The organism is Methylobacterium aquaticum (assembly GCF_001043915.1).
GTDB lineage: Bacteria > Pseudomonadota > Alphaproteobacteria > Rhizobiales > Beijerinckiaceae > Methylobacterium > Methylobacterium aquaticum.
This window is the reverse complement of the sequence record NZ_LABX01000032.1, coordinates 56,116-112,959: the sequence shown is the minus strand read 5'-3', so window position 1 is coordinate 112,959 and position 56,844 is coordinate 56,116. Positions and strand designations below refer to the sequence as shown.

Here is a 56,844-nt window from a genome sequence, read left to right as displayed (position 1 = left end):
CAAGGGGATCGCCAGGGATCTCTCGGCGCTCGCAGGTCGCCTCGAGGCAGACGGTGACGCGGCTGCGATCGGCGCCGTCCCGAAGCCCGCCGCCAGCGTCACCGACCCATCCGGCTCGCCAGCCCTGGCCGCGCTCGACGCGGCTCTCGCCCGGCTGGAGAACGCGGAAACCGACGTCGCCGACCGGGTGCGGCCACAGGATTTGCGTGCCCTCGCCTCGGGCTTCGCCGAGCGTCGCGGGCTCAACGGTCACGCGGCCCTCACGCCCGCGCTGGTGAAGCGCGCGCGGTCGATGATCATGACGGCCCAGGCGCGTTGGCGCCGCCTGCATGGTGCGGCCGTTCGGCTCGCCGCCGCCTGGCAGGCACTCGCCTCGACCCGGCCCGCCGTCGTCGAGAACGTTCCGCTAAAGACCCGAGAGCCTGCCGCCCAAGCGATCCCGCTCAAGCCATTCCTCGCGGCCGTTCCCTATGACGAGGCGGCGATCGACGAAGTGCTCGAAAGCCGCGTCGATCCGGAGCGGGATCTGAAGCGTGAGCTCGCCTCGTTGCGCTCCAGGATCAGCACGTCGGTCAAGGATCCCGCGAGCCTGTTCAAGGCGATCTACGCCCAGCTTCGTACGCCCGGAAAGGGCTACTCGGCACGGATCAGCGACCTGCTGGCCAACCCCGACGCCTATGGCGGCCTGCGGGGTCGAAAGGGGTGGTTCGTTCCCAAGGCCGAGAAGGAGGAACGCGAGAAGGCCGAGGCCGCCTATGGGGCCATCGAATGGACCGCCGTCGAGCTCAAGAACCGGTTCTCGGTCATGGTCGACAAGGCGCGTCCGGAGGAGGAGCGCTACCGTTCGCGCATCGCCATCGAGGTGCCGGGTTTGTCGCCGGCGGCAGCGGCCGCGCTGACTGAGATTGCCCGGACCTCGTTGTCGAACCCGCGCGCGTTCGATGCCGTCGTTGCGAAGGCCGTCGCGACGTCCGAGCAGCGGGCGGAGATCGAGGCATTCGCGAGCGCCGTAGGCCGCCGGTTCGGTGCCACCGGGGCGATCGGCCACGCGGCGCACAAGGGCCTCGGCCCGGCGCAGTGGCTCACGAGCGAAGAGCGCGAGATCCTGTCGGGCGGTGGGTTCGTCGCCTCTTACCTCAAGGAGGGGAGCCTGGATCATCTGATCGCCACGGTCCTACGCCGCGAACTCGACCAGCGCGTCGACGTGCAGCCTCAGCAAACCCTGGAGCAGCGCAAGGAACTCGACCGTGACCGTGATCCCGGGTTGACGGTCTGAGGGTCCACCATTCCCTGAATCGGCATTTGAAACTTGCCCGTTAGAACTATCTTCGGTCACCGCTGTGTCGCCTACGACACGCGGGCCGTATTGGCGCCGCGGCGACTATGGGTAAGGGTAGGAGAGAGAGGACAGCCGAGAGTTTTGGCCGTCTGAAGGACGGATCGAGAGTCGCTGCCTGCGCGCCGGACCGGCCGGGCTAGAACCGAGGAACCGCACCCATGAGTTTCCGCGACCTGCCGGCGCTGGTGACCCAGCGCCAGGACGCCCTCACCCTGCTCGAGGCTCTGGCCTCGGGCGTCGACGAGCGTGAGTTCGCCCCCTTCGTCACCGCGCTCACCTCGCCCGAGGATGAGCAGGCAGCAGCCATCATGCTCGGATCGGGCAACGGGATGTCCTTGCGCGTCCAGCTCGGTGCCCTCCTCTCCGGAGCCGGCCTCGTGACCAACGACGAGGTATTCCAGGCCCTCGACGCGCGCCGCGCCCGAGCCAAGGGAGGGGTGGCGTGAGCGGCGATCCCTACGTCTACGAGGGCACCGACACCCTTCGAAACAACGCCGGCATCCGGGATCCGGAAGCCCTGTCGGAGCGCGAGCAGATCGTCTCGTTCCAGGCCCTGCGCCAGATGCTGAAGGAGCCGGTGCTCGGCAACTTCGACCAGACGCATTTCGCGGCGATCCATAAGCGGCTGTTCGCCGAGGTGTATCCATGGGCGGGCGAGACCCGAACGGTTGAGCTGTGGAAGCCCGAGATCGTGCTGAACGGCCGCAGCGTCGCCTACACGCCGCCGGCCGCGATCGAGCAGCAGATGCGGAGCGCGCTCGCCAGCCTCGCGCAGGAGCAGCCGGGGAACCTGAAGGACAGCCGGCCGGCGATGCGCCTGGCACAGAACATGGCGACGCTGTTCCAGGCCCACCCGTTCCGGGAGGGCAACACGCGCACGCTGCTGGCGTTCATGGAGCAGTACGCCCGCCACCATCAGCAGCCGCTCGACCAGGCCCTGATCAACCGCGTCCCGAGCGAGATCCGCGACGCGCTCGTGCTCGCCACCCAGGGCCAGATCCGGCCGTTGTCCGAGATGGTGCGGAATGCGCGGTACTCGGAGGAGCAGCGCGCTCATCCGGTCCTCGGCCGCCTGTCGGCCGAGGCGTTCGAGGCGACGCGGTTGATGGGAGCGCCGCGCATCGTTCTGCCCGAGCCCGGCACCCAGATCCGCGGCCAGGTGGTCGCCACGAGCTACCACCACGCCCTGGTGCGTCAGGACCGCGAGATCGCGGCGGTGCCGCTCGCCTCCTTCCGCGTGATGCCGGAGAACAACTCCCGCGTCGACGTGCGGGTGCTGCGCAACGACGAGGGCCTGGACCGCAACCGGCCGCGCGAGGAAGTCGCACAAAGTCAGGTCGTCGGCCGGGTGCTGATCCCGGCGAGCTACCTCATGCTCACCGGCCAGCGACCCGAGGACGCCGCGCGCAACCGCATCGAGATCCCGGGTCCGAGCCCGGCCCTCGCCGACGCGTTGAAGACGCGAACAGCCCGGGAGATCGTCGCTGATCCAAGCCTGGCCGCCGAGGTGCGCCAGATCGACAAGAGCCTGATCGAGCGTTTCGGGCGCGAAGGTTCGGTGATGCTGGTCCAAGGCAGCCCCGAGCAGGCCAAGAGCCTCCTTCCCAAGGGGCAGGATCTCGACGAGGTGCGGGCCGTCCTCAAGCCCCTGATGCAGGCCCTCGTCGTCGACGATCGTCAGCAGACGCTCGCACAAACCCAGGCGCTCAGCCGTGACGAGCCCCAACTCGGACGATCCGTATGAAGGCTCTGCATCGCGACCCAGTCGAGGCGGTCTCGGCCGGGACGATCATCACCCTCGGCTTCGTCGCCTGCGCCACGATGGCCGTCCTCAGCCTCGTGTGGTGGACGTTCTCGCCGGTGCTCGGCCGAATGTACGCCGCCCTGCGGCTGCTCGAGAGCGCGACCCTGTGGCGGTTCACCGGCTGGGGCCGGTACTTCACCGGGACGCCGGCCGGCGAGCCGTTCGCCTTCGTGTCGATCTACCAGTCGAGCGCTCCCTTCGGCCTGGTGGCCGCCCTGCTCACGGCGCTCATCGGCTTCCTCGCGTGGCGCAAGCGGAGCCGGAACCACATCGACGCCCTCATCACCCTTCCGCGTCGCGGCTTCGAACGGGAGGCAATCGTCGGCCGGTTCATTCCGGCCGGCCGGCTGGTGCGCCTGCCCGATCAGGACCAGAAGCCATGTACCGCTCCGGCCAAGTGCCCCAACCAGTTCAAGGGTATCCGCGATCTCCTGGATGCCCGAGCCGTGGAGACGGTGCTGGACGACGTGCCCTGGCACCTCGCCGGTGCCCTCGTCCTCACGATCGACGCGCTGGCTCCGCTCGCCGATCGCCAGCTTCGCCAGAGGGTCCTGAAGGCCGTCAGGGACGCCGCGGACCGCCATGCCGTGAATCCGCTGAGCGAGCAGCCCGCGACCCTCCTGCCGACCCTGCACGGCGCCCTGCTCCAGGCGATCACCGATCAAAAAAACCGGGGGGCCGCGGCGCTTCGCGAGGTCCATGCCGTGCTCGAGACGAAGGACGATCTCGAAGCCGCCGTTACCACGCTCGCAAGCGCGGCCATGATGGAACACCGGTTGCAGTTCCCGGACTACGCGTGGCTGCGGCACGTCGATCCGAACGTGCAGTCTGAAATTGCGACCTACTGAGATCGCTCAATAAGAGGCGCCGAGCGGTGGGCCCGCTCGGCGCTGTCGTCGTGTCACGCTGTACCGGCCGGGTCGACCGTCAGGTCAGGTGCCGGACCCGGTCATGTAGGTGGTGACGACGCCGATGATGACGCCCAGGATGGTGACGCCGGAGCCGACGACGATCCCGGCGATCGACCGGCCGCTATCCTCGCGAGCGTTGTCGTCCTGCGACGACTTGTAGAGCTTCACGCCCGAGATGCCGGCAAGGCCGATGCCGATCACCGCGAAGATGATCGAGATGACGATGCCGGCGTTGTTGCCGCCCGTGGCGATCGACGACGCGTTGAGCGACGAGCTCGCCGCCTTCGAGCGCGAGTTCTTGAGAAATTCGATCGGCGCAGACGGATCGCCCGAGGTTCCGCCCGTCGCCTGAGCCAGGGCCGAAACAGTGCCCCAGCCCATGACCGTCGCGGTCGCGAGCGCGCGGTAGTACATATCCTTGAAGTTCATTGAAGCCTCCATCGTCATGCTGCGGTTCTGGATCGGCCGATCTGGGGCTGAGCTTCGCTCATGATTTCCCCCAACACTTGATCGACGATCGTCTTTGCGATCCGGTCCTCACCGAACCGCGCAAGCGCGGACATCCGGCTCCACGTCTCGATGGCGGTGCCATCGGGAAAGCGGGAAGCGAGGATGCGCAGCGCATCGTTGACCGCCATCCGGCGGTACAGCTCGTCGCGCACTAGGCGGTCCTCCGCCTTGGTGGTCAGGGCCCACAGCATCCGGGGCCCGAGCGAGTTGTTCAGAATGATCCAGCGCTCTTCCTCGCGCAGCTTGAACCGCGCCAGCAGGTTCGCGCCGCGCCGCCCCTGCGGGCCGTGAACCTGGCGCTCGAGCGCGGACTTCACCGCCTGATCGAACCCGAAGGTCTTGCGCGCCTGCTCGCGGATCTCGTTCGAGTCGGCGTTGAGCACCAGCACCGTCGAGGCCATGTCGGCGAGCGTGTCGAAGTCGGCGAGCAGCTGCGAGACCAGGATCAGCTCCAGGCCCCACTTGCGGCCCTCGCGCGCGTCCGACTTCACCTGCCGGGCGATCGTCTCGACGCCGCCGGTCAGGTGGTACTCGTCCATGCACAGCCGCTTGGGCGTCTCCGCCATCTCAGCGTAGCGCGCCTCCCAGTACCGGACGTATTCCTTCCGGATTTTGTCCTCGGGCGGGAAATCCATCTTCGCGATCTCCTCGGCAAAGCCGGAGATCTTCGAGAGATAGACGTGCCGCGCGATCATGAACATCAGCGCGTTGTTGCGCTCGGCCTCCGGCGACTTGTGGCGCTGCGCCACATCCTGGAGATCGATCGACACCACCCGCGCCTCGCCGAGGTCGAGCCTCGTCGGCCGGGCGAAGATCGGGAACTTCTCGATCGCGGACTCGAGCGAGCGCTGGACGTGGCGGATCAGCTCGGCAGGAAAATCCTGCACCATGATCGGCTCGGCGAGCACCCGGGCGAAGTCCTCCAGCACCGGCATCGCGTAGCGCTGCGCGCGCTGCGCCGCGTTGAAGAGCCGGCGCTCGACCAGCGCGTCGACGATGCTCCACCACCGTGCCTTGTCGGGAACCGCGATGCCGAAGTCGTGGATGATCCGGTCGAGCTCGGGGTCGACGTCGGGCTGGTAGACCGCCGGCGAGGACGAGAACTGGAGGTCGCTCTTGAGCTGGAACACCCGCGAGATCAGGCGCGGGACCAGGAGCGCCACTTCCGGGTTTGACACGTTGAGGAGCGTCGTCAGGAAGTTCTCGATGAAGCTCCTCTCGCGCTCCAGCGGCATGCGCCGGCCGAGCCCGAGGTCGAGGAAGTTGACCGCGTAATCCGGCGTGTTGAGGAGCCGCACGTAGTACGCTTCGTGCCGCCGCTCAGGGGGGAGCGCGTTGCGCACAAGCTCGATGAACCCGCTGGAGCTGACGCCGACGTCGATGACGGCGAGGAACGGCAGCGCCGCGCCGGCCGAGAACGCCGCGAACTCGACGTTGAGCCGGTTCATCAGCACGCTCTTGCCCGAGCCGGGGGTAGCGTAGATCAGCGTCAGCCAGAACAACTGCTCGGGCGACAGCGCCTCGTAGGGCACCGGCTTGCCGTCGGGCGTGACCAGCATGCTCTGGCCCTGCTTGAAGATCGGCGCCGTGCGGTGGAACGGCAGCAGGGCGGCGAGGTCGCCGAGCGGCGCGATTGAGCCCGGCGGAACCTCGGCCTGGACCGTCATGCCGGCCACCGTCTCGCACAGAGCCCGCAGCGGGTTGTGGGGCGCATCGGTCATCACCGCCTCGCCCCAGGTCATCATCCCGCTCATCAGGTACGAGCGGCGCCGCTCCAGGAGCCCCGGATCCTCGCCCGGCTCGGTCCAGGTCGTGGCGATGACCCGGCCCTTGACGATCGCCTCGCCGTCCTTCTGGACCACCTCCTCGAGCTGGCGCAGCGCCCGAAACAGGTTCTTGTTGCTCGGGCTCGCGAAGGCGAGGAGGCCGGCGAACACCTTCCTTAGCCGGAAGCCGACATCGGCATCCCGCAAAGCCTCGAGGTGGAAGCAGACCCGGAACGGCATGTCGGCGGAGCGCGACGAGCTCTCCAGCAGCGAGTCGAGCAGCCGGTTGAACGGCAGGATGGTCGAGGGGAACATCCGCATGACGGCGAGCGCGTAGCGGCGCCCGCCCATGTCGAGCGCGCGCATGTTGCTCGCGGCCTGCGCGTTCGAGGTCATGATCTGGCGCGCGACGGTCGGCGTGAAGAACTCGCTCACGTCGTCGTCGTGGCGCTCCTTAGCGCCCGGGTAGCGACGTGTGCCGGGTCCGTAGGGCGTCCAGCCGTCGGGGGTCTCGTGGTAGAGGACTGCCGCCCGGATCTGCTCGAGGTCGCGGCGCCGGCCCTTGTCGTCGGGAGCCAGGATCCGGCCCTGCAATCGGGCCTCGCCGAGCGCCTCCACCACCCGGCGCACGAATGCGGCGTGGACGCCGTCGAGGGCGCCGAGCCGCAAATAGGGGTTCTGCGCGTCGCGGGCCGGCGGCAGCTCCTGCCAGGCCTTGCGGTTGTCCTTCTGCTCGCGGCGCACCTCCTCGGGCGTACCGGCCGTCGGCCGGGTCCAGGCGGCGAGAAGGATCGTCTCGGAGCGCGCGCGCTCCTCCAGGACGGTCCGGCCCTCCTCGATCAGCGCCTCGACCGAGAGCCCCTTCTGGCGGGAGCGCCGGCCCTGGCGCTCGACGAAGGGATCGATGACCTTGGCGGTGTTGAGGGAGGACTCGTAGGAGATCGTGATCTGGTGCCCCGGCCGCTTGAGGATCTGCGCGATCCCGCCGGCGAAGCGCTCGACGACGTTGACGAGGTAATCCTCGGCCGAGACGATCGAGCGGATGCCGTCGATCTCGATCAGGGTAAGCTGCGACCCGTCATGGGCGTAGACCACCGCCTCCTCGCGCTCCGGGTCGAAGCCCGCCAAGTCGCAGAACTTGTCGGCCGTCCTCATTGGACACCCCGCAGGATGACCGAGAATTGGTAGACGGGCACCGCGAGCGCGAAGAGCCAGGCTCCGAGCAGTCCCGGAATGATGCCCCGCATGAGAGGCGCCGGGCGGACGTGCAGGGCGCAGAAGACCTGCGCGAGGGCAAACACCATCGCGGCGCAGGAGAGCATGATCGACGCCGGGTAGTAGGCGTAGATCAGCGGCAGGGACGTGATCGCGCCGTCGAGGCCGCGCGTCAGGCTGTCGTAGAGCAGCCCGGTCAGGAACAGGCAGCCGCCGCCAGCCATGCCGCAGAGGTGCAGGATCCGGCGCAAGCTCCGGTCCGAGCACACCGACACCGACCAGGCCCGCGCGGCCACGATCGCGTAGCAGCCCGCCGCGAGGGTAAGCGCGATGGCCGCCTTGCTCACCACAGGATGATGGTCGAGGTAGGCCGCCGCGTTGACGGTCAGGTTGTCGATGAGGTGCCAGGATCCGTCGTTCATCGCGTCACGTCCTCCCTCACTCGGCGAAGTAGAAGGAGAATTGCGCGATGATGATCGTGGGGATCGTCATGGCGCAGCCGATCACCCCGGCAACGATCCAGTTACCCGCCGTGCCGTCGCCCGAGTTGTTGGCCTGGTAGACCCGCAGCATTGCGTAGCCGGTCAGGAAAATGCCGGCGACGGCCGTGAGCACGACCACGAGCCAGGCCAGCGTCGGCACGAGGTCGATCAGGCCGCGCAGGATGTCCGCGACCCCCTTCGAGCCACCCATCACGGCTTCCTCACGTAGGAGATTGGCAGGGTCTCGGGCCGGTAGCTCGGACCAAAGGCCGGATCCGGCCCGTAACCGGTGCCGGCCCCGACCGAGACGCGAGCGGCGTCGAGCGGGACGACGACCGGCTGGAGGAAGACGATGCCGATCGGAAAATTGGTCGGGCTCGACAGGGTCGGCGGCCGGCTGAAGCTGCGCGCCGCCGCCGCGGTCATGGCTTGGCCGACCGGCAGCGCGGCGCCGAGGCCCGCGGTCAGATAGTCGATGTTGCGGCCCGACTGGACCGCAAAGCCGTTGCCGACCACCGTCTGGGTGTTGAGCTGGGTCAGCTGCTGGCCGACCTGGCCGACGCCCTGGATCAGGCCGGCGATGACGAGGCCGCCGTAGCGCTCAAGCACGTGGTTGTCGACGTCCTCGGCGACGCCGGTGCGGGCCTGGTCGACCGTGATCGCGAGCGCCTGCATCGGCCCCTGGCGGCCGTCCTGCAAGATCATGGTCGAGAACCGGATCGAGGCCTGCGTCTGCGAGTAGACGATCTGGCCGAGCAGCCGGATGCCGTTGAGCGGCCCGGGCTGCTGGCGCTCGTCGAGGTCGACGATGGTGGCGAAGATCGGGGCTGCCGGGTCGTCGGAGTTGAAGCCGCGATCGAGCACCGCGTAGGCGACGTCGCCGGCGCGCGCCACGGTCGCGTGCCGGATGCCGGGGCCGACCGGTACCGGCGCTGCCGCAGCGGCCGGGCGCGGCTCCGGCGGCTTTGGCCGCTCGCCCTTGCCGAAGCTTCGCACGAGGAACCCGCCCGGCGTGGGCTTCAACAGCGCCTTGATCTGCTCGTTGATCGCCGCGACCTGCTCGGGATCCGCCGTCGGCTGGACCGGCACGTCCCGGTACACGGTCTGGATGACCGGGCGGTCCTGGTACACGATCCGCTCGACCACCTGCGGGGGTGGGGGCGGGTCCGGCGGCCTCTGAACCGGGTTCTCGTCGGGCAGATCGCCCATCGTCGCGCCGCGCTTCTCGGCGATCACCGTCGGCGCCACGTAAGGCTTGCCGGCGCTGTCCTTCTCGTCCGCCGCCTGGCGGTTGACGCCGGCGCGCCGGTCGGCCTCGACCTTGCCGACGGGACGCATCATGTCGTTCTGCGGACTAGGCGTCTGTCCGCGGATCTCGGAGGCCAGCCCAGCGCCCTGGTCTGTGCCGGGCGTGTCCTTCAGAACGAAGGCGGCCGAGCCGAGGGCGAAGACGAGGAGCGAACCACCCAGTGCAGCGGTCGCTTTCGGAGACAGCGTGGCCATTATCCCCTCCTAGAATTCGATGGTGATGGCGGTCTCGGCTCCGTCGCCGCGCTCGGCGACGAGGCGCGAGGCCGGGCGGAGGAACTCGTAGATCCGGTAGCCCGAGGCCGCGTCGGCCGAGGCGACCGGCTGCGGGCTGACGAGGTCGCCCTGGACGCGCACGTACATCCGCTCGCGGTAGAGCCAGGCCTGCGCCCCACCGGTCGCGACGAGCTTCTGCGCGCCCGTCGGCGGCGTGCCGGCGCCGAAGAGGTGCAGGAGCGCCGTGGTGTCGATCGGGGCCGCGCCGCGCGGCGGGCCGGGCGGACCGGCCTTGCGGACAGGGGCGCTCGCCGTGACCACCTTCACCGGCGTCAGCGGCGAGGTGCCGGCGACCCGCACCGTGACCGGGATGTCCACCGTCTCGCTCTGCCCGGAGAGGACCATCAGCGGGATCGGGTAGGGCACGGCCTCGAGGCGGATGAGGATGTTGCCCCAGGTGTCGTAGCGGCACGGCATGAGGTTAATCGAAGTTGGCCTGTCCGCGCCCGCCCCGGCCGGGACCTGCGTCGCCCCCAGCGTGGTATCCTGGCCGCAGCCGGTGCCATCCTGAGCAAACAGGCGCGGATCGTAGGCGACCGAGGCTATCGGCCAGGGCGCGCCCTTCGCATCCACGAAGGTGATCGGGCTCACGACCCCGTAGGCGAGATGCAGCGTCTCGGGCGCCGAGCGACTGACCTCCTGCGTGACGGTGAGGAGCCGTGGCTCCGGCCGGGGCATGCGCCCGTCGCGACCGGGGAAGTTGCCGGCGCCCTGCGCATCCTGGACCGCCCGGCGGACGTCCTGGATCTCGCCGGGCTTGAGGATCATGCCCTGGGTGCCGCCGATCATGCGCTTGCGCAGCTCTTCGAGCTCGGCCGGGGTCAGGGCGCGCGGGACCGGGGGCGGAGCCTGCGTGGGGACAACGACGGGACCGGCGGCAGCGGCCGGCGGCACCCCGGCCGGCCGGCGTACCGTCTCGCCCGGGGGCTGGAAGTTCGGCGGGGCCGGCTGCCCGGGAGCTTGCGCCACCGCGGCGGTCGCCCAGACGGCAGCCACGGCGAAGCCAGAGGCCAAAACGCGCTTCATGGCCCCACCTGATTGGTCAGTTGCTGCGTCGAGATCACCGAGTCGATCGCGATGCCGTTCGGGTTGATCGGAGAGGGGTCGATCCGCACGATCGTCATGGTCAGAAGACGCCGCTCGACCCGCGTCTCGACGTTCGTGCGATAGAAGATCTGAAGCGGAACCTCGACGCGCCAGTAGTAGCGGCCCGCGAGCTTACCCTCTTCCGCCACATTGGCCGGGTCGGTCGTCACGGCCGAGACGGTCTGGTAGCCCGTCACGACTTTCTGGATGATGCCGCTCTCTTGCAGAGCCGCCCGGTAGCGGTCGCGGCCCTTCGGCGTGAACGACTGGCTCAGCGCGTTGTTGATAAGCGCGCGCCAGTTCGCGTAGTCGTAGGAGTTCAACTGGACGGCCGACGAGACCGCGAACTCCTTCAGGCGGGCCTGGCTGATGTTCGGCTCGGCAAGCGGGATCGCTTCGCAAACGGCTTGCGCGTCCGAAGTCCAGATGAACTGCTTGACCGGAAACCGGATGAACGCGTTGTAGAACAGCAGCGCGTTGACCGTGAGCGACAGCAGCAGGAACAGCGACAGCAGCAGGATCCACTGCCACTGGTTGCGCAGCATCATCCGGCCGGCGTCGACCTCACGCGAGATGTGATCGGCCGATTTCATGACTGCGGCCTTCCCGCCGTCGGCGGTGCCACGATCTTCACCTCACAACCGAACACGCCGCCGTCGGCGACGTAGGGGATCACCTCGGCCCGCTTGATCGACAGGTAGGCGAGCCACATCATCGCCATCAGCGAGGCGAAGACCGCGCCGGCGAGGAACGCAGAGGCGCGCGAGTAGCCATCGATCCGGTCGGCGAGCGCCGACGGCGACAGGCACCCGCGGGCCGAGGGCAGGCTGAACGCCCCGATGGAAGCGCGGCGGGCCATCCGTCAGCTACCGGTCAGGACGGCGCGCAACTTGGCGTCGTCGCCCGCCTCGTAGCCGACCATGATCGCGAGCCGCCCGTCGGGCCGCGGCACGAACATCGTCGGCACGCCGGGACGCAGGGCCGGTGAGGCCGCGAAGATCGAGGCGAACGCCTCCCTGTTCTCGGCGAGCTTGGCGGCGACCTCGGCGCTGACGGCAGCCGGATTGCCGCCCTTGGTCTCGAACGCGGCCTTGAGCGCCGCGACCCGGTCGGTGGCCGAGAGGATGCCGGCCGCCATGCGGTTGCCGCCCTCGGGATCGCCGAGGACTACAACCGGCACCCAGCGCGCCGCGATCCGCCCATGCAGGGCCGTGAACGCAGCGTGGCAGTATGGGCAGCGCGGATCGAAGAAGATCGTCGCGATCTGACCCTCCGGCGTGCCCGGCGGCGCGTCAACGACTGAGGCGAGCTTGGACAGAAGCTCCATTACGGGCCTCGCAGCCTTGGGATCCTCGATCGTTGCGTAACTCACGGTCCCCGCCTGCTGCGGCGCGGGCGCGGGCGCAGGTGCCGGAACGTATGCCGGGGCAACCGCTGAGGGTGTGATGGCAGGCGCTAACGCAACCTGTGGGGCGGGCTGCGGCGCAGGAACTAACGGATTGGCAGGAATGGCAGAATTGGCAGGAGAAGAATTGTTCTGTGAAAGCGCTGCCAAGGTGGGATTTTGTTCCCGTGCTACGATCTGAAGCGAGACGGGCTGCCAGTTGTTAGACGTTGCAATATAGACACAGGCAACGATAGATCCGGCCCACGCCAAGTGTTTTACTGCGTTCTCCATGGCAGAACCGCCCTATCAGAGTCATAGACGTTCGTGTTGGGGCTCTTATTGCGAAGAATGAGACGACGTGTCAATTAAGGTCTGAACCTACCCTAGCTAAACGATGCCGACAGAGGGGAGCTATGACACGCCAGACACGCTCATTCGTGTGACAACGACCGATGTATGTCGTGGTACACTGTAACATGTCGCATGTTTTCGAGAATACCCCGCGTCAGGGGTTGCAGTAAGGCCCAGGCAAGCGTCCCGGCTAGATCGGAAGGGTTAAGCAGAAATGGCCGAGAAAAACTTCGTTAGGAACTGGTTAAGAAATGCAACCCTCGCGGCTGTACTCTCAACCGCTATGCCAAGCCTGGTGGTCGCCACGCCCGATGCCGCAGCAGCTCCCGAGCAACAGAAGAGGAACAGATCGAAATTCGAGTATCACAACGGGAGTGCTGAGGAGAAGCGGCCATATCGCCGGCCAAACCCTGACGTTGACCCAACGAATTTAAGATACGAGGAGCTGATAGCGCGTATCAACGCGCTTGAGGAGCGACTTGAGGCGCTGGAATATCAGTTCAAGTTTTCGAAAAGGGTTCAGTGATGGCTGTGCCGGACCTCGGGAGCGTCCTCGTCTCGTTGAGCGAGGTGTTCCCGCTCGTCGTCAACCTGGTGTTCCTGCTGATCGCGCTCCTCGGGGTCGTGTACGGAACGGTCGGACTCTACGGCCTCTACGGCGTCGCCGCCGGCGAGCACAAGTTCACGAACCGCCCGGTCACCATCGACGGCGCCATGGGCATGCTCGCGCTCGGCAGCGCGATGATCGTCGCGCCGGTCCTTTTGTGGAAATTCGCCAACTCGTTCGTCTTGGGCGGCGACATCACCTTCAGCATGTTCAACTACGGCTCGACGCCACGCTCCTCGACCTGCGAGGATATCAAGGGCGCGATCACGTTTTTCTTCATGGTGTTGGGCTCTTTGGCTTGGCTGATCGCCGGGATGCGGCTCTACAACGCCACGTCCGGCCAGCACGGCGCCGGCCCCGGCTCCTCCGCCCTGTATCTCGTCGGTGGGACACTCGCCTTCTTCATCAACGACGTGGCGAGCCTCGTCGGCAACACGATCAAGATGGACGTGTCGCTGTCGAACGTCTGCACGATGATCGGCGGGGCCTGAGACGATGCCGCCGCCCCTCTTCTCACGGCCGATCGCGGCCGAGCAGGCCGCTCAGCTCGGCGGCCACGAAGGCGCCGAACGGCGCGCGGGCCTCGAACAACCGACCTCGCTCGAGCTGCCAGGCGCGGTAGCGCTGCACGAGCGCGCTTGCCAGCACCACGGTGCACAGGAGCATGGCCCCGAGCAGCGTGAGCCGGGAATGGGCGAGGATCGCCCAAGCCGCCGCCAGGACGCCGATCCCCACCGCGGCGAGAAACAGGACGAACGCCTGCCGGCGCGCCTCGCGCGCCAGGTCGCGGACGTCGGCCCCTTCCAGCGCGAACGTGCGACCCATCTCGGCGAGCGTGAAAGTCGCCCCGCAGGTCGGGTCGTCGCATTTGCGAAGGTTGGGCGCCTCGGGATCTCCGATCAGGTGCCCGCGCCGGCACACCGGGCATGCAGCGTGGGTGCCGCCGAGAACGGTCCCGGTCATCGCCGCGAAGGTGCGGTGCTCCGGCCCGACCCGACGCGCGAGCCGCGCCGAGAGAAACGATCTGATCCCCATCGATCCAGTCCATCAAGGGTGTTCCTTGGATGGAGCTTGTGGAGCAATCGGAGTCGTAACGGCAAGACAAATATCAATAAAAAATATCGGGGCTTCAACATGGACCGTTCTCGCATTCAATATCTTGTCCGATTAGTGGTTGTGCTTCTCGGCATGTCCGTTCTGTTGCCTGCCTGCGTCAGCACCGGCAGCAGCACTTCGGGCCATGTCGACGCCAAGCTGCGCGAGCACGGGGTCTGACCATGCGTCTTGCGCGCTGGATGCTCTCCGCCTCGCTCGGCATCGCGACCTTCCCAGCTACAGCCCAGGTCGCGAACACCTACTGCGCCCAGAACCCGGCGGCCTGTGCGCCCGTCGCGACCGCGGGCGCCTACGGCGTGCCCTATGGCGGCTATACCCAACCCACTTACGGCGGCTATGGCGGCCACGGTCAGCCCGCCTACGGCGGCTACGGGGGCGGCTACGCGGCTCCAGGCTACGGCGCGGGCTACGGTGCGCCCGGATACGGGGCCGGCTATGGCGCGGGCTACGGCGCGCCGGGCTATGGCGGGGGCTACGGCGGCTATCCTCCGCCCGGCTACTACGGCCCCGGCGGCGTGGCGCAGGCCAATGTCCTCAACCAGATCGCCAATGGCCCGCGGGGACTGCCCGGAGGTGACAGCCAGCCGTTCCCGCCGAATGTCGGCGACAACTCTGCTGCCCCTGCCCCGCCGCACCCATCAAACCCCGACTTCCAGCGCTACTCGGCCGGGGTCTTCGGCGACGCCAACCGCCCGACCAAGGTGGTCCAGCGCACCGGCCGCTCGGCCGGCATCCAGGACGGGTACCTGGAGGAGTCGAGACGCATCGCCGCCTACCTCGACACGCCGGCGATCGCCGCCCGCCTCGAGGCGCGCTACCCCTTCCCCGCGGTGATGATCGGGCCCGACATCGTGCCCCCGGTGGTGTCCGAGCTGCGCGACGTGCGCCAGACCCCGACGCGGACCCTGCTGGTCACGACGCTTGGATCCTTCGAGATCGTGCGCGACGCTCGGATGACGGTGATCCCGCCGAACTGGCGCGACTACCTCACCGTCACCCCGCCGCCCGAGGGCCGCACCACCTGGACCCTCCCTAAAGGCGACGCCGAGAAGGCGAACTGGGAGATCGGCTACAAGGGCGGGCTCGAGGTCGGGATCGCCCAGGCCCGCGCCGCGTTCGATGACGGGCTCGCCCGCCTCGACCGGGACTTCCTCGGCATGCGCCGCTACGGCGAGCTCGCCGCGGCCGGCGCGGTCAGCCTGCCGATCGTCAAGGTGCGCGCCACCGGCCTCAAGATCAGCCGGAACGGCCGCTCGGCCGCGGTCGACCAGCGCCTCCTCAAGATCGTCGTCACCCCGAAATTCGTCAGCGCCGCAGGCCCGGCCGCTATGGCCGCGGAGTAGGCCGATGCAGTGGAAGGGAGCCACCAGCTACCCCGAGGAGCCGATCATCGTGCATGGCCGCGCCGAGGTCACGCGGCTCCTCATCCACGCCGTGGCGATCGGCGCCTCGGACGTGATCTTCCAATCCGGCCGGCCGGTTCTCGCCTCCGTCCACGGGCATCTCTGTGCCCTGACCAAGGTCTGGCTCCAGCCGACCACGCTCGCGCGCATCGCCACCGAGCTGACCACCACCGAGTCGATCATGTCGAAGCTCTACTCGGGCCAGGACTTCGACCGCGCGATCACGGTGCTGGAGCAGAACGCCGGCGACCGCAACGCCGAGCCGGTCGGGCACCGGTTCCGCATCAACGTCACCGCCGGCTACTACGAGGGCGACGTCGGCGTGCAGATCGTCAACCGCTACATCCCGGCCGACCCGCCCACGGTCGAGGGGCTCGGCGTCGAGCACGAGATCGTCGCCGAGTCGACCCCGGCGCAGGGTGCCGTCATCATCGCCGGCGAGACCGGCTCGGGCAAAACGACGACGATCGCCGCCCTGATGCGCCGCATCCTGGAGCAGCCGACGCCGATCCACGGCAACGTGCTGACCTATGAGGCGCCGATCGAGTTCGTGTTCGAGAACGTGCCGTCGTCGACCTGCACCATCATGCAGCACGAGATCGGCGTGCACCTGCCGTCCTTCGCCGCCGGCGTGCGCAACAGCCTGCGGCGCAAGCCCGCCCTCATCATGGTGGGCGAGCTGCGCGACATGGACACGGTGCTGGCGAGCGTCGAGGCGGCGCAGACCGGCCACCCGATCTACACCACCACCCACGCCAACGACGTCGCCCACATCCTGCGACGCTTGACCCTCAAGTTTCCGGCCGACCTCCAGGTCCAGGCCTTCCACGACGTGCTGTCCTCGACCCACCTTCTGGTCTCCCAGCTCCTGGTGCCGAAGGTCGGCGGCGGCCGGGTCTGCCTGCGTGAGTGGCAGGTCCTCACCGATCCGGTCCGGCGCGAGGTGGCGCGTGCCGGCATGGCCGAGGCCGTCGAGACGCTGCGCACCATCATCGCGCGCGGCGAGGACGGCCGCTCGATGAGGATCACCGTCATGTCCGCGCTCGAGCGGGGCGTGATCGACGTCGCCACCGCCCGCCGCGTCCTCGATCGTTACGGATACCGCGATGCCCGTCTCGCGGCGTGACCTCCTCACCGGCCTTGCCGGCACCCTCGCGGCCACCCTGCCAGGGCTCGACCGCGCCTACGCCGCCGCGCTCCTTGGCGCTCCTGTCCCCATGGCCGCCGCGCCGGTGCGGCTGTGGCTGCGACGGGAGGGAACCTGTGAGGAGGTGAGCGCGATCATCCGGACTCCGGACGGCTACAACGGGCGCGATCTCCTCCTCCTCTCCTGGCTGCTGCGCGACGTCGGTGACGGCAGCTCGGCGGTTTGGATCGATCCGCGCCTGTTCGATCTCCTGGCGGCTGTCCAGGGCGCGATGAGCGCGGTCCACGGCTCGGCCGTGCCGCTGATCGTCACCTCGGGCTACCGGACGCCCAAGCACAACGCCGGGTTGGAGGGAGCGGCGCGCGGCTCGCTGCATCTCGCCGGCCGCGCCGTCGACCTCAAGGCCTCCGGCTACGCCCCGGACGCGGTTGCGGTCGCAGGCGCGCTCTGCGGCCGCGGCGGCGTCGGGATCTACCCGAACTTCTGCCACCTCGACATCGGCGAGGCCCGGATCTGGGGCCGGGGACGCAAGAGCCCGCCCGGCCAGCTGACGCCCGGTACCCCGATCACCCAACCGAAGGAGCCCGCATGAGCGACGGTCACCTCCCCTGGCGCTGGTCCGCCGTGCCGCTCCAGTTCTTCGGCATTCACGGCAGCATCGCGGCGTTCTTTCCGCTGCTCATCATCACGGGTCTGAGCCGCTACACATTCATCGCGATGGGATTGTACGCGGCGTTCCTCTCATACTGCAATCACCGCAAGATGACCCCGATGCGGTTCCTCAAGTACGTTTGGGCGAAGTTTATCGAGGGTGGCAAATGGCCGGCGTTCTAGATCGGATCCCGCGGATGCGGGCTTCCCTCCTCCTCGCCGCTGTCGCCGGCGGGCTCGCGCTGGCCGTGCCAGCGCCGGCTCACGCGCAGTCGACCGGCAATAATTGCCTAGTGCGCCAAGCCGCCGACGCGGCCGTGCAGCGCCAGATCGCGCTGATCGACGCCGCAAAGGTCAACCCGTCGAGCTTCTTCAACGGGCCGAACTCGTGCATCGCCGGCGACCTGCTCAAGCGGTTCGACCTCTCGAACCTGATCCCGGACCTGTCGGGCTTCCTCACGAGCGCGGCGACGAACCTGGTCCAGTCGGTGATCGACCAGGCCAAGCGCCAGGTGTGCCAGATCCTCGACGATCAGTTGCGCGACACGATCGGCAGCATCAATCGTCAGATGAACAGCTTCCAGAGCTCGATCAACGGCGACCTGTTCCGGCAGCTCAACGGCTCGATCTCGCCGATCTCGCTGCCAACCATCACCAACATCGGTTCCTACAGCCACGTCCAGAACTCGGCGTTCGGCTCGGCGCTGAACCTGAACCCGACGCAAAACTCGACCACGGTGGTGCAGCCGGACACGTCCCAGTCGTCATCGTCTTCCACGATCGTCATCCCGCCGTCGTCAGGGACCACGAACGGCACCGGCTATGGGGGGATCATGCAGTGATTGCTCGTATATTTCTGCTGTATTCTGCCTTGTTCATCGGTTCTACAGCCTTGGCGGAAGCCCAGAAGCTAATTTTGCCTGTTGGTGAGTGGGGTCTCCAAGAAGGAAATGGGCCTAACTGTAAGCCGCCTTTCCTCAAGATTGAACAGAACCGCATCGTCAAAAGGCTTGGCGGTGGCGAGGGACGTTGCCCAGTCGCAAAAATCAAGAAAAGCGGCAAATATCTTATGGTTGACGCTAAATGCACCTACGACAAATCAATTCCGCCAGAATACCTCGTCCAGGGAGACGATGACGATGACTCATTCTCACTCATTATTCAAAGTCCTACAAAGATAATGTTTAATAATACTCCGCATGAGCTTTGTGCTCCGGATGGGGGTGTGAGACCATGACCGTCGTCCATCGCATAGTTATCAGCGCATTGGTTTTTGCCTTTAATACAGAGATCGCTGCTGCTGGAACCTGCCTTACCTCCGACGTCATGAGTCCCGCGGGTCAGCGGGTCTCATCTCCTTACGGTGTTGATCGCACTGGAAGGCCAGGTGCATCTGCTGGTTACCACCAAGGTTTGGACATAGTTAATAGCCAGGGGGCTGGAACGCCTGTCTATTCTGGATCTTCTGGTTCAATAAAATATAGAGGGTTTGGTTCCGGCGGTACTATTGCCGATATTGTATCGGGCGATACGCGATTTTTCTATCTCCATATGAACGTTCTAACATTTCAGAACCGAGAAAAGCCCACCATTGCAGCGGGCGAGCAAGTCGGAACTATGGGATGTATGGGCATGAAGCAGTGCGCCCCACATCTGCATCTTGGAACGCTCCTCAAAGGAAGTGCCCTGTCGGCGTCCGGTACAAACGGACGTGTCTGGAATGAGATTTCCCGAAAAAGCAGCAGTCCCCTGACTGCTGACGCCATCAAGCCTGCACTTCCGAGTGCATGGTACTACGTCAACCCGGAGCAGTTCCTGCCTCGCCAGATCCCGATCTCGAACAAGTACCGGGACATGGCAGGCGGGCCGCGCGATACCACCCTGCCGAAGACCTGCTCGCCCGGCCCCAATGAAGGAGCCGCCAGCGAGACCGTGTCCCGCTCCGACTCGCAGTCGCGTCAGGCCGCGATCACTAGCGCGGCCGGGAAGGCCGTTGGCTCGGAGGACCACGCTGTCAAGGTCGCCAACCAGCCCAACCGCAGCCTCTACATCGAGCTGGCGCGCAACAACGCCACCGAGCTGACCGCCAACACCTTCGAGTACGACGCGGAGATGGACGCCGCGCTGGCCCAGCTCGTCGCGCTCTACGCCATCGATGCCCGTCCCGTGGAGGTCCGGCCATGATGCGTCAGCTCCTCCTGGCCGGCACCGCCATCGCCCTCGCCCTGGCGTCTCCCGCCCAGGCGCAAGGGTTGTTCCCGCAATGGGAGATCTCCCTCCAGCGGATGATCTCCGCCATGAAGGTCTCCGGCGCGCAGTCGAGCGCCACCGCCCTCCAGACCACCAACGGTCACAAGGCCGCGGCCGAGGCCGCCGCATCGACCCTGGTGAGCCAGGACAATGCCCTGCGGCTTGCCCGCATCCAGCACCATTACGGCTACGACACAGGGACGGGCTACGCCGCCTGCAACGTTTCTCTTGTGACTTCAGAGGAACGCGACAGCTTCGCCTCGGCCGACAAGGTTCGGCAGAGCTTCCGTGCGGCTGACCAGCGCTGGTTGTCTAATGGCGGTGACGCGGCCGAGCGCATGGGCGACAGCCTCGCGCAGCGCCGGACCTTCTACTGCTCGCCCTCCGAGCAGGAGACGGGCTGGTGCACCGGCGCCAAGCCAGGCAGCATCGGCGCCGGCGACTCCGACGCCGCGCCCTGGCTGCTGAACCGCGACTACGGCGCCGAGGAGGTGATGACCGCGGCCGACTACCTCGATGTCGTCGCCCCCCTGCCCACCGTGAAGCCGAACCCAGCGACGGTCGAGCAGGATGCCGATCTCGTCATGGCCCGCCGCCAGGGGGCGATCATGAGCGGCGCGCGTGCCAGCCTCGTCGGAGTCATCGTCGGCGGCATGGGCGGTGACAGCCGCCAGGGAGGCAGCCCATGATCCGTCGCATTCTCCTCTCGGGCCTCGCCGCCGCGGCGATCGGCGCCGTCACCCCGGTTCAGGCCCAGACCTGCTTCGGCGTCGAGGCGCGGGTGAACGTCGCGACCTCGACCCTCACCACCGCGATCACCGGCGCGATCACCACGACCGAGGCCGGCCTGATTACCCAGGAGATCGCCGAGCGCGCCCGCCTCCTCTCGGCGATCAAGGTCCTCACCGCGCAGAGCGCTGCCGGTTCGGACCAGGTCTCGAATGGCTTCCGGGCGTCGAGCGAGGCGCTCGCCACGACCGTCGTCACCCAGGAGCAGCGCCAGGCCGTGGGGCAGGCCACGCACCGCTACGGATCGGTCGGCTACGATCCGTGCGGCTCGAACACGAAGGCGCAGGGCCTCTACACGGCATTGACCGGGTCTCCCGCCGCCCGCCAGCAAATCGTCGCGCCCGTGCGTGCCCAGCCCGGCCGCTATGCCGACCCCAAGGACTGGGTCAACGACATGACGTCCGGTGCTGCCCCCGACGGCGCCGCGCTCTACAGCGGCGACGCGCAGGGGGCGTCCAAATTCATCAACGCGGTTGTCGGTCCACCCGACAACCGGCCGCGGGACACCGCCGCGACCGCCACCAGCGACCGGGATCGCCTGGAAAAGACGGGGAAGGACACGTACCGCTCAATGACCGCGGTCGTGCTCGCCGATATCGCCGCTGACTTCAGGCCCGACGGACCGATCGCGCAGGCGCGCAACCTCTCGACCCACTGGCAGGGCAACGACGGCGGCGCGGCGTGGGCGGCGGGCGTGGCCGGGCAGCACGATCGCGGCATCATCCAGGACGCTGTGCGGATGGAGGCGGCCAACCTCGCGCTGCTCGCCCACCAGATCAAGCGCGGCATGCGTACCGAGGCCACCGCCGCGGCGCTGCTGCTCGCCATGGTCAACGCCCGCCTCACGAACAGCGTGCCCGCGCCTGCGCGCGGACCCCTCACCCCCGCGAGCTTCCAGGCACCGTGATGAAACAGGTCCTCCCCGCCGTCTCCGCCGCCGCCCTCGCGGCCTGCCTCGCCGCGCCGGCGGCGGCTCAGACCTGCTTCGTCGCCGATCCGATCTGGATCGCCGGCCACAACAGCGCGACCGCCACCCTGACCACCCGGGTGGCCACCATGGGCACCAACATCGCGACCCAGCGCAGCCTCACCCTCGAGCTGCTGCTGTCGGCCATGAAGGTGCAGACCGCCCAGACCTCGACCAACGGCGAGCGCGAGGTCAACCTCGCCAGCAACACCCAGCAGGCCGTCGCCTCGACTCTGTCCCAGGTCTCGCAACGCCGCGCCCTCGTCGATGCGCGCGAGCAGTACGGGATCGACACCGGCCAGGGCATCAACGCCTGCGGGTCGATCGACCTGATGAACGCGACGAGCCGCTCCATGGGCAACGTCGCGAAGAGCGGTCGGGAAACCTATCGCAGCCTCGACGTGGCGCCGGGCAAGAACACCCCGGTCCAGGAGGCGGCCCGCAACCGCTTGCAGGACCCGACCAAGACCGACGCCGCGGTGTTCTTCGATCCCTCCGCCAGTGACGACGACCGCAAAGCGGTGATCGAGGCGATGGCCGGCCTGCCGATGCCGAAACCCACCGCCGCCATGCCGGGGGCCGAGGCCGACGTGATGATGCTGCGCGCCCGCCGCGTCGAGGCCCTGCGCTCGCCCGCACTCGTCTCGCTCAGCGCGGTTCGGGCGATGTCGTCCACCGACGACCACCAGACCGGCACCTCCGCCGGCTCGCCGCTCGCTCAGCTCGACGCGCTCATCAGCCAGTACGGCGGCGGGCCGCAATTCGAGGCGTGGTCGGCCGGCCTCGCCGGCCAGTCCGAGCACGGGCTGCTGATCGAGCTCACCCGCATGCGCTCGATGTCGCTCAGCTTGCGCCAGCAGCTCATCGAGCAGCAGGCCCGCACATCGGCGGTGTTCGGCACCATCCTGGCCACCCAGGCCGGCGGCAACCTCTAGGGAATCCCCATGCTCCGCAGGATCGCCGCCGGTGCAGGCAGCTTCGGTCTCCTTGCTGCCACGACGGCGGCTCAGGCGCAGACGACCGGCAAGGAGATCTTCACGCCGGTCCAGAACGACCTGGCGCTCATCAACCTGCGCAAGCTGCTCGGCTGCGTGGTCGACGGTGTGTGGACCGCCGCGACCTGCTCAGACGACCGCCCGCTCACGGTCGCCTTGGGGTATTTCAACGTCGGCTGCCTGATCGTCTCGACGATCCTCGCCTGCTACCTGCTCTACTCGCTGGTCGCCGACACTGCGAACGACGGCCAAGCCTTCGGGCGGGGTTCGAGCGCCAAGTACACCCTGCTGCGGGTGGTGACTGGCGCGATCCTCAGCCTGCCGATCAAGAGCGGGCTGTCGCTGGTGCAGATCCTGGTGGTGCAGATCGCCGTCTGGGGATCGGGGTTCGGCGATACCCTCTGGACCCGCGTCGCCGGCACCCAGCTCACCGGCATGTACGGCACGCTGGCCCAGCCGACCCAGGCGCTCGGCGACTTCGCCCTCCGCGGCAAGCTCGCCAAGGTGCTCGAAGCCCGCCTCTACGGACACGTCTGCGCCCAGTCCTTGCAGCAATACGCCAACAACGTGTCGGGCCGCGACAATGCCGCCTGGATCGTCTCGCGCACCGCGACCGACACCGGCAACTTCGGTTCGTGGAGCCCACAGACGACGACCTACTACTTCGCCGACTCGAACGGGTATTTCCGCAAATCGAACAACCTGTGCGGCTCGGTCGTGTACGAGCACCAGAAGATCAACGTGAACCTCGCCGACGCGACGGACGCCTCGACGACATCGCTCCTGATCGCGCTGGCCGAGCAGCAGAGCCAGCGCGCGTTTCAGGCAGCGATCGGCAGCCTCGACGGCGCCGCGAGCGGGATCGCCACCACCATCATGTCCGGCAGCCGCGACGAGGAGGCGATCCAGATCCGCATCAAGGAGGCGGTCGACGCGGCCTACACCAGCGTCAGCCAGAGCCTGACCCAAAAAAACAACGCCCAGCTCGACCAGGCGCTGCGCAACTACCTGTCGAACTCGACCGAGAACGGCTGGCTCTCGGCCGCGATGTGGCAGCGCTCGATGAGCCTCGTGCAGGCCAAGCTCCTCGCCGCCTCCGCCGGCCCGAGCGCCTCGGTGACGGCCGTGCCCCCGGCCAGCATCGCCACCTACATGCCCTCGCTCGGCCACAGCGCGTACTGGCCGCTCGCCCAGGAGGCGCAGCGCAACGTCACCTATGTCGGGACATTCAGCGGCTTCATCGCCGCGCAAGGCACCGGCAGCGTCGCGCGCATTGCCAGCGACGACCCGGTGGCGCAGGCCGATCCGCCGAGCGTGTTCGCCAGAGCGCTCTCGGCGATCTACTCGGGCGTCCTCGGGGTCATCAGCCGGCCGGAGACCACGACTTGGAGAGACCCAATCCTCGAGGTGCAGGAGATCGGCCAGAGCATCGCGAACATGGGCCTGACTGCGACCGCTGCTGGCGTCGGTACGGACTTCGCCGGCTGGGGACTGGGGTTTATCAAGCATCCGGCAGCGCAAGTTGTGCAACAGGGTGCTGAAAAAGTCTCAAGCTTTTTCTACTTCCTAGCGACAATCTTGTTCGCCGCCGCCTTCATGCTGATTGGCCTGGTGCCGTTCGTGGTGATCGTCCATTTCTTGATGGGCACCTTCAACTGGTTTCTCGTCGTCGCCGAGGCGATGATCGCAGTGCCGATCTGGCTTTTGACAAAGTTCATGCCAGCCCGCTCCGACAGCTTCGTCGGCAACAGCGGCCAGGGCTACATGTTCTTCCTCGGCATCCTGCTTCGCCCTCCACTGATCGTCGTCGGGCTCCTCGTCTCGCTCCTGCTGATGCGGGTGGGGATCGACATCACCAACGTGTTCTTCCGTGGCGCGCTCGCGATGCTCTCGCCCGACGGCACCATCGCCTACGCGATGGTCGGGACCGCCGGGCTGTTCGTCTATGCCGTGATCCTGTTCTCGATCGTCATGCTGTCGGCCGGCCAGATCAGCGCCCTGCCAGAGACCGTGCTGTCCTGGATCGGGGCGCAGATCGAGCGGCGCACTGGAAGCAGCACCGCGACGGCCGCGGCCGGCATCGTCATGCCGAGCTCACCGAACCAGATCCCGGGCGGCAACGCAGCCAGGACCGCCGGCGCCCTCACCTCCGGCACCCGGGCAGGCTCGAGCGCGGCCGGCCGGACCATGCTGTCGATGATCCGCGGCCGGGCCAAGGGTTGAGGGAAGCACGACCGATGAACGACGACTCCCCTAAAGAGGTCGCGTGGCATTTCGGGATCGCAGCCGCGCTCTCCGTGTCACTGTGCGCCGCGCCGTTCGTGCCCGAGGCGATCCTGGTCTACGCCGGGTACCGCTTCCTGCGTCACTTCACCTACGGCTGGCGAAACTGGCGCGCGCCGGGGCGCGTGCCCCACCACCTCGGGCGCCGCGGCTACCGCGACGAGACCACGCGCCGGCGCGGCGATGCTACCTGGCCGATCGGCCTAGCGAAAACCGGCCAGGTCTGGCTGCGGCGCGAGGACCTGGTTCAGGGCATGGCGATCGAAAGCGACGACCCCCTGTTGCAGGCTCAGGCGATCGGCAACCTCGTATTCGCATCCTGCATGAACGGCATGGGTGCCATCATCGTCGAGGGCATCCCCCAGCCTGTCGCTCGGAACAAGGGCGATCCTGACGAGGGGAAGGCCGCCAAGAAGCCGGAGATGCTCACACGGCAAATCTCCCAGATCGCGCAGCCCTTCGGCCGGGACACCGAGGTCTACTCGATCGATCTCGACGCCGTGCCGCAGCCGCCCCTGCGGGTCGCGGCTTCGACCCTGACCGCTGCGATCGCGGACATGCGCCTTGGACCCGAAGCTGAAGCCCTGCATGCGGAACTGCTGCCGCTCGCCATGGCGATCGCTACACGCCGCGAGAAGAACCCGCTCGAGATCTACGCCGCCTTCCTCGACGAGGTCGCGCTCGACCGGCTGATCAAAGGCAAGTACGAGATCGAGGGGCACGAGGTCGCCGCCGACGAGGACGCACCGGCCGAAGGAGCGGCGCTTCGGAAGGCGATCAAGCCGATCCAAAACCTCCCGGACGACAAGCGCGAGGTCGGGCGCAAGGCCCTCGCCGCTCACGCGGCCGAGATCGCCGGCCTCAAGAGCGTCTCGATGACCGAGGGGTTCGAGCTGCGCTCCGCCATCTCGGCTCGAGGGATCGTCTGCATCCGCCCCTCCTCCCCGCTCACCACCGCGCTCGTGGTCGCGCGCTGCGTCGAGGCCCTGGTCGAAGGCAAGCCTGGCCATGCCGCCGACACCCTCATCCACGTCGTCTACCCCGCAGAGCTGTCGGGCAAGTCGGCGCGGCGCTTTCGAGCGGCCGCCGTGCAGGCGGGGTCGATCGGCACCCTCTCCCTCCCGGCGAGACCGCCTGGCCACATCTACAAGGCCGTCCGGAAAATCACTGCCGTTCGCATCCAGGCCAGGACTGGCTCCCGCAACGGTGCTGCCGAGAACGCAAAGGTGATCTCCACGATCAAGGATTGCTCGTTCACGGTCGACATTGAGATGCCCGCGTGATCGAGAGTCTAACCCGCAAAGGGCCCAACAACGGCATATCTACGTTGAAAATACGTTAGAATCACATCCAGGACGTGATTCGGGTTGACAACCGTCGCCGTGGGACCGGAGATGCCATTTCGCCGGCGTTTGGCCTGCGAGTCGTTACCAGGAGTTCAACGCCGCCGCAGAGCACCCCTGAAAAGCCATCGGCCCCCACCTCCTTGCCGGGAAGTGAGGGCCGAGTGACCGTTACGAGAAGGCTGTAGGAGCCCGAAAAACCACCTCCTACAAGCCACAGATCGCCCCCGGGCGTCAAGCAAGAAACGCAGTTTCTTGTAACGGAGAGGCTTTGCCTGGAGGAGGACGCCCCTATGGGGTGACCTCATGAGCTGTCGCGGCCCGACCGGAGAGGGATCGGGCGTCATGAAAGAGAACAATGGCCGCCTCGGTGAGGTGGCCAGGCGAATCACCGCGCCGTTCGGCGCGCGATCGCTGACGGCTGCGCAGATCGCCGCCCAGGCCGAGGCTGTCGCCTCCCGGCCGGCCAACACTGTCGTCGCTGAGAAATGGCGCGTCCTGCACGACCTCACGGCCGCGCGGGCGAGCTTCGGCCTGTCGTCCGCGACCCTCGTCGTGCTCGAGGCCCTGCTGACCTGCCTGCCCGAGAGAATGCTGGCTCCGACGGACGACGCGCCCGACCTGGTGGTCTTCCCCTCGAACCGCAGCCTCGCCGCTCGGGCGCGAGGCCTCTCCGAGGCGGCGCTTCGCCGACACCTCTCGGCCCTCGTCGAGGCCGGCCTGGTGATCCGGCGCGACAGCCCCAACGGCAAGCGCTACGTGCGCCGTGGCGAGGGCGGACAGATCACCCACGCCTACGGCTTCGACCTCACCCCGCTCGCTCTCCGGGCGGCCGAGATCGCCGCCCTCGCTGATACCGTCCGCGCCGAGGCCTTGGCCCAGAGCCTTGCCCGCGAGACGGTCAGCTTGCTGCGTCGCGACTGCGCCAAGCTGCTCGATGCGCTCGACGTCGCGGATGGGGACGGAGATCCCGGTGAGCCGACTCCGGCCGAGCTGCGCGAGCGCTACTACACCCTCGTCGCCAGCTATCCCCGTCGGCCGGAGCCCGCAGAGGTCGCAGCCCTTGGCGAGGCGCTCGAAGCCCTCGCTCTCGTTGTGAGCAGGGCCCTGATCTCTCGACAAGAATCCAATAAAATGAGCGGCAGTGCCGCTCACTTCGAGCGGCACATACAGAGTTCAAACACTGATGGTCCTGTTCGTGAAAAGGCATTCGGGGAGGAGGAGAAGCCAGTCGCCTCTTCAGAATCGAGCAAGGGTCCGGCCTCGGCCGCTCACAACGCGATCCGGTCGACCTATCCGCTTCACAGCGTGCTCGAGGCCTGCCCCCAGGTGCAGGACTACGCGCGCTCAGTAATCCGATCATGGGACGACCTGATCGACACGGCCGATCGAGTCCGGCCGATGCTCGGCATCAGCCCAGCGGCCTGGAGCGACGCGCAGGACGCCATGGGGCGTGAGGCGGCAGCGATTACCCTCGCGGCGATGCTGGAGCGGACCGAGAGCATCAAAAGCCACGGTGGCTATTTGCGGGCCCTTACGGAGAGAAAGCGCGGCGGGAAATACTCGCTTGGGCCGGTTCTCCAGGCCCTGCGTAGAGCGCGACTGAATCGTCTAGACGCGACATGGTGAAGAATGCTATTTATCATGGCAGTTTCTGCATCATATCAGTTTTTAAAATTGCATCAGTTGTTATATCAAAAAGGGACAATACATAAAGTCTTGTAATCTGTCGTGGTGTTATGCATATTAACAGCGCAGTGCTAATATGCGATTCATTTTTGGTGGTGATGGTACAGAGATAGAGAGGGGCGAATATGTTCCTGATGTGGCTTATCGGAATTTGCCTGATGGCGGCAGCCGGATGGATTTTCTATTACTATCATAAAACCCATGGCGTTGCCTATGAGAAGTTCAGATTTGAGAATTCTAACGAGTTTGGAATTCTTGCACCAAAGGATTGGAGAGAGTATAAGGAGTTTCAAAAAATCGAAGCAAAAGCACGGATACAAGGCGTTCTTGTCGGAAAGCCTGTTGTCTGGCTATTCACATCCGGCATGGTCTTGTTTATAATCCCAACGGTGAAATTTATATTTCGTATGTAGGCGAGAGATGCGCAAGAATACATCTCTTGTTTCCGCATGCGTGCTATACAACGCAGGGATCTGGACCCAGGCATAGGGTGGGGTAAACCCCACCTATGACATCACCCCTCGAACTGGTCTCACCTGGTCCCGCGGCTTCGCCTCTCTCTCGCCGGACCAGCCGCCCTGCCCCGGCTTCAGAAGCATCGATTGGTACGAGACGCACCCCCGCTGCACGGCCTGGATCAAGGAATGGGGCCTCCAGGCCGCGGAGCTTGGCTGGGGCATCTTGCGCCTGTTCGGCGTCCACCCGACCGCGGGTACCCTGCGGGGCGATTACACCGGCGCGCTCCTGCCGTTGACCAAGGACGAGAGCGAGGTGAACGCGGATTTCATCCGCTTTCCCGTCACCCGCGCTTGGCGCCTTCAGCCCGTCAAATCCCCCGGCGTGCTTATCTGGGACTTCGGCAAATCCCCCTGAATCGGTTAGCTCGCCCAGCTCCCCTCCCCGGCCAGCAACCGTCTCCCCCTCGCTCTGGAGCCTTCCCCTCTCGGCATCCCCGCCTGCCGCCTCACGATCGGGCCGTAACCATAGCGCGGGTGCGCGCCGCCCCTCCAGGATCGACGGTCCCCCCAATTTGCTGATGCAAATCGGCTCCCCCGTCGCCCGCTGCCGCGGTCGCTCCGCGATCCCGGACCGCCGGCGCCGAAGCCCGCGCTGGATCCCCGGCCTCGATCAACGAGACGGAGGCACCATGCAGCTCACATTGTTCAAAGCGTTCCAATCGCTTAAATTGGACGACGATACGGCAACGAAGGTGGTCGAGGCGCTCGAGGAGCACATCGCGGTGAAGATCAAGGAAGCGAACGCCGGCCTCGAGGCCAAGCTCAACGCCGTGCTCTGGCTGCTCGGCACGATGACGCTGATGCTCGCGATCATCGGGACGACCCCCGTCTATCTCAAGCTCTTCGGGTGATCCCGAGGCAGGGGAGCCATCCGCCTCCCCTGCCCTCTCGCCCCGCCGGCGCGCTCAGACGCGCAGCAGCTCGTCCCAGCGCGTCGTGTAGCGGGGCGAGTGGAACTCAGCCTTGAGCTTCCACCCCCGGGCGAGCCCCGTGCCGGCGAACCGGACCCGGTCCCGCCCGTAGCGCCGGTTGATCGCGTCGATCGCCCCCATCAGTTCGACCCGCCGGCGATCGTCCGGCCGCAGGAACAGCGAGCCCTGCACGCTCCCGGCCGGCGCCAGGTCGAGCAGCAGGATCCCGGTCTTCTTGTAGCGGACGCCCGGCCGGTAGATCTCGCGCAGGCCCCACAGGGCCGCTCGGATCAGCCGCGCCGTGTCCGCGGTCGCGATCGTCAGCCGGACATGCCGCGTCGCGTGGTACTGCGGCTCCTCCGGCTTGTGCCGGTTGGTCGACACCAGCACCGCGATCGCCGCGGCCGCCAGCCCCTGCCGGCGCAGCTTCTCGGCCGAGCGCGACACGTAGGTGGTTAGCGCCTCCGCCAGCTCATCGAAACCCTCTACCGCCCGGCCGAAACTCCTCGCCGAACAGATCGTCTTCGAGTCCGGGCTGTCGCGCTCGAGGTCGAGGCAGGGGATCCCCCGCAGCTCCAGCACCGTCCGTTGCACCACCACGTTGAAGCGCTGGCGGATCATCACAGGATCGGCCGCCCGGAGCTCGAGCGGCGTCGAGATTCCAAGCGCCGCGAGCTTCGGCGCCAGCCGGCTCCCGATCCCCCAGATGTCGTCGACGAGTTTCGAGAGCGCCGCCGTCTGCGCCTCCTCTGTGTCGAGCAGGCACACCCCGCCGCGGCCCGGGTCCTTCTTCGCCGTGCGGTTGGCCACCTTGGCGAGCGTCTTCGTCGGCGCGACACCGACGCAGACCTGGATCCCGGTCTGCCGGCCGACCGTCTCCCGAAGCCGGCGGGCGTGCCCCTCGGGATCGGAGAAGCCCGCGAGCCCCAGGAACGCCTCGTCGATCGAGTAGACCTCGAGCTCGGGCGTGAACTCCCCGAGCATCCGCATCACCCGCGCGGAGATGTCCCCGTAGAGGGTGTAGTTCGAGCTATAGACCTGCACCCCCCACGCCGCGAACTCGCGCTTTCTGAGGTGGTAGGCGTCACCCATCTTTATCCCAAGGGCCTTCGCCTCGTTCGATCGGGCGATCACGCACCCGTCGTTGTTCGACAGGACCACGACGGGTTTGCCATTCAGCTCGGGCTGAAACAGCCGCTCGCAGCTCGTATAGAAATTGTTGCAGTCGACCAGGGCGACGAGGCCGGGCATGCGCAGGTCCCAGCCTCAGAACACACGCGACGAGCCGGTGACGACCCCCCACACCTGGAAATCCGCCTCCTCCGGCACCGTGATGTCGGGGAAGGCCGGGTTCTCGGCCTTCAGGATCACCTCATCGCCGCGCTTGAGGTAGGTCTTCATCGTGAAGTCGCCGTTGAGGCACGCGACCACGATGCAGCCCGACCGCGGCCGGCGCGCTTTGTCGACCACCGCGATGTCGCCCGGAAACAGGCCGCGCCCGGTCATGCTCTCGCCGGCGACACGGACTAGGAAGACGCTCGGCGCGCCGATCCCGTGCAGCTCGTTGAGATCGAGCGGCCGCTCGAGGCTGTCCTCGGCCGGCGACGGGAACCCGCAGGCCACGGACGCCGTCACCAGGGGTGCGCTTGCCGTCGTCCGCACCTCCCCCTTTAGGAAGGCGCCGATCCCGCTCCCGGAGCCGCCACGGGCTGCCGCAGCCCGCCTGGCGGCATCGGCGATGTCCACCGGCAGGCGCACGACCTTGGTCGGCTCCGCCGGGGGTCTCCCCGCCCCTTCTCGAGGCCCACCCCAGGACGTCCGCTTGCTCTGCCGCATCAGGCCGACCCTCCGTCTTGAAATCCGTAACGGATATCAAGCGCACGGGTTGCGCCAACCGTCGAGAGTTGCGACGCGTCAAGCGAAAAGATGCACGGAAGGGTGTGAATTCAGTGGATAATCCGCGGGTCCGGAACCTGAGCACAGATCGCGCCCGCTGCCGGCCACCGCGCAGAGATACGATCGCCGGCATTCCCCGCATCAGCCATCACTGCCGATCTGAAGTTGGCCGCGGCCAACTTCGGCTTTCCCCTCACGTTCAATGACTTCGGAGGCCTGGCACCCCACCGGCTCTATCCGTGCTCGGCATCCGCAAGGTAAGGATCTGTTAACGAATGAATCCTTGTGGCACTGAACTGTTTATGGATATATAAAACGGATTTGAGCCGTTTTTTCGGACAAATCCGTTTTCAAGGACATAGCATGTCGTCGCTCGCTGCATCTCAGGTAGAAGCCGCCGTTCCTTCAGACGATCGCATATCTTCGCATGCTCGTCTCCTCTCCACGCAGCTACAGTCGATGCGTGAAAGGTTTTTTCCTCCCGAAGCGCAGAAGGAGCTTCGTAGGTTTTCTATTGGCGAAGTCTCGCGGCTTGTCTCCGTGTCTGACAGCCATCTGCGTGCGCTGTCCCTGGAGCAGATTGGCCCGTCTCCTGAAATACAGGCGAATGGAAGAAGGCTCTATTCGCTTGCGCAGATTGGCGAGCTACGGAAGTACCTGGCTGAGGCAAGGCCTAAAGATGCAAAGAGCTTCCTACCATGGCGCGGTGAGGGAGAGCGGCTTCAAACCCTCGCATGTGTCAATTTCAAGGGTGGTTCAGCGAAGACAACCACCACCCTGTACCTTGCTCAATGGCTGGCTCTCCAGGGATATCGCGTCCTAGCAGTCGATCTCGACCCACAGGCATCGCTCAGTGCCATGTTCGGGATCCAGCCCGAATTTGACCTTCGCTGGGGTGACACTCTCTACGGCGCCATTCGATACGACGATAAACGCAAGTCTCTGCGCGACATCATCCGTAAAACCTATTTCCATGGTCTCGATCTCGTTCCGGGTAACCTCGAACTCATGGAGTTCGAGCACGAGACCCCCAGTATGTTGTCCAGTCCTCAGCGTGCCGACGGAGGGATGTTTTTCGAGCGTGTCGGCCATGCCCTCGCTTCGGTGCAAGAGGACTACGATCTGGTCGTCATCGATTGCCCGCCGCAGCTCGGGTATCTGACCCTTGGGGCGGTGTGTGCCGCGACTTCCCTCCTGATTACGATCCACCCGCAGATGGTGGACGTCGCATCCATGTCTCAGTTCCTGCTGATGGCCTCCGATCTGATGCGGGTTGTCCGCGAGGCCGGTGGCGATCTCTCCCACGATTTCATCCGCTATGTTGTGACGCGCCACGAGCCGCACGATGGGCCGCAGAGCCAGATCGTTGCTCTCCTGCGCAGCCTGTTCGGGGACGACGTTCTTGCCGCCTCCGTCTGGAAGTCCACGGCGATCGCCGATGCCGGCCTGACGAAGCAGAGCCTGTACGAACTTGAGCGGAACAGCGTCGGCCGCGCGACCTACGATCGGGCTTACGAGAGCCTCGACGCCGTCCATCGGGAGATCCTCGGGCTCGTTCACAAAGCCTGGGGACGGGCCGCGTGAGCCACCACGCTGCAACCCGGGACCTCTCTTCCACGATCTCCGGCAGTGAAAAGTTGGCCGCGGCCAACTCACGCCGGGACGTCGTACCCGATCGGGGCCGCCCCATATCTGCCGCCGCTGTCGACCGCGCCCCCTCCCCTGAAAAGTTGGCCGCGGCCAACTCTGGTTCGGGCGGCGCCATGAATAAGGCCGGATCCGGAGCTGGCGACCCTGCCGGCTACGTCCCCGGCCCCGAAAAGTTGGCCGCGGCCAACTTTCGCTCCGACTGCACCTCACAGCACGGACCCATCCCGGCTGAATCCGTCCACACCGCTTGGAGGCGGGCAGCATGAAACGCCGCGACGCAATCCGGGACCTGTACGCCCCGAGCCCCAACCTCGGGAAGTTGGCCGCGGCCAACTCGCCTCTAAGCACCGGCTCGGATCAACCCGCCCCCACTGCTGCCGAGGCTGTCAGCCCCACTTCCGACCCCGAAAAGTTGGCCGCGGCCAACTCCGGTTCAGGGAACGAGGCGGGCCAGGCTGTCAGTGCCGGCTCCCACCGAACCGAACAGGCCCCCGAGCCCGAAAATTTGGCCGCGGCCAACTCGCCCCGCAACACTTCGGCTGGTGCGGCCGGTGCGGTGGGCCTGGCTGGGCACGCGGGTTACGAGCCGACCTCCCACGCCCCTGCCACAGAGAAGTTGGCCGCAGCCAACTCCAGGTCCGCCGAACCGTCGCCGGACGGAAGGGTCCCGGCAGGTCCCGTCCGCGCAATGAGCCTCTCGCTCTCTCGGATGGACGACGATCGCCGCGCCCTCCAAGCGGCCCTGGCAAGGGGCCAGACCATCGTCGATCTAGACCCCGCCTTGATCGATCCCTCCTTCGTGAAGGACCGGCTCGATCATGACGGTGGCACCTTCGGCGAGTTCAAGCGCCAGATCGAGGAACACGGGCAGGAAGTCCCGATCCTCGTCCGTCCGCACCCCACCCGCATGGGCCGGTATCAGGTCGCCTACGGGCACCGGCGCCTGCGGGCGCTGACCGAACTCGGGCGGCAGGTCCGCGCCGTCGTACGCGAGCTGAACGACACTGACCTCGTCGTCGCCCAAGGCTTGGAGAACTCCGCCCGCCAGGATCTCAGCTACATCGAACGGGCGCTGTTTGCCTGCCGCCTCGAAGACCACGGCTTCGAGCGGACGATCATCACGAACGCGCTCTCCATCGACAAAGGTGAGCTGTCGAAGCTGATCGCCGTCGCGCGCGCCGTACCGGAAGAGATCGTAACCAGGATCGGTCCCGCGCCAAAGATCGGTCGCCGCCGGTGGGTTGCTCTCGCCGAGCACATCAAGACCCCTTCCGTCGCGAAGGTGGTCGAGAAAGCCGTGATGGATGACGCCTTCATGGCGCTCGACAGCGACGCACGCTTCGCCAGGATCGCCGCACTCGTCACTCCCCAGAAGCTCTCTCCGGCCGCATCGAAGCTGTGGGAGGGGCAAGGGGGTCAGGCTACGGCAGAGATCTCTCGCAAGGGTGCAACCGTCACCTTGGCCATCGATCGAGACCCCTCGTTCGGTGAATTCGTCGCCGCCCGCCTCGACGAGCTTTATGCGGCATTCCTCGACCAGCAGGCCTCCGGCGTCCGAAGCACCGAGGATGGGAAGGGGCCAGGCCGGCGGTGATCGCCCTGCTCTCTGAAAGTTGGCCGCAGCCAACTCCGGCGTCTCGTCGGTAGAGCGCATAGCGCGTCCCTTCGGGACCGGGCTCTACTGGCCGCCTGCGGCGGCTCCCCGAACCCGCTACGCGGTTTCGGCCCTTCGGGTGACGATCAACCTCGCGCGGCCCCCCGGGACGGCTGTGGGTCGCAATAGGCCGGACCGCATGAAACACCTCGCCCTCGCAGGCCTGCTCGCCTTGGACTCTCTCCCAGCGCACGCCGAGACGGTCGACGGGGACCTCATCCGCGTCATCGACGGCGATACGGTCGAGTTGGCTGGGGAACGCATCCGCCTCGTCGAGCCGGATGCTCCTGAGATCTCGAAACCCCGCTGCAACACCGAACTCGCCAAAGGTCTGCTCGCCTCCGGACGCCTGCGCCAACTCCTCAAGGGGCCCGTCAGGATCGAGCGGTCCGGCCGGACCGACCGCTATCGCCGTACTCTCGCGTCGCTCGTGGCGCCTGATGGGAACGTCGCCGACATCCTGATCCGGGAAGGCTTGGCAATCCCCTACAAGCCGGGCTTCGAGGCCTACCAGCAGCGCGCCGAGCATTGGTGCCCGGGACAGGGCAGGGGGCCGACGTCGCCCACCCCCGGCGGGGAACGGTCCTAGTTTGGGGTCATTGGTCCCGCAGTCACGCCAGCCTGCCGCCCGTTGGCCGCTCGGTTGGCGTCACCCGCGGACCGGGCCTCCGTGACGGAGAACACCCTGGTCCGCCGCCCTGCTCACCCGATCGCGAACAGCTCGAGCTGACCGGGTGCGACCCGCTTGCGCGACGTACGCTTGGCCGGGGTCCGCCTGACCGCAGGCTCAGGTTTCACGAACGGAGGAAGCGCATCGCCCGGCTTGCCGTGCAACACCGCCCCGACGATCGGGCCGCCCTCACCACGCAGCAGCACGTACAGGACGTGCGTCGGTGACCGCAGGATCTCCTGCCGAAGCGGCTCGTTGACGGCCAGACCAGAGAGCGCCGCCATCAGGCACGGCAGACCGGCCGAGGCAACGCCCATCGCCTCGAACTCGATCTCGCGCAAGCCCCAGCGCTGACGCGCCGCCCCGGCAGTCGTCGATGGGAACGGGTTGGCCGCGACCACCGTCGCCTCGTCGGTCACGAAAGCCGCCAGGCGCTCGCGCTCAGTGATCGTCCCAGCTCGCAGCACGCCGTCGATCCGGCGCTTCTGATCCGCGGTGTCCTGCAACGATTCCCCCGATCCACCCGACCATCTTCATGGCCCGAGCGGGGTCGATCAGCCAAGCTCGCAATCAGAGGATGGGGGAAGGGGGATCTGAGCCAAGTCGGTACGGAGCCGGGGCGCCCGCAGAGCTGCCGTGCCTTTTGCCCAACCACTCCATCCTGGGAAAGTTGGCCACGGCCAACTCCGGCGCCGCGCCGTCGAGGAATGGGGCGCGTCCCTTCGGGATCGGGCTCTACTCGCCGCCTGCGACGGCTCCCCGAACCCGCTGACGCGGTTTCGGCCCTTCGGGTGACGATCAGCCTCGCGCAGGCCCGACGGCCGCCGAACAGCTAACTCCCGGCCGAGCAGGCAAGGGCTGGACCCCGCTCAGGACGGCAGGGTCAGCCGGACCTCGAGCCCCCCGAGCCGCGACGCCTCGAGCGTGATCTTGCCGCCATACAGCTCCGCCAGCTCCTGCGCGATCGGCAAGCCGAACCCGTGGCCGGGCCCGCTCTCATCAAGCCGACGGCCGCGCTGAAGCACCGCCTCCCGATCCTCCCGCGCCAGGCCAGGACCGTCATCCTCGACCAGGACGACAATCGAGGAATCCCCGCGGAACGCTTCCACTCGCACCCGCCCGGCACAGAACCGGCAGGCGTTCTCGAGCAGGTTGCCCAGCATCTCCTCGACGTCCTGCCGGTCACAGCCGACGGCGAGCCCCGCCGGCACATCGATGTCGAACGTGATCCCTGTGGCGGCATTGATGCGCCCCATCACCATCACCAGGTCGGCGACGACGCCGGCGAGATCGACCCTCTCGCGCGCCGTCCCGCCAGTCGCCGCCGCGCGAGCGCGCCGAAGATGGTGCCGGATCCGCCTGTCCATATCCTCGACCAACACAGCCAGCCGTGCGTCCCGGCTTGCTCCCGTCTCGCCGAACGCCATTGCCAGCGTCGCCAGCGGCGTCTTCAGTCCGTGGGCGAGGTTCGCAACGTGCCCCCGCGCATGCGCCAAGTTGGCCGCATTCTGGTCGAGAAGACCGTTGATCTCTCGCACGAGCGGCAGAACCTCGGTTGGCTGGTCAAGCGGCAGGCGCTCGCACCCACCCGCCCGAACCTCGGCAAGCTGCTCGCTCACCCGGCGCAGCGGCCGAAGACCAAGGCGGACCTGAAGCAGCACCCCACCGAACATCAGTACCCCGATCGGCACGAGGCAGATGCCGAGGGTGCGCAGAGCCTCCAGGATCGGCCCATACAGCGCCCTCTCCGGCGCCGAGGCAACGAACACCGTCGGGACCTCGTTCGACTCTCCCTGGACCGTCAGCACCCGCAGGATCAAACGCTGGCGGACGGGGCCCATGACATCCTTGGGAGCACTTGTTTCAGGTGGCGGCGGTTGCAGTCGCTCAGTGGCAACCAGGCGGTCGACGTGCCAGCGCGAGCCGACCACCGCCTCCCCGTTACGGCCCTCCCAGGACCGACCCCGGGATAGCCGGGCAGGGGGCTGCCACTCGTCGGTCCCCACATTCACGAGATCGATGCCGAGCTCGTTCAACGAGGAAGACTGAATCACCGTCGTGCCCCGGCGGACCTCCCAGTACCAGCCCGACAACCGCCGGTCGAACGGCGGCCCGTCGCGGTCGGTCCGCACGGAAAGGCGGCCGTCCGGCCCGGTCCGAACCTCCGAGGCCAGCGCCGTGATCCGGGCGTCCAGCCGGCCGTCGAGCTGACCCCGAACAAACCGATGCAGGACGAACCCGATCGAGACCGCGGCCCCGGCCAACGCCAGGCTGATGCAGAGCGCAGCAGCCAGAATGAGCCTCCGCTGGAGCGAACCAGGCATCCCGAATATGGGGGAGGGGGCCCAGAGCTTCACAGCCGGCACCCCAGGTATGGTGCGATTGCCTGATCGCGGTCAAAATCGGGAACTATCATCGGAGTTGGCTCCATCAAATCACGCGGCCCGATATCAATCATTATGTTGCTGTGTCCGGGTTATTATGAGTTGCGTAATTAATCAGGGCCATGCGTTGTAACAAACCTGAGCTTGGTTTCGCGCTACGTAGCATTCGACCTTAAACCCAGCCTGAACGATATTTATAATCGGTTCGAGTAAAATTGCTAAAGTTTTTTCTCCTATTGCATTGTATGATGTTTTTGTTAGATATCACATGAGTTGTATTGGGATATTTGTGGATGAAATTCAGTGAAATCCAAGCAGTCATACAGCTATCAATTGGTATCAATATTGATATATATGCACTAGAAGATATAAATATTCAGTATCTGACAGATCAAAGACGAGATCTAACTTCGTTGCGGCGCCTAGCTGGCGAGAAACTTGAAACTATAAAATTTAGTCTAAGATCACAATATGAGGGAAGACAAAGAGAAGCTGTTAGAAAAAGAGATGGACTACTTACTGAATGTCTGGCATAGGTCATCAAAAATTAGGAATGGATACGATAATTTTATCAGGAATATGGTGGTTGGATCCGGCATTATGGCGCTAATGGGTCTTTTATTGCTTTTCCACAGCTCGCATTATTACGATCATCCCGTAATATGTGGGATGTTATTTCTGATATATTCTCATATTTTCCTTTGGCGATGATGGTATATATCAGTCTCATGGTCCGCTATGTATGGGATCGCTCGCTCGTGAACGAGCAAAAATCCATTCATAATAATCTAAATAAAATCATCTAGAGGATGTGGATTGGCGCGTCCCTTCGGGACCGGGCTCTACTCGCCGCCTGCGGCGGCTCCCCGAACCCGCTGCGCGGTTTCGGCCCTTCGGGTGACGATCAACCTCGCGCAGCCCTTGGGACGGACCGTGCCCAATCTGCCCCGGAGGATAGGAGCCGGCCGGGAGGAGGGTACGTCAGCCGTACAGCCCTTCCACCTGTAGCCGGGCGAGGAGCTGGCGGGCTTGTTCCTGCGCCGCCGCATCCCGCTTCTCCTCGTCGAAGCCGTGCATGAACATCGGTAGCAGCCGGCTCGTCGCCCGCGCCATCGCCGAACCCTCCCACAGGATCAGCACCTCCCGGTCGGTCAGGTCTTTCAGGAAGTACCAGAGCGTCAGCATCACGCTCAGCGCCGGCCGGTTCTCCCACCCGGCGATCACGCCCTTCCCGATCCGCTCGACCCGTCGCAGTAGTGCGTGCTGCTTCTTGCCTACGAGATCGGTGAACGGCTCTATGCAGGCCTGCGTCAGGTCGGTTCGCATTGCCGTGATGTCGGCTTCGGCCCTCTCCGCCAGCTCCGGCCCGGCCGGGACAATGAGGCCAGGAGCAGTCGTCAGCGCCAACAGGAGATAGGCCGGGATCGCAACCTCAACCCGCTGGCGATCGGACAGAGTGGGCATTACCGTAATCCTCTTGCTGGAACAGGCTGAGCAGCATGCGCAAGCCCGTCTCCTCCGCCAAGCGGTCGGCCAGCCGGGCGGCGGTCCACATCGCATTCGCGCCTTCATCGAGGCGACGAACGCTGACCCCAAGCCGTTCCGGTGGCTGAAGTCGGCCGACGCTATCCTGGCCAGCGTCAAACGCCTCTGCCTGAGAGCACTCGAAGCTGAGCCAAAGCCAACGTCTTTGTCGTAAACTTCAGGTGCAGAACACTAGCCGGGGAGACCCGCTATGTGCTGTCGCGCTGGGCTGTGCGTGTTCCTGAAGGATGGCCGGGTCGAGCTCGACTCGAACGTAGTCGAGCGGCCGATCCGGCCGATGGCGCTGACGCGCAAGAACGCGTTGTTTGCTGGTTCGGACGGCGGGGGTCAGCACTGGGCGGTGATCGCCTCGCTGGTCGAGACCTGCAAGCTGAACGGGGTGGAGCCGCACGCCTATCTGAGCGACGTGCTTACCCGCATCGCTGAGGGCCATTCCAACCGCCGCCTCGACGAGCTGCTGTCCTGAGCCTACGCCAGTGCGCAAGACCTTGAAGCCGTGGCCTGAAGGCTCCGCTTACCAACCACTTGCGCAAAACTCCTATCCTTCCAAGTCAATCTATCGCACAGTTGCTGGTGCGTCGGGATGCGCGTCGGGTTGAGGAGATCGTTCGTTCGACACATGGTGACTTCCTGGATACATAATAGTCGTAACGAGGCTAAATATAGCTAACGATGCTGCGAGAGCGGCAGGCATTAGAAATGCATCAGATCCAAGAATCTTTTGGAGAAAGCCACCGGCGATCGCACCCAGCGTCAGACCTGCCCATAGTGGTGCCTGCAGCCAGAAGGACGGAGCCGGTTTGTGAAGGATCATGTTCGCTAAGCCTGTGCCAAAGCGAACAACCGTCCCTGTTACATAGGTCAACGCCAAACTTCTTCCATCTTCATCTTGCAGGGTTGCGTTCAAAATGCCAAGAGCAAAAACAACCGGGTAAGCATGAAGTGGAACTGCCTCCGGCCCATCTGGTAACAAGTTGCTCGATGACAAAAGGATAGCTTGTACGCTCAATAGAACCGACAATCTCCATCGTCCAGACCATGCTGCCAAAAGGGTGCCAAAGAATGCGCCGAAACAGAACAGCGTGATAGTGCTGCCGAACCGCACGGTGCCAGGCCAATCGAACGCGCTAACAGAAGCTCCTAATCGCGTTGTGTTCCCACTCATGAACGACATAAAGAGCTGCGAGTGCTCTAGAAATCCAATTGAGTCTGAAGCGCCTGCCAGCGCAGCCAATGCAATGGCTAGAGACACTCGCGTCGTAGGACTCGAGGGGAAGGATTTATCCATGGTGACCACCTATCGCTCGAACGGTCGCACCAGATCGCGCCTGGGTCAGGTTAGATCCGGCGGCCCCTATCCTGTGGGGAGCGGATAGGATTGGGCCGAGGTCGTGTTCGCGGCTTTGCTCGATGGTGACGAAGTGTGTCTAGCTTGCTTCGTTGCTGCTGCGGTCCATGCGGGTTGATAGAACCCTGCTCCACGGTTTGACATGCTTCGTCACGAACGCGGCGCTTGGGAGACAAATAGCTCGGCTACATCGCTGTTCGACGCGACCGCTGCCGCATAACAGATGCCGGAAATGGATCGATGAACCGTCAACACGATGACCTGTCAAATCGTTGTGGACGATACAGCATTTGGTCCCGATTTAATCCGTGCAAGCTGCTCTGCCATGAAGATACGTTGGGGCATTGAATACGTTGCCATAGAAATTGAAGACGAAAAACTAGCTTAAATTTCTGGGGTATATTCCATGCCTGGGAAAAATGCCTCTGCATGGTGTCGCTCGCGAGGAGGTTGCGCTGGTCGATTGGATTGTCACCGCGATTGAGCGGACCGGCTATCTCGGCGTCTTCCTGCTGATGTTGATCGACAACATCTTCCCGCCGATCCCCTCCGAGGTCATCATGCCGCTGGCAGGCTTTGCCGCGGGACGCGGCCAGCTCAGCTTCATCGGCGTGTTCCTCGCCGGCACGGCCGGGTCGCTCTCCGGGACGCTGCTCTGGTACGGCGTGGGGCGCTGGCTCGGGCGCGAGCGCTTGCGGCGCTTCGCGGCCCGGCACGGGCGCTGGTTGACGTTGAGCCCAGCGGAGGTCGAGCGGGCTGGTGCCTGGTTTGCTCGGCGTGGCCGCGTTGCTGTCCTGCTCGGGCGCGTCGTCCCAGGCGTGCGCAGCCTGATCTCGGTGCCGGCCGGGGTTGCCGGCATGCCGCTCACACTTTTTCTCGCCTACTCGGCCCTGGGTACGATCGTCTGGACAGGGCTGCTGACGGCGGCCGGCTACGGGCTCGGTGAGGAATATCGCCTGGTGGGCCGCCTTATCGAACCGATCGGCAACGGCGTGCTGGTCCTGGCGCTCGTGATCTACCTCTACCGTGTCGCCACCTTCGAGCGCGGGAGAGATGCCCGGGGTTGAGGCGCGGCAGGAGTAGTCCTTTGCCGGCACGATCGCGCGACCCTCCCTTCAGCGGAACGCGGAAGGGCAGGCCGTGACCTGGCGGACTGCTGAAAAATTCCCGAGATGGAGAAAAATTTTCTTCTGCTATCAACCTTCATTACGTGCCTACACAAGCCAAGCGGCTGTCCCAGGGGCGAGACAGCGCATTTCGCCGACGCCGGAACGGACTCGGAGATGATTTTGCTACCTCGTTAGCATTTTTCCAGCAGCCTGCTGGTGCGGAGGAACTCGCGTGAGGCGCTTTCTGATCTTGGTTGCCGTCGCCGTAGCGGCCACCCTCCCGGCTCTCCTGCTACGCGCGACGGGCTGGCGGCCCAGCCCGCTCCTTGATGCCGCCGCCTTCGGCAGCGCTATCCTAGCGGCAGGCTTCCTATTGTCTTGGGGTGCGGAGACAGCCGAGCAGCATATCGCGCAAGGCCTGATCCTGGCCGTGGTCGCTCTGGTGACTGTGCTACCGGAATACGCGGTCGATCTCTACTATGCCTACAAGGCCGGGCTTGAGGGTCCGGAGTCGCAATACGTTCATTACGCCGCCGCCAACATGACCGGCGCCAACCGGCTGCTCGTCGGCTTGGCCTGGCCTCTGATGGTGTTCCTGCATTGGACGAAGGACCGGCACCGTGCGGTCGATCTCGCATCGGCCAATGCCGTCGAGATCGGGTTCCTGCTGCTTGCCAGCCTCTACGCCTTCGTCATCCTGTTCAAGCGCAGCATCTCCGTCGTAGATTTTGCCGTTCTGGCAGCCATCTTTGCAGCGTATGTCTGGCGCGTGCGCAACCTGCAGAAGAGTGATAATCCGAGCGAGGCAGAGGAGCCTGGCCCTGCAGCAGCGCTGAACACCTTGTCTCCGGCGAAGCAATGGGCCGCGATCGGGGCTCTCGTGGTTGTGGCCTGCGGCGTCATCCTCGCCTCGGCCGAACCCTTCGCTGAGGCCATGGTGGGTACCGGCCGGGCGATCGGGCTCAACGAGTTCCTGCTGATCCAGTGGCTGGCGCCCCTGGCCAGTGAGGCGCCTGCAATCTCGATTGCGGTGCTGTTCGTGCTGGCCAACCGTGCCGGCGATGGGCTGATCGCCATGATCAGCGACAAAATCAACCAGTGGACTCTGCTCGTCGGCATGCTGCCGCTGGCCTTGAGCGTTGGCGCGGGCGCGATGAGCCCCCTGCCGCTCGATGCGCGCCAAGGTGAGGAGTTCTTCCTCACGGCGGCCCAGTCGCTGCTCGGCATCGCACTCCTGCTGCGCCTGCGCCTCGGCCTCTGGTCCGCGCTGGCGCTCGCTGGACTGTTTGCCGTGCAGGTCGGGCTGGCTTTCGTCTACCGCAACGACGAAGCGCGCTCGATCGCGACGCTGACCTGGCTAGCGTGGGTCTATCTTGGCCTGACCGGCCTTCTGTTCCTGATCAACGGACGCCGCCTTGTAGCCTTGGTGCGCAGCGCTCTCACCGGTCGGCCGTTCGAGGATCTCTCGGATGGCAAACGAACTGACCCGGAGCAACCGGCAGGCGAGAGCCGTGTCCCGTCTACAACTCGCTGAGCGTTCGCGGATCACCGACATTGCGATCGAAGCCGCCCTCGCGCGGACATCGCCAGGATGTGGGTAAAAAGAAGCATCGCCGAGCGATTATTTTTTAGGCGGCTGCTGAAGGATTGAAGACGACATCGACCCAATAGTTGGACCGGTTGAAGGACTGGGTCGGGAACAGGCTGGTGCTGCCGTAAGCAAAGACGCCGTTGCCACCTGACGTATCGCTCGCCGGTGCGGTCAGCGGCCCGCTTGTCACCGCGTTCGCGAAGGCGTTAGCGGTGTTCGAGTAGCGGCCGGCATTGGTGTGGTAGGACGCCGTGTAGGTCGCACCCGGGGTGATGCTCACCGGGTTTGAGAAGGTGGCAGTCTGCCAGCCGCTCGCGGTCTCGCCCGTGAAGGTGGCGGTCGCCAGGGCCTGGCCGGTGCTCGACCAGAGCGTGCCGGTATGGGTTCCCGTATCCTGACTGCCCTTGTAGAACTTGATCGCGCTGACCGTGCCGGCGCTGGAGGCCTGGAACTTCACCCCAAGTTCGACCGGGTTGATGTCGTTGGTGTTGGTCGCCGCTGGCGTCGCGGAAGACGAGAACAAGCTGAATGCGCTGGTGCTAGGCGCTGATACAGTTAGGGCGACGTTTGCGGACGATGTGCCGCCGCGCCCGTCCGAGATCGCGTAGGTGAAGCCGGCCGCTCCCGTGTAGCCGGTCGTCGGCGCGAAGGTGATGGTAGCGGCTTGGTTGTTGAGGGAGACGGTTCCATTGATTGCGCTGCTGACGCTCGTCACTGTCAGCGGGTCGCCGTTGGGGTCGGTGTCGTTGGCCAAGAGCGTCGAGGTCGCGAAGGTGAGGGCGGTGCTGCGGGTCACCGTCGGGCCAATGTCATTGACTGCGGTCGGCGCCTGGTTGGTAGCGCTGCTGTTCGGGTTGAAGACGACGTCGACCCAGTAATTGGTGTTCTGGTAGGTGTTGGTCGGGAACAAACTGGAGCTGCCATAGGCGTAGACGCCGTTGCCGGTGGACGGCGCGGTGAGCGGCCCGTTCGTCAGCGCGCTCGAGAAGCCGTTGGCCGTCGTCGAGTAGCGGCCGGCATTGGTGTGGTAGGACGCCGTATAGGTTGCGCCGGGCGTCAGCGTCACCGGGTTCGAGAAGATGGCGGTCTGCCAGCCGCTCGCGGTCTCGCCCGTGAATGTCGCCGTGGCGAGAACCTGGCCGGTGCTGGACCACAGGGTGCCGGTATGCGTCCCGGTATCCTGCGTGCCCTTGTAGAACTTGACTGCGCTCACCGTGCCGGCGCTGGAGGCCTGGAACTTCATCCCGAGCTCGACCGGGCTGGTGTCGTTGGTGTTGGTCGCCGCTGGGGTCGCTGCGGAGGAGAATAGGCTGACCGGGGCGGTGCCCGGCGCCGACACCGTCAGCGCCACCTTCGCCGAAGCAGTGCCGCCGCGCCCGTCCGAGATCGCGTAGGTGAAGCTGGCCGCTCCCGTGTAACCGGTCGTCGGCGTGAAAGTGACTGTCGCGTTCGTGGTGTTGAGCGAGACGGTGCCGTTGGTCGGCCCGCTCACGTTGGTGATCGTCAAGGTGTCGCCGTTCGGGTCGGTGTCGTTGGCGAGCAAGGTCGAGGCCGCGAAGGTGACGGCGGTGTTCTGCGTCACCGCCGGGCCAGTGTCGTTGACGGCGGTCGGCGCCTGGTTGGTAGCACTGGTATTTGGGTTGAAGACGACGTCGACCCAGTAATTGGTGTTCTGGAAGCTCTGGGTCGGGAAGGCGCTGGTGCCGCCGTAGGCGTAGACGCCATTGCCGGAGGACGGCGCGGTTAGCGGGCCGTTCGTCACCGCGCTTGAGAAGCCGTTGGTTGTCGTTGAGTAATATCCGGTAGTGGTGTGATACGAGGCGGTGTAGGTCGCGCCCGGGCTGATGCTCACCGGGTTCGAGAAGGTGGCGGTCTGCCAGCCGCTCGCGGTCTCGCCCGTGAAGGTCGCGGTGGCGAGAGCCTGGCCGGTACTCGACCAGAGCGTACCGATATGGGTGCCCGTATTCTGGCTGCCCTTGTAGAACTTAATCGCGCTGATCGTGCCGGCGCTGGAGGCCTGGAACTTCACGCCGAGCTCGACCGAGCCAGTGTCGCTCTCGCTGGCGACCGCCGGGATCGTGGTGGAGGAGAACAGGCTTACCGGCGCGGTGCCGGGCGCCGACACGGTGAGGGTGACGTTGGCAGACGATGTGCCGCCGCGCCCGTCCGAGATCGCGTAGGTGAAGCCGGCCGCTCCCGTGTAACCGGTCGTCGGCGTGAAAGTGACGGTGCCGGCCTGGCTGTTGAGGGAGACGATGCCGTTGGTGGCAGCACTGACGTTCGTCACCGTCAGCGGATCGCCGTCCGGATCGGTGTCGTTAGCGAGCAGGGACGAGGTTGAAATGGTCGTGGCGGTGTTCTGCGTTACTGATAGGTCGCTATCGTTGATGGCGGTCGGGGCCTGGTTCGTCGTGACCCCGCCGGGGTTGAACAGCACGTCGACCCAGAAATTGGTGTTGTTAAAGCTCTGGGTTGGGAACTGGCTCTGGTTGCTGTAGACGAATACACCGTTGTTGCCGGTGAGCGGGCCGTTGGTGACGTTGTTATTGTAGTAATTCACGTCGCTCGAGTAGTGTCCTAACGTCGAGTGGTAGGACGCGGTGTAGGTCGCGCCTGGGGTGATGGGGACCGGGTTCGAGAAGGTGGCGGTCTGCCAGCCGTCCGTGGTCTCGTTGGTGAAGGTGACGGTGGCGAGCTTCTGTCCCGTGCTCGACCACAACGTGCCGACATGAACCCCGCGGTCCTGCGAGCCCTTGTAGAAGCGGATGCCGCTGATCGTGCCGGCGGTGGAACTCTGGAACTTCACGCCCAGCTCGATTGCCGTACTGTCGACGGTGTTGGTGACCGTGGGCTTGGCCGAGCCGGGGAACAGGGTGAGCGAGGGCGAGGCCGTCACCGTCAGGCTGCGCCCGGCCGAGGGCGTCTCCAGGTTGACGCTGTCGTCAGTGGCCCGGGTGCGGATCTGATAGGTCCCAGCGACCTGCGGCGCGAAGGTGTAGCTCCAGGTCTCGTCGCCGGTGGCCGCGCGCCAGGTGACGCCGTTATCGGTCGAGACCTCGACGCCCGCGACCACGCCGCCGCCGGCATCCGTCGCGGTGCCGGTGATCGTGACCGGAGTGAAGGCCGTCACGCTGGATCCGGTGGTCGGCGTGGTGACGGTCGAGGTCGGCGCCGTGCGGTCGGTCGAGGCGGTGGCGGGTGTCAGGTTCGGGTCGAGGGTTCCGGGCTGCAGGCCCATGTCGGCGAGCAGGTTGACCATCGCCTGCTGGATGCGCGGATCGGTCGGCGTCGCCTCGTTGTCGTGGTTGGCCGACAGGCCCCAGGACCAGTAGACGGTGCCGGCCCCGAACACGAGGGCGCCGCTCGGGGCGCGGTAGAGCGTCAGGCTGTGGGTCGCCGTGCCCTTGCCGGTGGTGTTGCCGTAATCCTGCAAATAGGTCGTCTGATCGAGTGTGGTCGAAGACAGTCGTACGAGACCAGCTGGGGCTGAGGCGTTGTCGGGCGCCTCGTCCCACTCGTAGCCGAGATAGTTCTTGTTGAGCGAGGCGGTCTGGCCCAGCTGCAGGTCGGCGACGCTAGTATTGCGCCAGAAGCGTAGATTGGCGTCGTCGTAGGGTACCTGAATGGTGTCGAGGACATAGGAGTCGACCTTGAACATCGTGCCCGTGAGGGCATTCTCGGGGTCGTTGTTACCGATCGTGCCGACCGGCCCGCGGGGATCCCGCCAGGTGCCGGTCCACTCGTTGGAGGGATCGATGTTCTGGTTCGCCCCCCAGGTTTCCTTGTAGGAGATGAGAGTTCGGTAGGACGTAGCATCGCTGCTGATGCTACTGCCGTACCGCGCGCGCCAGTAGATCTCGTTGCCACTCCAAAATGACAGGTTGACGCCGGCGTCGCGTGCCGCTTCCACGTTGTCGCGCTGCTGGCCCGACCAGTACTCGTCGTGTCCGACATTGAGGTACATCTTGTGGTTTAGGAGTAAGCTACCGTACCGATCAGCGTCGACGGCTGACATATACGAGACATCGTAGCCGTTCTGCTCCAGCCACATGATCGCCGGGAACTCGGCGCCGTAGATGTAGTCCTGCGGACCGGCCGCAAGGCCACCGCCGCGGGTGGTGATCGGCCGGTTGTAGCTCACTGCGTAGGCCCGCCCCTGGCCCTGGCCGGTGGCTGGGCCGTTGCCGCCATAGAAGTTGGCGCCGCCCCAGGGATTGTAGGCCTGCCAGGTGGTGTCTGCTGTCTGGAAGATGATGTCACTGCGACTTGCGTCGTCGCGGACGATGAACGGGATCTCGTTCTCGCCGGCCGTGCCGTCCTGGCGCGTCAGCTTGGCGATGTAGACGCCCGAGACCGCGTCCGTCGGCACGGTCCACGAAGCCGAGATCGACCAGTTGCCGGCATCGACCATCCCGGTCGCCGCGTCGCGCAGCGGCGTCGGCTGGTTCTGCACCCCGGTATGCTGGATCGTGTCGATCTTGCGCGCGCCCAAGCCCCCGTAATAGCCGAGCCGGTAGATGTCGATCCGATAATTGTTCGAATTGGTGTTGATCTTGAAATTGACCGTCTTGCCGACATTCGTGCTGATGTCGGTGGCGAAGCCCTCGATGTTGTCGCTGCCCGATCCGTCGATGCCCCACTCGCTGACCGGGTTGCCGACCTTCTGGTTCTCCAGGACGATCTTGTTGGTCGTCGTAGCGGTAACATTTGACGATAAGGAGTTGCCCGTGAAGCTAGACGAGTGTACCGGCGCCACTGCAGTCGTGATCGGGCCGCTCAGGGACGGGATCAGAACCCGACCGTTGGCAAGAAGGCCTGTCTCGGCGCCACCGGGGATCTGCGTAGTGACGCCGGCGGGCGCTCCGCTGCCGCTTCCGGGAAGTTGGCCGTTCGAGGACAGGATGTTGCCGGGTGCCAACTCCAGAGGCCGAAGTGGACAATTGACGTAGCCGCAGGTCCCGCAGCAGGCCACGACATTGGCCTGGATGGCAACACCCGAGGTGATCGCATCAACGACGCTCGAGTATCCGCTAGTGCCAATCGGCGGTACTACGCTCAGGGTGGATGCACTCAACCCGATCGGGGTCGCGCCGACACTAGACGACGTGGCCGCAATTAGGGAACTCCCAGCTACCGCCATCGAGGTGGTTGAAGCCATCTCAGGTACGGAGGAAGGCGGTGTAGAGAACGATGCGTCTGTAAGACTGACGGCCTCGATTGCGAGACCATCATCCGGTGCCACAATTTCTCGGGGCGCAACAACGGCCGCGATGGGCGCCAAGCTACTGCGGGTGAGAGCGAAGGGCTGGAGAGTACCGGTGCCTGCCACCGTCGTCGGATGCCATTCTCTCTGCAGGAGGACGGAAGACGCCGTAGCGCGATCATCGTCGGCAGCCAAGTCTACCCCATCATCCGGGTCACGAACGTTCACTCGACGTGAGTCGGAGAGATAGCGAGCCGTCCGTGGGTGATCCGTCAGGAATTTTAACCGAATTGGTGCAGTCCGGAAAGCATCATGGCTGTTGAACGGCATGGTTTTGGTCCTCAAAAGATATAACAAATCGAAGTTTTTTTATAATTGCGACAGAGTCCGACGCGCCGACATTCATCGTCCAGGATTAATGCCGATCGTCTCGGTTTCAATATGATATATATAAAATTATATAATTTGTAAAATCTGATACATTGACCATAGCATATCACATTTAAGATATTGATATATATCTTGATTTACATACATACGATTATAGCGCCTCCTCCAAAGGGAGGGCCGCCTAAGCTGCAGGCGTATAATACCGCCGCGCTTAGGTTTTGACTCGTAGAGGGGTTTCACGGATCCGCAGGCATGACTCGCTGCTTCCCTGAACCAGGGAGGAGCTTGTGGCGCGTGCCGTCGAGATCCGGACCGACATCGCTACGGTCGCCGATCTGCGGCGGCAGGCCAAGCGGGAGCTGCGTTGGCGGACCGCACTGCGCCTGTTGGTGGTGGCCAACGCGCTCGATGGCATGAGCCAGGCCAAGGCGGCACGGCCGGCCGGGATCGAGCGTCAGGCGCTGTGCGATGCCGTCAAGCGCTTCAACGCCGAAGGGCTCCTCGGCTTGGTCGACCGCCCGGCCGGCTGCCGGCCAGCACGTCTGAACGAGGGCGAGCAGGCGGTGCTGGTCCACCACATCCTGCGGGGGCCCAATCCCGACCGCGGCGAGCCCGCCAGCTGGACCCTGCTGGACCTCTGCCGCTTCATCGAGGCCCGCTTCGGCAAGACCATGCTGCCCCAGTCAATGTCGCGCTTGGTGCGCCGGGAGCTATGCGGGGATTTGGGTGACGCGGGCGGTCAGGCGGCGCGGTGATCAGGGCTCGCGGTGACCTCGGTCCCATCCCGGAAGATGACGCCAGCCACCACTTTCGGCAACTGGTTCTCGCCCGTCAGCCGCCGCCAGGTCTTGGCCGCCGCCATCACGAGCTTGAACACCATCAGCTTGGCGGTCGTGGGCGAGAGCGCCCCCTTCGTGCGCACCGTCCGGTTCCGGACCGTCGCGAACACGCTCTCGATCGGGTTCGTCGTTCGCAGATGGTCCCAATGCTCCGCCGGCATGTCGTAGAATGCATGCAGAGCTTCCTTGATCCTTCGTCAGGCATTCACTCGCACGGGCATACTTCACCCCGTACTTCTCCACGAACACATCCATCGCCACCTCGGCTTGCGCCCGCGTCGATGCGCCGGTGATCTCACGCAGATCCGCCTTCATCGCCGCTTGCATGGACTTCGGGACCTTGTTGAGGACGTTGGCCGTCTTGTGCTGCCAGCAGCGCTGATGACGCGTGCCGGGAAAGACCTCGTCCAGCGCCTTCCAGAAGCCCAGAGCTCCGTCACCTACGGCCAGCGTCGGCGCCACCGACAACCCGCGCCGCTTCACGTCGACCAGCCGTTCCCGCCAGCTCTGCCCACTCTCGCGCACCCCGACCTGGAAGCCGACCAGTTCCTTCCTGCCTTCCGGCGTGGCGCCCATCAGGACCAGCATGCATTCGGCCTGCTCCTCCATCCGGGCCTGCAGGTAGACCCCGTCGGCCCAGACGTAGACGTAGCGGCGCGCCGAGAGATCGAGCGCCTGCCAGCGGGCGTACTCGTCGGCCCACGTCGCGGTCAGCCGCGTGACGACGGCCGGCGACAGGTTTGGCGCATCCTTGCCCAGGAGGGCGGCGAGCGCTTCCTGGAAATCGCCGGTCGAGATCCCGCGCAGGTACAGGACCGGCAGCAGCGCATCCAGGCTGCGGCTGCGACGCGCCCACCGCGGCAGCAGGGCCGGGGAGAACCGGATCCGCTCCTCGGGGCTGGTCGCGCCACGATCGCGGATGCGCACCCACGCCACCGGCACGGGCCGATGCCGGTCTGGATCGCGCGCTCGGGGCCATGTCCGTGGCGGACCAGGCGGGCGCGGCCGTCCGCGAGCCGCAGATCCTGCATGGCGGTGAGGAAGGCCTCGGCCTCGAACTCGACCGCCTGGGTGAGCAAGCGGCGGGCGCCAGCCCGCAGCACCTCGGTCAGGGGACCGTCGATCTCCTCAGGCTGACGAAGCCGCACGATGTTGGTAGGGCTGTCCATGGCGTATCGCTCTCAACGAGAGGTCCTGGCAGGCTCGACACCCGCCTCGATACGCCGCCTTCATCCAAACCGCGTCACCCATTCTCCCGCATAGCTCTTACGCGCCACAGCGGGTTCTTCGACAAGTATCTCGGCGACGGTGTACTCGCGCACCTCCTCGATGGTCCGGCGAAGGCGCAGGCCGGCGCGGCACTAGCCGCCGCCCTCGAACTCACCGGCCGGCTCGACGCCTGGAACCGCGAGCGCGACGGACTGCCACCGATGCACGTCACAGCGGCGCTCCATGCGGGCGCGGGGCCTGACCGGCGTGTTCGACGATGGGCTGAGGGCCGAGTTCACAGTGCTCGGCCCGGCGATGAACGCCCTGTCGCGAATCGAGCGCCGTGCTAAGGACGACGGGGTCGACATGCTTGTCTCCAAGCGCTTCGCGCGCCTCCTGCCCACGTCCGCGCGGCAGGACCTCCGCGTCACGCGCCTGCGGCGGAGGGACAAGGATCGAGATGCACCTGACATGGTGCGATTGGGCGGAGACAGTGGCGCGTACACTTCGTCCGCAGGGGGGGGCAACGACAGCCCGAACACACTAGTCGGACGCCTGCAGGAAACGGATGAGAACATGATCAAGACTGTGGCCTTGACCATCATGGCGATGACCGTGGTGGCCGCCTCTATCACCGGTGCCAACCGGGCTTCCGGCTCGGAGCGCGTGGACTACCATTACCAGCTGGAGCGGGCACTCCAAGAGAAGCGCTGCATCCCGGCCAGTGTGGAGACAATCTGGACTAAAGGACAGGCTACGGCCTTCGAGGTCACCTGCTGGGGACGGCCACGCAGGCTCGTTGTCGCCTGCGATACGCGGGCCTGCCGGGCTGAGAACCCCGGTGATCACGACCAAGAGGAAGAAGAGCGTTGAGGCTTAGCGACGAACAGGCTTCCCCGCTAAGAGCACCTATCCTAAACCGCCTACGCCCCTGCAAATTCAACCACTTAGCGGGGGCGAGAGCTAGTTATGTTAGGGGCTCTAAGCCGACAGAAACAATTCACGGTTGTGACAGTCGCGGAATGGTGCCGCGAGTAGGCGCATTGTCTCCGGTTCGTGACAAATTGTGACGTTGGTTGGAGCAAGCCCGATTGACCTTGATCTCCTGTGTGCGATTTGACTTTATGGACACCTGTCCGGGCCAAGCCACCTTATTGCTAAAATATCGGTGGAATCAGGTTCCGCGTGCGAGACCGAAGAGGATGGCGTGTACCGTAGGCCACATGCGCGGTGGCCCCGTTGCAGCACCTTCGTCGATTTACCTAGGTTAGAGATACGAGAATTTTCGATGGTTGACTTTTTAATTCGAAACTATGAGGGCGAAGCTCGATGATGAGGCGCAGCTCTATATCTTGCCGACGAGGCCCGCATGGTCGCAACGGCGGCAATGCCAATCATTTTCGTCTATAACATCGCCTGGTTTGACATATGCTGACGATCATCCTGGAGCATGAAAGGCATTTCGCCAGAAATCATGCCCATCACCGTACATGCCCGAATTCTCGCGATAAAATGAAGCAGGATTGGTGATTGTTCTGATGAGTGATGGATATCTATTCGTCCTCCTTTCTTTGCAGGCACGACATCTCGCCGTACGGCAAGCTACAATTGCGGGCAATGTTGCAAATGCGAACACTCAGAACTACAAAACACGCGATGTAACGCCCTTCTCACAGGTTCTTGCGCGCACGAGTTTGGAAATGACTACGACGGAGAAGGCGCGCACTGCCGAGCCCGACGCTGGTCCGACGGGGAGAGCGATGCCAACTCGAGACAACTGGGATGTGCTGGAAAGTGCGAGCGGTGTAAGCCTGGAGCAGGAAATGCTGAAGGCGAGCGAGGTCTCTCGTGACCATATTTTGAACATCAACATCGGTAAGGCCTTCGATCGAATGCTGAAGCTTGCTACTAAGAGTTGATGCAGTTCCGGGCCTGACGTTTATAGAGGCACGTAGCTGTTTCCCGGCGGGTACTACGGATGGCGATCACGTTTCGAGAGCGCCCAGTCGACATCCAACCGGCAACTCCTCGACGATGTGCAACGAATCCATGCCGGGCATCAGCGGCGATGCGGTTCGCCTCGGGTGCATGCTGCTTTGCGTGCGGAAGGTCGAACAGCCAGCCGCAGGCGCGTGGAGCGCCTGATGCCCCGTCATGGCATCCGGGCCTTGGCGAGACCTTGGTTCCGGCCCTGCACGACCGACACCCGACACAACCGGCCGATCGCCTGCAACCTCATCAAGCAGCTTTTCTCGGCCGCGTTGCCCAACCAGGTCTGGTTGGCGGACATCACCTATCTGCCTACGGCAGAAGGGTGGCTCTACTTGGCCGCCGTCCTCGATCTCGCCACCCGCAAGATTGTCGGCTGGTCGATGCGCGATCACGTGCGGACCGAGCTGACGTCGGCGGCCCTGATGATGGCCATCCAACGGCAGCAATCAGCTGCCGGCTCATCTGTCACTCGGATCGTGGCAGCCAGTACGTGGAGGCTTTCCGCCGACATCCAGGCGACACCCTCCACGAGCCGCGCCGGTTGCTGCTAAGACGACGCCCCGATGGACGGCCCTCATCCTGAGCCTGTCGAAGGACTTCCACACCCCTGAGGTCGAACTCGTCCATCAGCGACGATGGGCGACCCGGGATAAGGCCCAACGCGGCCTATTCGCCTACATCGAGGGCTGCTACGATCGACAGCGCCTCCACTCGGCTCTCGGCTACGTCACACCCAAGCAGGCCGAGCGGACTGCAGGCCAATCACCCTTGTCCGCAAAAATGGGGGGGAGGATCAATTGTTCAGTCCTCCGTCTCGACGTCTCGCCTCGCGATGGTAATACCCAGTCCTGTCCGGCCGGCGTTGTGGTTGCGGGAGCCATCCAGATGGATGAAGGGCCCGGAGGAACGGGTTCCAACCGCGGCCTTGGCCCGCGAAGACTTCGGATCGGTGTCTCTCAATCCGCGGGCGGTATACGTCCGCATTCATGAGGAAGCGTCGAGATGGCAATGAGCGGGAGCGAGGAGCGACTGGTAGATACGCTCGTGATTGGAGGTGGCCCTGCCGGGCTGACGGCCGCGATCTACCTCGCCCGCTACCACCGGACGGTGGTGGTCGTCGACGACGGCAACAGCCGGGCCAAGTGGATCCCGCGCTCGCACAATCATGCCGGCTTTCCCGACGGTATCGGTGGGGAAGAACTCCTGGCGCGTATGTCGGCGCAGGCCGGACGCTACGGCTCGCGGTTCGTGAAAGGTCGCATCGACGCGATTGAAGGCGAGTTCGGCCGCTTCCGCGTGTGGGGGGACGGCCTCGCCTTGGAAGCGCGCACCCTCATCCTCGCGACCGGGACCTTGAACCGGCGGCCGGATGTCGACCCGGACACGCACCGGCGGGCCCTCGATCGCGGTCAACTCCGGTACTGCCCGGTCTGCGACGGCTTCGAGGCGACGAACCAGGCGATCGGCGTCATCGGTGGCGACGCGCGCGGCGTCGCGGAGGCACTGTTCCTGTGCACCTACTCCAAAGACATCACGCTTCTCGCGACCGGCGCGATGGAGATCGCGGCCGGCGACCGCCAGCTCCTTAAATGCGCCGGCATCGCGATCGAGGAGCGTCCGCTGATACGGCTTGTCTTCGGCGAAGACGGTGTCGCCGCGCTCCTAGAATGCGGCGGTGAGCGCCGCTTCGACACCGTCTATCCCGCGCTGGGATCGGACTCGAACGATGAGCTCGCGCATGCGCTCGGGTTGGAAATGGGAGACGGCTGTTGCATCGCCGTCGATCAGAAACAGCGCACGAGCCGCAAGGGCATTTACGCCGCGGGGGACATCGTTTACGCTCTCGATCAGATCAGCGTCGCCATGGGCCACGCCGCGATCGCTGCCACGACCTTGCACAACGATCTGCGTACGCGGGAGGGCCGTGGCCACCGAAGCCTGGCCTGACGGTCGCTCGCGCCGCCGTCACATCGCGTCCCGAGGAACATCGAGCGGCTCGTTTAGGATCACGAAACCTTTGGGGCGAGGGGCGGGCAGGTGTCCCGCCCGGATGTTGGTCGGCAGCGACTGCAGAAGCAGCACTGGCAGTTCGAATTGTGCGTCGCGCTGCCGGCGCAAGTCCACGAAGGCGGCCTCGCTCCAGGCCGCCGCGCCCGTAGTCGTGTCAGACGAGAAGCCGGGCGTTGTCGGGGCGGTCGAGGAGCCGCATGATCGATCGGTGGAGCCGGCCCTGGTCACTGCGATGAAAGTCGCAGCGCGCTGTGCTCGCATCCGGCATGAACGGAATGTCGTCCGTGAAGACCACGTCGCCCCGGGTCGGAAGCTGAGATGATCGACGGTGTGGCCGAGCGTTGCTAGCACTTTGATTGTCGGTGGCCTAAGGTCTATGGTCTTGCTGTCCTCTAGGAAGCGGTCGAAGCCAGCGAGCGACGACCGCAAATCCTGCCCCCGAGCGCGATCCGCTGGAGCGCGGCGCTGGGTTCGTGATCGTGGTGGACGTAGGTGCGAGAACTCATTCGAGCCGCAGGCCGAACTCACGGACGTAGACGACGCAGGCGCGGGTCGACGGGGCATGCGCGACGTGGGCCGTAGTCCCGCTGCGATCGTCGTAGACTGTCTTCGTTACGGGTGACGGCACCTGGACACGCTGATCCCGAACCGGGCTGCGGCCTGATGACAGGACGTGCGCGCGGCTACGGCCGACACGACACGCTCGCGTAGATCGACAGACAAGGGTGAAGGCATCGGCATCCTCCTTCACCCCTCAACGTCCCGACTCTCCAGCCGTCCCAAACCGCTCGGGCACGGCTCTAGGTTATCGATTTGTTAAATATCTCGAGGCTTGATCGTCGGTACGGGCGCCTCGGCGCACCAGTCAGATCGGACGCGACGATGAGCGAGGTCACTGGACGCGAGATCGCGATCGAGAGCATGCGAGCCCAATCGGCGTGCATGCGCATTAATATGGGGAATATCGCCAATGCCGTGTCCACCGCCCCAGTGCGGAGCGGAGTGGCGATCCTTATCGCCGCTGGCTCGTCCTGTTCTAGTGCACTGACGCTTTCAGAAGGTACACCGCGCACTACGAATTTCTCTGTGACTGCAGGTAGTTGGCGAGTGAGCACGTGGCTCGTTCGTCGGTGCCAGTGCACTAGCTAATAGGCTAGAACAGGACTTCGAAGCTGCGGATCGCCACCAATAGCTGGGCCTTCCCGTTCAGGCTGATCGCCAATCACCCCGCGGCGGACACGTCTGGCATGGTCAAAATGCCGAATGTCAGCGTCGTGGCCGAGACCATGGAACTACGCTCCGTGATCGGAGCCTACCAGAGAGACATGGACGTGATCGCCGCCCTTGAGCAGATCGAGCAGGCGACCCTCGACGTCCTGAGGTCGCAAGGCGGATTGCCCGGTCGGGCAAGGTAGCACCGAATGCCAGGACGCAGCTTCGATCTCTGGGAGGTCGCTTCCCACCTCATCGCTCTCGCGGTCGCCTACGCCCTTGCCCTGCCGATCGGCTGGAACCGCGAGCAGGAGGCCCGGAGCGCCGGTCTGCGGACCTTCCCGCTCGTGGCGATCGCCAGCTGCGGCTTCGTACTCGTCGCCATCCGGGTGCTAGGCCAGGACTCGACCGGCCAGGCGCGGATTATTGAGGGTCTCATCACCGGCGTCGGCTTCATCGGCGGCGGCGCGATCCTCAAGCGCGCCGGCCACGCCTCCGGCACCGCCACTGCGGCGAGCCTGTGGGCGACGGGCGCGCTCGGGGCGGCGGTCGGCTACGGCCTCTACGACATCGCCGCCATCCTCTCCATGGTTACATTCCTGACCCTGCGCCTCAACACGGCATTCAAGAGCTAGCCCGCCGGCGCAGGCTGGCAATGCGACCCCGCGCGGCGTGCCACGCTGCGCGCCAGACAGGCTCAGCCTGCTCGGGATCCAGGAGTTCGCCGTCCGGAAGCGGGACGATGCCCGCCGACTTCGGCATCTCAATGGGTACGAGCGTCTTTCCTCCGCGCGCACGCAACTGCTCGATCGTCCGGATCAGGGAGCCGCCGTCGTCCTGCACCGCCACCTCGACGACCTCGGCGACGGTACCGAGATGCTCGGCGAGGAGCCGGGCGCGAAAGGCCCTCACAGTGGCCGCGAACGCGGCTTCACGGCCCGGCATGCCCGCGGCCTCCACCGCGAGATCGCACTCGGTATCGAAGCCCATCGACCTGTTGTTGAGGTTCGAAGACCCGATGCGCAGGACGTCGTCGTC

At 65.4% G+C, this 56,844-nt stretch carries 53 protein-coding genes and 3 pseudogenes (2 of these 56 cut by a window edge); 35 read left to right on the top strand and 21 right to left on the bottom strand.

Features of this window, described 5'->3' with window-relative positions; all coding sequences use genetic code 11:
• From traA to VP06_RS04515, 4 genes are all read left to right on the top strand, one after another.
• Positions 1 to 1,276, top strand: the 3' end of a protein-coding gene (traA, locus tag VP06_RS33620) for a Ti-type conjugative transfer relaxase TraA (protein WP_082167162.1). The gene continues 2,465 nt to the left of window position 1, outside the view; only the last 1,276 of its 3,741 coding nucleotides appear in the window; the start codon falls outside the window, past its left edge; the stop codon is at positions 1,274 to 1,276.
• 221 nt (positions 1,277 to 1,497) lie between these two features.
• A complete protein-coding gene (locus VP06_RS04525; RefSeq protein ID WP_048462637.1) occupies positions 1,498 to 1,785 on the top strand; it encodes a hypothetical protein in 288 nt (95 codons plus the stop codon).
• Complete coding sequence (locus VP06_RS04520) at positions 1,782 to 3,083, top strand: Fic/DOC family protein (protein ID WP_048462636.1); 1,302 nt, start codon at positions 1,782 to 1,784, stop codon at positions 3,081 to 3,083. The genes VP06_RS04525 and VP06_RS04520 overlap by 4 nt, the downstream gene beginning before the upstream one ends.
• The gene (locus tag VP06_RS04515; protein ID WP_048462635.1) at positions 3,080 to 3,991 is read left to right on the top strand and encodes a hypothetical protein; all 912 of its coding nucleotides are present in this window, start codon (positions 3,080 to 3,082) and stop codon (positions 3,989 to 3,991) included. Before VP06_RS04520 ends, VP06_RS04515 begins: the two co-directional genes overlap by 4 nt.
• A gap of 84 nt (positions 3,992 to 4,075) precedes the next feature.
• On the opposite strand, the gene VP06_RS04510 is transcribed toward VP06_RS04515, so the two are convergent.
• The 9 genes from VP06_RS04510 to VP06_RS37875 are packed head-to-tail and all read right to left on the bottom strand — an operon-like array spanning position 4,076 to position 12,024.
• Positions 4,076 to 4,483 (bottom strand): hypothetical protein, encoded by a 408-nt coding sequence (locus VP06_RS04510; protein WP_245291048.1) that lies wholly within the window; start codon positions 4,481 to 4,483, stop codon positions 4,076 to 4,078.
• Between the two features lie 14 nt (positions 4,484 to 4,497).
• Entirely contained in the window at positions 4,498 to 7,485 is a 2,988-nt protein-coding gene (locus VP06_RS04505) for a hypothetical protein (RefSeq protein WP_048462633.1), read from the bottom strand.
• A complete protein-coding gene (locus VP06_RS04500; protein ID WP_048462632.1) occupies positions 7,482 to 7,967 on the bottom strand; it encodes a hypothetical protein in 486 nt (161 codons plus the stop codon). Before VP06_RS04500 ends, VP06_RS04505 begins: the two co-directional genes overlap by 4 nt.
• Before the next feature lie 16 nt (positions 7,968 to 7,983).
• Entirely contained in the window at positions 7,984 to 8,238 is a 255-nt protein-coding gene (locus VP06_RS04495) for a hypothetical protein (protein WP_048462631.1), read from the bottom strand.
• Complete coding sequence (locus tag VP06_RS04490; protein ID WP_048462630.1) at positions 8,238 to 9,530, bottom strand: DotG/IcmE/VirB10 family type IV secretion system protein; 1,293 nt, start codon at positions 9,528 to 9,530, stop codon at positions 8,238 to 8,240. Before VP06_RS04490 ends, VP06_RS04495 begins: the two co-directional genes overlap by 1 nt.
• Positions 9,531 to 9,539: 9 nt before the next feature.
• Positions 9,540 to 10,637: a DotH/IcmK family type IV secretion protein gene (locus VP06_RS04485; protein ID WP_082167160.1), complete on the bottom strand. Its 1,098-nt coding sequence runs from the start codon at positions 10,635 to 10,637 to the stop codon at positions 9,540 to 9,542.
• Positions 10,634 to 11,290: a DotI/IcmL family type IV secretion protein gene (locus tag VP06_RS04480; protein WP_048462629.1), complete on the bottom strand. Its 657-nt coding sequence runs from the start codon at positions 11,288 to 11,290 to the stop codon at positions 10,634 to 10,636. Before VP06_RS04480 ends, VP06_RS04485 begins: the two co-directional genes overlap by 4 nt.
• Positions 11,287 to 11,556: a hypothetical protein gene (locus VP06_RS04475; RefSeq protein WP_048462628.1), complete on the bottom strand. Its 270-nt coding sequence runs from the start codon at positions 11,554 to 11,556 to the stop codon at positions 11,287 to 11,289. The genes VP06_RS04480 and VP06_RS04475 overlap by 4 nt, the downstream gene beginning before the upstream one ends.
• 3 nt (positions 11,557 to 11,559) lie before the next feature.
• Entirely contained in the window at positions 11,560 to 12,024 is a 465-nt protein-coding gene (locus VP06_RS37875) for a thioredoxin domain-containing protein (protein ID WP_245291047.1), read from the bottom strand.
• Between the two features lie 625 nt (positions 12,025 to 12,649).
• Between VP06_RS37875 and VP06_RS35940 the strand changes: the two genes are divergently transcribed.
• Positions 12,650 to 12,961 (top strand): hypothetical protein, encoded by a 312-nt coding sequence (locus tag VP06_RS35940; protein ID WP_156295447.1) that lies wholly within the window; start codon positions 12,650 to 12,652, stop codon positions 12,959 to 12,961.
• Positions 12,961 to 13,533 (top strand): hypothetical protein, encoded by a 573-nt coding sequence (locus VP06_RS04465; protein ID WP_048462626.1) that lies wholly within the window; start codon positions 12,961 to 12,963, stop codon positions 13,531 to 13,533. Before VP06_RS35940 ends, VP06_RS04465 begins: the two co-directional genes overlap by 1 nt.
• Before the next feature lie 22 nt (positions 13,534 to 13,555).
• Here the strand turns inward: VP06_RS04465 and VP06_RS04460 are convergent, their stop codons facing one another.
• On the bottom strand, positions 13,556 to 14,077 hold the full coding sequence (locus VP06_RS04460) for a hypothetical protein (protein WP_048462625.1): 522 nt from the start codon (positions 14,075 to 14,077) through the stop codon (positions 13,556 to 13,558).
• Positions 14,078 to 14,319: 242 nt separating this feature from the next.
• Between VP06_RS04460 and VP06_RS04455 the strand changes: the two genes are divergently transcribed.
• The 16 genes from VP06_RS04455 to VP06_RS04390 all read left to right on the top strand — a co-directional run bounded on the left by VP06_RS04455 (position 14,320) and on the right by VP06_RS04390 (position 29,044).
• On the top strand, positions 14,320 to 15,501 hold the full coding sequence (locus VP06_RS04455; RefSeq protein WP_048462624.1) for a type IV secretory system conjugative DNA transfer family protein: 1,182 nt from the start codon (positions 14,320 to 14,322) through the stop codon (positions 15,499 to 15,501).
• Between the two features lie 4 nt (positions 15,502 to 15,505).
• The gene (locus tag VP06_RS04450; RefSeq protein WP_048462623.1) at positions 15,506 to 16,687 is read left to right on the top strand and encodes a type IV pilus twitching motility protein PilT; all 1,182 of its coding nucleotides are present in this window, start codon (positions 15,506 to 15,508) and stop codon (positions 16,685 to 16,687) included.
• Positions 16,668 to 17,300, top strand: a complete 633-nt coding sequence (locus tag VP06_RS04445) for a YcbK family protein (RefSeq protein WP_048462622.1) — start codon at positions 16,668 to 16,670, stop codon at positions 17,298 to 17,300. The genes VP06_RS04450 and VP06_RS04445 overlap by 20 nt, the downstream gene beginning before the upstream one ends.
• Positions 17,297 to 17,542, top strand: a complete 246-nt coding sequence (locus VP06_RS04440) for a hypothetical protein (RefSeq protein ID WP_048462621.1) — start codon at positions 17,297 to 17,299, stop codon at positions 17,540 to 17,542. Before VP06_RS04445 ends, VP06_RS04440 begins: the two co-directional genes overlap by 4 nt.
• Positions 17,543 to 17,556: 14 nt before the next feature.
• Positions 17,557 to 18,201 carry a hypothetical protein gene (locus VP06_RS37870; protein WP_245291046.1) on the top strand — a complete coding sequence of 215 codons (645 nt, stop codon included), beginning with the start codon at positions 17,557 to 17,559 and terminating at the stop codon, positions 18,199 to 18,201.
• Complete coding sequence (locus tag VP06_RS34435; RefSeq protein ID WP_245291045.1) at positions 18,198 to 18,596, top strand: hypothetical protein; 399 nt, start codon at positions 18,198 to 18,200, stop codon at positions 18,594 to 18,596. Before VP06_RS37870 ends, VP06_RS34435 begins: the two co-directional genes overlap by 4 nt.
• A complete protein-coding gene (locus VP06_RS38525) occupies positions 18,593 to 19,543 on the top strand; it encodes a peptidoglycan DD-metalloendopeptidase family protein (RefSeq protein ID WP_082167159.1) in 951 nt (316 codons plus the stop codon). The genes VP06_RS34435 and VP06_RS38525 overlap by 4 nt, the downstream gene beginning before the upstream one ends.
• Positions 19,540 to 20,298 carry a hypothetical protein gene (locus tag VP06_RS04425; RefSeq protein WP_048462618.1) on the top strand — a complete coding sequence of 253 codons (759 nt, stop codon included), beginning with the start codon at positions 19,540 to 19,542 and terminating at the stop codon, positions 20,296 to 20,298. Before VP06_RS38525 ends, VP06_RS04425 begins: the two co-directional genes overlap by 4 nt.
• Positions 20,295 to 21,305 (top strand): hypothetical protein, encoded by a 1,011-nt coding sequence (locus tag VP06_RS04420; RefSeq protein ID WP_048462617.1) that lies wholly within the window; start codon positions 20,295 to 20,297, stop codon positions 21,303 to 21,305. The genes VP06_RS04425 and VP06_RS04420 overlap by 4 nt, the downstream gene beginning before the upstream one ends.
• A complete protein-coding gene (locus VP06_RS04415) occupies positions 21,305 to 22,300 on the top strand; it encodes a hypothetical protein (protein ID WP_048462616.1) in 996 nt (331 codons plus the stop codon). The genes VP06_RS04420 and VP06_RS04415 overlap by 1 nt, the downstream gene beginning before the upstream one ends.
• Before the next feature lie 9 nt (positions 22,301 to 22,309).
• The gene (locus VP06_RS04410) at positions 22,310 to 24,583 is read left to right on the top strand and encodes a DotA/TraY family protein (protein ID WP_048462615.1); all 2,274 of its coding nucleotides are present in this window, start codon (positions 22,310 to 22,312) and stop codon (positions 24,581 to 24,583) included.
• A 14-nt stretch (positions 24,584 to 24,597) separates the two neighbouring features.
• Positions 24,598 to 25,926 carry a hypothetical protein gene (locus tag VP06_RS04405; RefSeq protein WP_048462614.1) on the top strand — a complete coding sequence of 443 codons (1,329 nt, stop codon included), beginning with the start codon at positions 24,598 to 24,600 and terminating at the stop codon, positions 25,924 to 25,926.
• 405 nt (positions 25,927 to 26,331) lie between these two features.
• On the top strand, positions 26,332 to 27,615 hold the full coding sequence (gene repC / locus VP06_RS04400) for a plasmid replication protein RepC (RefSeq protein WP_048462613.1): 1,284 nt from the start codon (positions 26,332 to 26,334) through the stop codon (positions 27,613 to 27,615).
• Between the two features lie 185 nt (positions 27,616 to 27,800).
• Positions 27,801 to 28,088: a hypothetical protein gene (locus tag VP06_RS35930; protein ID WP_156295446.1), complete on the top strand. Its 288-nt coding sequence runs from the start codon at positions 27,801 to 27,803 to the stop codon at positions 28,086 to 28,088.
• Between the two features lie 268 nt (positions 28,089 to 28,356).
• The gene (locus VP06_RS37010) at positions 28,357 to 28,548 is read left to right on the top strand and encodes a hypothetical protein (protein WP_053081524.1); all 192 of its coding nucleotides are present in this window, start codon (positions 28,357 to 28,359) and stop codon (positions 28,546 to 28,548) included.
• Positions 28,549 to 28,705: 157 nt separating this feature from the next.
• Entirely contained in the window at positions 28,706 to 29,044 is a 339-nt protein-coding gene (locus VP06_RS04390) for a hypothetical protein (RefSeq protein WP_210168115.1), read from the top strand.
• Positions 29,045 to 29,098: 54 nt separating this feature from the next.
• On the opposite strand, the gene VP06_RS04385 is transcribed toward VP06_RS04390, so the two are convergent.
• Both VP06_RS04385 and VP06_RS04380 read right to left on the bottom strand, forming a co-directional pair.
• Positions 29,099 to 30,355 (bottom strand): Y-family DNA polymerase, encoded by a 1,257-nt coding sequence (locus VP06_RS04385; protein WP_048462610.1) that lies wholly within the window; start codon positions 30,353 to 30,355, stop codon positions 29,099 to 29,101.
• Between the two features lie 15 nt (positions 30,356 to 30,370).
• Positions 30,371 to 30,862, bottom strand: a complete 492-nt coding sequence (locus VP06_RS04380; RefSeq protein ID WP_197093129.1) for a LexA family protein — start codon at positions 30,860 to 30,862, stop codon at positions 30,371 to 30,373.
• 501 nt (positions 30,863 to 31,363) lie between these two features.
• Between VP06_RS04380 and repA the strand changes: the two genes are divergently transcribed.
• From repA to VP06_RS04365, 3 genes are all read left to right on the top strand, one after another.
• Positions 31,364 to 32,584: a plasmid partitioning protein RepA gene (repA, locus tag VP06_RS04375; RefSeq protein ID WP_048462609.1), complete on the top strand. Its 1,221-nt coding sequence runs from the start codon at positions 31,364 to 31,366 to the stop codon at positions 32,582 to 32,584.
• A gap of 628 nt (positions 32,585 to 33,212) precedes the next feature.
• Positions 33,213 to 34,244, top strand: coding sequence for a plasmid partitioning protein RepB (gene repB / locus VP06_RS04370; protein WP_053081530.1), 1,032 nt, complete (start codon positions 33,213 to 33,215; stop codon positions 34,242 to 34,244).
• Between the two features lie 199 nt (positions 34,245 to 34,443).
• Positions 34,444 to 34,893: a thermonuclease family protein gene (locus VP06_RS04365; protein WP_053081523.1), complete on the top strand. Its 450-nt coding sequence runs from the start codon at positions 34,444 to 34,446 to the stop codon at positions 34,891 to 34,893.
• Positions 34,894 to 35,006: 113 nt separating this feature from the next.
• Here VP06_RS04365 and VP06_RS04360 read toward each other — a convergent pair whose 3' ends face one another.
• The 3 genes from VP06_RS04360 to VP06_RS04350 form a co-directional block, all read right to left on the bottom strand.
• Entirely contained in the window at positions 35,007 to 35,480 is a 474-nt protein-coding gene (locus tag VP06_RS04360) for a hypothetical protein (protein ID WP_048462607.1), read from the bottom strand.
• Between the two features lie 363 nt (positions 35,481 to 35,843).
• Complete coding sequence (locus VP06_RS04355) at positions 35,844 to 37,298, bottom strand: sensor histidine kinase (protein WP_048462654.1); 1,455 nt, start codon at positions 37,296 to 37,298, stop codon at positions 35,844 to 35,846.
• Positions 37,299 to 38,339: 1,041 nt separating this feature from the next.
• A complete protein-coding gene (locus VP06_RS04350; RefSeq protein WP_245291044.1) occupies positions 38,340 to 38,822 on the bottom strand; it encodes a hypothetical protein in 483 nt (160 codons plus the stop codon).
• Between the two features lie 286 nt (positions 38,823 to 39,108).
• On the opposite strand from VP06_RS04350, the pseudogene VP06_RS04345 reads away from it, so the two are divergent.
• A pseudogene (locus tag VP06_RS04345) lies at positions 39,109 to 39,369 on the top strand (transposase domain-containing protein); the annotation flags it as partial.
• Positions 39,370 to 39,459: 90 nt separating this feature from the next.
• Here VP06_RS04345 and VP06_RS34420 read toward each other — a convergent pair.
• The gene (locus VP06_RS34420) at positions 39,460 to 40,191 is read right to left on the bottom strand and encodes a YoaK family protein (protein ID WP_082167154.1); all 732 of its coding nucleotides are present in this window, start codon (positions 40,189 to 40,191) and stop codon (positions 39,460 to 39,462) included.
• A gap of 479 nt (positions 40,192 to 40,670) precedes the next feature.
• On the opposite strand from VP06_RS34420, the gene VP06_RS04340 reads away from it, so the two are divergent.
• Both VP06_RS04340 and VP06_RS04335 read left to right on the top strand, forming a co-directional pair.
• A complete protein-coding gene (locus VP06_RS04340; RefSeq protein ID WP_245291043.1) occupies positions 40,671 to 41,318 on the top strand; it encodes a DedA family protein in 648 nt (215 codons plus the stop codon).
• Between the two features lie 274 nt (positions 41,319 to 41,592).
• On the top strand, positions 41,593 to 42,894 hold the full coding sequence (locus VP06_RS04335) for a sodium:proton exchanger (protein WP_082167153.1): 1,302 nt from the start codon (positions 41,593 to 41,595) through the stop codon (positions 42,892 to 42,894).
• A 94-nt stretch (positions 42,895 to 42,988) separates the two neighbouring features.
• Here the strand turns inward: VP06_RS04335 and VP06_RS04330 are convergent, their stop codons facing one another.
• Complete coding sequence (locus VP06_RS04330) at positions 42,989 to 47,707, bottom strand: DUF4082 domain-containing protein (RefSeq protein WP_245291042.1); 4,719 nt, start codon at positions 47,705 to 47,707, stop codon at positions 42,989 to 42,991.
• A 1,124-nt stretch (positions 47,708 to 48,831) separates the two neighbouring features.
• On the opposite strand from VP06_RS04330, the gene VP06_RS04325 reads away from it, so the two are divergent.
• Positions 48,832 to 49,299, top strand: coding sequence for a helix-turn-helix domain-containing protein (locus VP06_RS04325; RefSeq protein WP_048462606.1), 468 nt, complete (start codon positions 48,832 to 48,834; stop codon positions 49,297 to 49,299).
• On the opposite strand, the pseudogene VP06_RS04320 reads toward VP06_RS04325, so the two are convergent.
• A pseudogene (locus VP06_RS04320) lies at positions 49,284 to 50,552 on the bottom strand (IS256 family transposase). The gene VP06_RS04325 and the pseudogene VP06_RS04320 overlap by 16 nt on opposite strands.
• A 283-nt stretch (positions 50,553 to 50,835) precedes the next feature.
• Here VP06_RS04320 and VP06_RS04315 point away from each other — a divergent pair.
• The 4 genes from VP06_RS04315 (at position 50,836) to VP06_RS04305 (ending at position 54,531) form a co-directional block, all read left to right on the top strand.
• Positions 50,836 to 51,465, top strand: coding sequence for a hypothetical protein (locus VP06_RS04315; protein ID WP_048462605.1), 630 nt, complete (start codon positions 50,836 to 50,838; stop codon positions 51,463 to 51,465).
• Between the two features lie 665 nt (positions 51,466 to 52,130).
• A complete protein-coding gene (locus tag VP06_RS34415; protein ID WP_082167167.1) occupies positions 52,131 to 52,511 on the top strand; it encodes a flagellar basal body protein in 381 nt (126 codons plus the stop codon).
• A gap of 36 nt (positions 52,512 to 52,547) precedes the next feature.
• Complete coding sequence (locus tag VP06_RS04310; protein ID WP_245291051.1) at positions 52,548 to 53,135, top strand: IS3 family transposase; 588 nt, start codon at positions 52,548 to 52,550, stop codon at positions 53,133 to 53,135.
• A 457-nt stretch (positions 53,136 to 53,592) separates the two neighbouring features.
• Positions 53,593 to 54,531, top strand: coding sequence for an NAD(P)/FAD-dependent oxidoreductase (locus VP06_RS04305; protein ID WP_048462604.1), 939 nt, complete (start codon positions 53,593 to 53,595; stop codon positions 54,529 to 54,531).
• Between the two features lie 565 nt (positions 54,532 to 55,096).
• Here the strand turns inward: VP06_RS04305 and VP06_RS38520 are convergent.
• Together VP06_RS38520 and VP06_RS34410 are read right to left on the bottom strand one after the other, a co-directional pair.
• On the bottom strand, positions 55,097 to 55,222 hold the full coding sequence (locus VP06_RS38520) for a hypothetical protein (RefSeq protein ID WP_280950164.1): 126 nt from the start codon (positions 55,220 to 55,222) through the stop codon (positions 55,097 to 55,099).
• 2 nt (positions 55,223 to 55,224) lie between these two features.
• Positions 55,225 to 55,329, bottom strand: a pseudogene (locus VP06_RS34410) (IS630 family transposase); the annotation flags it as partial.
• 512 nt (positions 55,330 to 55,841) lie between these two features.
• Between VP06_RS34410 and VP06_RS35925 the strand changes: the two are divergent.
• Positions 55,842 to 56,009 (top strand): flagellar basal body rod protein FlgC, encoded by a 168-nt coding sequence (locus VP06_RS35925; RefSeq protein ID WP_156295444.1) that lies wholly within the window; start codon positions 55,842 to 55,844, stop codon positions 56,007 to 56,009.
• Positions 56,010 to 56,015: 6 nt separating this feature from the next.
• Complete coding sequence (locus tag VP06_RS04295; protein WP_048462603.1) at positions 56,016 to 56,441, top strand: MgtC/SapB family protein; 426 nt, start codon at positions 56,016 to 56,018, stop codon at positions 56,439 to 56,441.
• On the opposite strand, the gene VP06_RS04290 is transcribed toward VP06_RS04295, so the two are convergent.
• A protein-coding gene (locus tag VP06_RS04290; protein ID WP_053081522.1) for a phospholipase D-like domain-containing protein crosses the window boundary here: on the bottom strand, positions 56,431 to 56,844 show its 3' portion. 1,095 nt of this gene lie beyond the right edge of the window; the window shows 414 of its 1,509 coding nt (coding positions 1,096–1,509); its start codon lies beyond the right edge, outside the window — the gene reads right to left on this strand; the stop codon is at positions 56,431 to 56,433. The two genes, VP06_RS04295 and VP06_RS04290, sit on opposite strands and share 11 nt — an antisense overlap.

Coding starts and splice junctions, on each gene's coding strand:
- VP06_RS04525 (WP_048462637.1), top strand. CDS start 1,498: ATGAGTTTCCGCGACCTGCCGGCGCTGGTGACCCAGCGCCAGGACGCC.
- VP06_RS04515 (WP_048462635.1), top strand. CDS start 3,080: ATGAAGGCTCTGCATCGCGACCCAGTCGAGGCGGTCTCGGCCGGGACG.
- VP06_RS04510 (WP_245291048.1), bottom strand. CDS start 4,483: ATGAACTTCAAGGATATGTACTACCGCGCGCTCGCGACCGCGACGGTC.
- VP06_RS04505 (WP_048462633.1), bottom strand. CDS start 7,485: ATGAGGACGGCCGACAAGTTCTGCGACTTGGCGGGCTTCGACCCGGAG.
- VP06_RS04500 (WP_048462632.1), bottom strand. CDS start 7,967: ATGAACGACGGATCCTGGCACCTCATCGACAACCTGACCGTCAACGCG.
- VP06_RS04495 (WP_048462631.1), bottom strand. CDS start 8,238: ATGGGTGGCTCGAAGGGGGTCGCGGACATCCTGCGCGGCCTGATCGAC.
- VP06_RS04490 (WP_048462630.1), bottom strand. CDS start 9,530: ATGGCCACGCTGTCTCCGAAAGCGACCGCTGCACTGGGTGGTTCGCTC.
- VP06_RS04485 (WP_082167160.1), bottom strand. CDS start 10,637: ATGAAGCGCGTTTTGGCCTCTGGCTTCGCCGTGGCTGCCGTCTGGGCG.
- VP06_RS04480 (WP_048462629.1), bottom strand. CDS start 11,290: ATGAAATCGGCCGATCACATCTCGCGTGAGGTCGACGCCGGCCGGATG.
- VP06_RS04475 (WP_048462628.1), bottom strand. CDS start 11,556: ATGGCCCGCCGCGCTTCCATCGGGGCGTTCAGCCTGCCCTCGGCCCGC.
- VP06_RS37875 (WP_245291047.1), bottom strand. CDS start 12,024: ATGGAGCTTCTGTCCAAGCTCGCCTCAGTCGTTGACGCGCCGCCGGGC.
- VP06_RS35940 (WP_156295447.1), top strand. CDS start 12,650: ATGGCCGAGAAAAACTTCGTTAGGAACTGGTTAAGAAATGCAACCCTC.
- VP06_RS04465 (WP_048462626.1), top strand. CDS start 12,961: ATGGCTGTGCCGGACCTCGGGAGCGTCCTCGTCTCGTTGAGCGAGGTG.
- VP06_RS04460 (WP_048462625.1), bottom strand. CDS start 14,077: ATGGGGATCAGATCGTTTCTCTCGGCGCGGCTCGCGCGTCGGGTCGGG.
- VP06_RS04455 (WP_048462624.1), top strand. CDS start 14,320: ATGCGTCTTGCGCGCTGGATGCTCTCCGCCTCGCTCGGCATCGCGACC.
- VP06_RS04450 (WP_048462623.1), top strand. CDS start 15,506: ATGCAGTGGAAGGGAGCCACCAGCTACCCCGAGGAGCCGATCATCGTG.
- VP06_RS04445 (WP_048462622.1), top strand. CDS start 16,668: ATGCCCGTCTCGCGGCGTGACCTCCTCACCGGCCTTGCCGGCACCCTC.
- VP06_RS04440 (WP_048462621.1), top strand. CDS start 17,297: ATGAGCGACGGTCACCTCCCCTGGCGCTGGTCCGCCGTGCCGCTCCAG.
- VP06_RS37870 (WP_245291046.1), top strand. CDS start 17,557: ATGCGGGCTTCCCTCCTCCTCGCCGCTGTCGCCGGCGGGCTCGCGCTG.
- VP06_RS38525 (WP_082167159.1), top strand. CDS start 18,593: ATGACCGTCGTCCATCGCATAGTTATCAGCGCATTGGTTTTTGCCTTT.
- VP06_RS04425 (WP_048462618.1), top strand. CDS start 19,540: ATGATGCGTCAGCTCCTCCTGGCCGGCACCGCCATCGCCCTCGCCCTG.
- VP06_RS04420 (WP_048462617.1), top strand. CDS start 20,295: ATGATCCGTCGCATTCTCCTCTCGGGCCTCGCCGCCGCGGCGATCGGC.
- VP06_RS04415 (WP_048462616.1), top strand. CDS start 21,305: ATGAAACAGGTCCTCCCCGCCGTCTCCGCCGCCGCCCTCGCGGCCTGC.
- VP06_RS04410 (WP_048462615.1), top strand. CDS start 22,310: ATGCTCCGCAGGATCGCCGCCGGTGCAGGCAGCTTCGGTCTCCTTGCT.
- VP06_RS04405 (WP_048462614.1), top strand. CDS start 24,598: ATGAACGACGACTCCCCTAAAGAGGTCGCGTGGCATTTCGGGATCGCA.
- repC (WP_048462613.1), top strand. CDS start 26,332: ATGAAAGAGAACAATGGCCGCCTCGGTGAGGTGGCCAGGCGAATCACC.
- VP06_RS35930 (WP_156295446.1), top strand. CDS start 27,801: ATGTTCCTGATGTGGCTTATCGGAATTTGCCTGATGGCGGCAGCCGGA.
- VP06_RS04385 (WP_048462610.1), bottom strand. CDS start 30,355: ATGCCCGGCCTCGTCGCCCTGGTCGACTGCAACAATTTCTATACGAGC.
- repA (WP_048462609.1), top strand. CDS start 31,364: ATGTCGTCGCTCGCTGCATCTCAGGTAGAAGCCGCCGTTCCTTCAGAC.
- VP06_RS04365 (WP_053081523.1), top strand. CDS start 34,444: ATGAAACACCTCGCCCTCGCAGGCCTGCTCGCCTTGGACTCTCTCCCA.
- VP06_RS04355 (WP_048462654.1), bottom strand. CDS start 37,298: ATGCCTGGTTCGCTCCAGCGGAGGCTCATTCTGGCTGCTGCGCTCTGC.
- VP06_RS04350 (WP_245291044.1), bottom strand. CDS start 38,822: ATGCCCACTCTGTCCGATCGCCAGCGGGTTGAGGTTGCGATCCCGGCC.
- VP06_RS34420 (WP_082167154.1), bottom strand. CDS start 40,191: ATGGATAAATCCTTCCCCTCGAGTCCTACGACGCGAGTGTCTCTAGCC.
- VP06_RS04340 (WP_245291043.1), top strand. CDS start 40,671: ATGCCTCTGCATGGTGTCGCTCGCGAGGAGGTTGCGCTGGTCGATTGG.
- VP06_RS04315 (WP_048462605.1), top strand. CDS start 50,836: ATGCGGGCGCGGGGCCTGACCGGCGTGTTCGACGATGGGCTGAGGGCC.
- VP06_RS34415 (WP_082167167.1), top strand. CDS start 52,131: ATGAGTGATGGATATCTATTCGTCCTCCTTTCTTTGCAGGCACGACAT.
- VP06_RS04305 (WP_048462604.1), top strand. CDS start 53,593: ATGAGCGGGAGCGAGGAGCGACTGGTAGATACGCTCGTGATTGGAGGT.
- VP06_RS35925 (WP_156295444.1), top strand. CDS start 55,842: ATGGTCAAAATGCCGAATGTCAGCGTCGTGGCCGAGACCATGGAACTA.
- VP06_RS04295 (WP_048462603.1), top strand. CDS start 56,016: ATGCCAGGACGCAGCTTCGATCTCTGGGAGGTCGCTTCCCACCTCATC.